Below are 56682 nucleotides of genomic sequence, written 5' to 3' on the forward strand. Positions count from 1 at the left end.
TCGCGGTCCTCTGCGGCGGAAGGGGGAGGGAGCGTGAAGGTCTTGTCGGTCGCGACGGCGTCCGAGTTCGCGGAGAGTGCCAGCACGACGACACCACCCACGACGGCGAGCGCGGCGACCGCGCCGACGATGGTCCACGTCCGCTGCTTGCGGGCGCGAGCCTGCGCCTGACGCTGGGTCCACTTCTCCTCGCGGCGGCGGGCACGCTCGCGTTCGCGCTTGCTCGTCGTCACCCCAACTCCTTCGTCTCACGTCACGGGCCGCTCCGCGTGCGGGCGCGAGGGCGCGTTCTGTGCACGGGTGATCCACGGTTTCAGAGGACAGTCTAGGCATCGGGAGCGTTCTGGCGCCGTGTCGTGCCGCCTTTCAGGTCACGGTCCGGTATCAGGTGCCCCCTTTGTGCGGGTCGTTAGTGTCGTCCCATGGACCTCTTCCTCGTGGTGGCCCCCGTGTTCGGCACCAACTGCACGCTCGTCGTACCCCGCCTCGAGGGACCGCTGCCCGACGGCGCCGCGCGCCCCTGCGTGATCGTCGACGCAGGGGCCGGGGTCGTCCCCGGCGTCGTGGAGCTCGTGCGCGAGCAGGGGCTCGCGCCTCGAGCGGTCCTGGCCACGCACGGGCACGCCGACCACACCTGGGACGCGGCCGAGCTGTGCGAGCTCTACGGCGTCCCGTTCTGGATCCACGCGGCAGACGCCTACCGGCTCGCCGACCCTCTGGGCACGATCGAGAGCGCCCCGCCCGCGGGGCCCGACGGCCGGGTCGTGCCCGGCCCCCTGGCCGCGGCGCTCGCCGCGGGCGGGGCACGGGTCGAGGACTACCGGGCTCCGCGCGACGTGCGCACCTTCGGTACGGCCGGCGAGCCGGGGGCCGGGGCCCGCGAACGGCTCGACCTCGACGGCGTCCTGGTCGACGCCCTGCACGCTCCGGGGCACACCCAGGGCTCGACGCTCTACCTGCCCGTCGCGCTGGGACCCGACCCGCGCGGCGACGGTGGCACGGCGAACGACAGTGACATGGCGAACGACGGCGACACGATGAACGACACAGACCGCGGCGCCCAGGCCGGGGTCGTGCTCGCGGGGGACGTCCTGTTCGCAGGGTCGGTGGGGCGCACCGACCTGCCCGGCGGCGACGGCGAGACGATGCAGCGAACCCTGCGCGACGTCGTCGGGCGCCTCGACGACGCCCTCCAGGTGGTCCCGGGCCACGGGCCGCTGACCACGATCGGCCGCGAGCGCCGGACCAACCCGTACCTGCGCGGTCTGTGAGCGGATTGCTCGTCCGGTCCGGGAGTCTGGAAAGATCGGGTCCCATGGCCCGACCTACACCTCTCTCCGGTTTCCCCGAATGGCTCCCTGCTGGACGCGTCGTGGAGCAGCACGTGCTCGACACGTTGCGCCGCACGTTCGAGCTCCATGGTTTCGCGGGGATCGAGACGCGAGCCGTCGAGCCCCTGGACCAGCTGCTGCGCAAGGGCGAGACCTCCAAGGAGGTGTACGTGCTGCGCCGGCTCCAGGAGGAGGCGGCGGAGGGGGCCGCGGACGAGCGGTCGGGCAAGGCCGACAAGCAGCTCGGCCTGCACTTCGACCTGACCGTCCCGTTCGCGCGCTACGTGCTGGAGAACGCCGGTCACCTGGCGTTCCCGTTCAAGCGTCACCAGATCCAGAAGGTGTGGCGCGGCGAGCGCCCCCAGGACGGGCGTTTCCGTGAGTTCGTGCAGGCGGACATCGACGTCGTGGGTGCGGGCGAGCTGCCCTACCACTTCGAGGTCGAGCTGCCGCTGGTCATGGCCGAGGCGCTGGGCGAGCTGCGCTCGATCGGTGTGCCCGAGGTCCGCATCCTGGTGAACAACCGCAAGGTCGCCGAGGGCTTCTACCGCGGGCTGGGGCTGGACGACGTCGAGGGCGTGCTGCGCAGCATCGACAAGCTCGACAAGATCGGCCCGGACAAGGTCGGTGCGCTGCTGGTCGCCGAGACGGGCGCGACGCCCGAGCAGGCGGCTGCGTGCCTGGCGCTCGCGGCGATCTGCGGCTCGGACGCGAGCGTCGCGGAGCGGGTGCGGGCGCTCGCGGCCGAGCACGGCGTGACCTCGGAGCTGCTCGAGGAGGGCCTGCGCGAGCTGTCGGCGCTGATCGACGCGGCGGCCGTGCGGGCGCCGGGGGTCGTCGTCGCCGACCTCAAGATCGCGCGCGGCCTGGACTACTACACGGGTTCGGTCTACGAGACGGTGCTGGTGGGGCACGAGCAGCTCGGGTCGATCTGCTCGGGCGGGCGCTACGACACCCTGGCCTCGGACGGTGCGAACACCTACCCGGGGGTGGGGCTGTCGATCGGCGTCTCGCGCCTGGTCTCGCGCCTGCTGAGCGCGGGCCTGGTCCGCTCGACGCGGTCGGTGCCGAGCGCGGTCGTGGTCGCGGTCACGAGCGAGGAGACGCGTCCCGCGTCGGACGCGGTCGCGGTGGCGCTGCGTTCGCGGGGCATCCCGGTCGAGGTCGCGCCGAGCGCGGCCAAGTTCGGCAAGCAGATCAAGTTCGCCGACCGGCGCGGCATCCCGTTCGTTTGGTTCCCCGCGGGGATCGGCGCGGACGGCGAGGTCGTGCCGCACCAGGTCAAGGACATCCGCTCGGGCGAGCAGGTCGCCGCTGACCCGGCGGTGTGGGCCCCGGCCGAGGAAGACCTGTGGCCGCGGGTGGTGCCCGCGGGGGAGTGAGCCCGCTGCCTGGGTGCTGACCCGGGTGGGCGCGCGTGAGGCCCGGCAGGGGTTCCCTGCCGGGCCTTGCGCGTATCGATGCTCAGCGGCATTTCGCGCACTTCCCGCTTCCTCGACGGCGTCTCGCCCGCGGGCACGACGATCCTGCCCGTCACGACGCACGCCATGAGCGGCCTCGGCCGGGCGCCCGACGTCTACGCGGCCCTCGCTCCCGACGCCGTCGTGGGGGAGGGGCTCGACGTACGCGGGGAGCAGGTCGCCGACGCCGGGCCGGAGATCGACCGCTGGGCGCGCGCGGACGGGCTCGGCTGAGTCGTCCGAGGCGGCGTGCGACCGCATCGACAACATCATCGAACATGTGTTCGAATGGTGCGATGAGGTGGGACGGGCAGGCGATCACGGCGGACGACGGCGCGCTGCCCGGGCTCGGCCGCATGGCGGGACTCGTGCGGACCGTGCGAACCCCGGAGTTCGCCGGGGTCACGTTCCACGAGGTGCTCGCCAAGAGCGCGCTGTCCAAGGTGCCGGGGGAGTCCCGCATGCCGTTCACCTGGACGATCAACCCGTACCGCGGATGCTCCCATGCGTGCTCGTACTGCTTCGCGCGGCCCTCGCACCGCTACCTCGACATGAACCCCGGCGAGGACTTCGACAGCCAGATCGTCGTGAAGATGAACGTCGCCGAGGTGCTGCGGGCCGAGCTCGCCAAGCCGTCCTGGGCGGGCGACGCGGTCGCGCTCGGCACCAACACCGACCCCTACCAGCGCGCCGAGGGACGCTACCGGCTCATGCCCGGGATCATCGACGCCCTCGAGGCCTCGCGCACGCCGTTCTCGATCCTCACCAAGGGCACGCTCCTGCGCCGAGACCTCCCGCGCCTGACGCAGGCGGCGCAGAGCGTGGACGTCGGCATCGGGGTCTCCTTGGCCTTCGTCGACGAGGACCTCCAGCAGGCCGTCGAGCCCGGGACGCCCACGCCGCGCGCCCGCCTCGACCTGATCCGCGCCGCCCGGGGTGCCGGGCTGCCGTGCGGGGTCATGATCGCCCCGGTCCTGCCGTGGCTCACCGACTCGACCGACCACCTCACGCGCCTGCTCGACGCGGTCCACGAGGCCGGCGCGACCGGCGCCACGGTTCTCCCGCTGTTCCTCAAGCCCGGCACCCGCGAGTGGTTCATGGCCTGGCTGCGCCGCGACCACCCCGAGCGGGTCGCGGGGTACGAACGCATCTACGCGGGCGGGTCGTACGCGAGCCGCGCGTACCGGGACTGGTTGTGGGACCGGGTGCGCCCCCTGCTCGTCGAGCGCGGCTTCGCGAGCGCCGGGCACCGGTCCCAGGCGCGCACGTCCGGCCACGCCCGGACCGCCTGGCACCCCGAGACCCCTGGCGAGCGAGCGCGGCCCGACGAGGGCGACTACCCGGCCGGGAGTCTGGTGACGCAGCACCGGGACAGCGGCAGACCGCCAGGACGCACGGGCACGAGCGCGGCCGCGAGCGCCGAGCAGCTGCTCTTCTAGGACAGGCATGCACCAGGACGGCTACGCTCTCGCACCATGACGCCCGCCTGGCCGACCTCTCGCGGGCTGCCCGCCCTGGAGGACGTGGCGCCGCACGTCCGGACCCCGTTCGGGGACGTCGTCCTGTCCGCCCGGTGCGCCGGACGGGTCCTGGGAACCGCTCCCGGCCCCGCGTTGGCCCTGCCCGCCGGCGGTCGGCTGCTGCACTGGAGCGGCCCCTCGTGGTCGCTCGAGCAGATCCTCACGCCCCTGCCGACCTTCGACGAGGAGGGGAGGTCTCCGGCCACGACCTGGGGTGTGGCATGGCGGGTCCGGGCGCTGGGTGCGCCCATCGAGACGGGCCTGCGCATCGAGATGGCTGATCAGCCCGTCGGCCTCGAGGTCGGGACCGCCGACGGGCAGCACCTCGCGGCGCTCGCTGTCGACGACGGTCGCACAGAGTTGGTCATCGGCGGGCCGGACAGCGAAGGAGTCTGGGGCCTCGCTCTCCGAGGGCTGTGCCCCACGCGGTGGACGTCCGACCATCCCCAGCTTGCGAGCGACCTGTCGTTGGTGGACGAGGTGCCGCGCCGGCTCGGGTTGCCAGGTGCTGCCAGCGACCGGCGAGGAGCCGCCGAGCGCCCTGGGCTCGAGTGGACCCTGCCTGCGCTCGAGGACGGCGAGGTCGCGGTCCTCGCGTGCGCCGTCTCCTGGACGCCGTACGACGCGGAGTCGGTGTGGGGGTGGCTGTCCGTGGACGTCGGGCCGGAGTACGTGGTCCGCCACGCGATGGGCACGGCCCCCGTCCGCTGAACGCGACGGCCCGGCGGACGCCCGCGCTCAGTCCTGCGCGAGCCGTGCCGGGAACCCGCCCGTGGCCACGGGGCCCCAGCCGGTGATCGTCACGCGCAGCAACGACTTGCCCTGCGCCACCATGGCCCGGCGGTACTCGTCCCAGTCGGGATGCTCCCCGGCGATCGAGCGGTAGTACTCGACGAGGGGCTCGACCGAGTCGGGCAGGTCGATCACCTCGGCCGTGCCGTCGACCTGGACCCAGGCGTCGTCGAAGTCCTCGCCCAGGACGCACAGCGAGGCGGCGGGGTCGCGCCGCAGGTTCACGGCCTTGGCGCGGTCGGGGTAGGTCGAGACCACGACGCGCCCCTCGCCGTCGACCCCGTACGCGACGGGGCTCATCTGCGGGGCGCCGCCCGCGCGCCGGGTCAGCAGCACGGCCCGCCGGTTGGCGCGCAGGAACGCGACGAGCTCCGCGCGTCCGATCCGGTCCGTGGTCGCGATCCGCCTGGCCATGCGTGCCTCCTGGGGAGAGTTCTCCTGAACGTGGTCCGCCCACAGACTAGACTCGTCCGCGTGCGTCGTCTGCGCACTCCCCACTCCCATCCCGGGACGCCACTGTGCGCCCCGGCATGTTCCGGAAGGACTCTCCGTGCTTCGCACCCACACAGCCGGCTCCCTGCGGGCCGAGCAGATCGGTCAGACCGTCACCCTCACCGGTTGGGTCGATCGTCGCCGCGATCACGGTGGGGTGGCCTTCATCGACCTGCGTGACGCCTCGGGCATCGCCCAGGTCGTCATCCGTGACGAGGCGATCGCGCACCCGCTGCGCGCCGAGTTCGTGCTCCAGGTCACCGGTGAGGTCTCCCGGCGCCCCGAGGGCAACGAGAACAAGAACCTCCCCACGGGTGAGGTCGAGGTCGTGGCGAGCGACGTCGTCGTGCTCAACGAGTCCGCCCCGCTGCCGTTCCAGGTCTCCACGGCCCTCGAGGGCACCGAGGTCATCGGCGAGGAGGCGCGCCTCAAGCACCGCTACCTGGATCTGCGCCGCCCCACCCCGGCCCACGCCCTGCGCCTGCGAGCCAAGGCCAACCAGGCCGCACGCCGCGTGCTCGACGCGCAGGACTTCGTGGAGATCGAGACCCCGACCCTGACCCGCTCGACCCCGGAGGGCGCCCGCGACTTCCTGGTGCCAGCGCGCCTGGCCCCGGGCTCCTGGTACGCGCTGCCGCAGTCGCCGCAGCTGTTCAAGCAGCTGCTCATGGTCTCGGGCATGGAGCGCTACTACCAGATCGCCCGCTGCTACCGCGACGAGGACTTCCGCGCGGACCGTCAGCCCGAGTTCACGCAGCTCGACGTCGAGATGAGCTTCGTCGAGCAGGACGACGTGATCGCGCTCGGCGAGAAGATCCTCGTCGCGCTGTGGGACCTCATCGGGTACAAGATCCCCACGCCCATCCCGCGCATGACGTTCCACGACGCGATGCGCCTGTACGGCTCGGACAAGCCGGACCTGCGCTTCGGCAACCCGCTCGTCGAGCTCACGGACTACTTCAAGGACACCCCGTTCCGCGTCTTCCAGGCCGAGTACGTGGGCGCCGTCGTCATGGCGGGCGGGGCCTCGCAGCCGCGCCGCCAGTTCGACGCCTGGCAGGAGTGGGCCAAGCAGCGCGGGGCCAAGGGCCTGGCGTACGTGACGTTCCAGGAGGACGGTACCCTCGCGGGCCCGGTCGCCAAGAACCTCTCGGAGGCCGAGCGCGAGGGCCTGCGCGACGCGACCGGCGCGCAGCCGGGCGACGCGGTGTTCTTCGCCGCGGGCCGGACCAACGAGTCGCGCGCCCTGCTGGGCGCGGCCCGTCAGGAGATCGCCAAGCGCACGGGCCAGATCGACGAGGACGCGTGGGCGTTCGTCTGGATCGTCGACGCCCCGCTGTTCAAGCCCACGGGCGAGGCCGCCGACGAGGGCGACGTCGCACTGGGCAACTCGGCCTGGACCGCGGTGCACCACGCGTTCACCTCGCCCACGCCCGAGTGGATCGACACGTTCGAGCAGAACCCGGGCGAGGCGCTCGCCTACGCGTACGACATCGTGTGCAACGGCAACGAGATCGGTGGCGGCTCGATCCGTATCCACCGCCGCGACGTCCAGGAGCGCGTGTTCGCGGTCATGGGCATCGGCGAGGAGGAGGCGCAGGAGAAGTTCGGCTTCCTGCTCGACGCCTTCGCGTTCGGCGCTCCGCCGCACGGCGGCATCGCGTTCGGCTGGGACCGCATCGTGGCGCTGCTGACGAAGTCGGAGTCGATCCGCGACGTCATCGCGTTCCCCAAGTCGGGCGGCGGGTTCGACCCGCTGACGCAGGCGCCCGCGCCCATCACGGCGCAGCAGCGCAAGGAGGCGGGCGTCGACGCCAAGCCCAAGGCCGCGCCCGCACCGGACGCCGCCACGGACGCGACCGACGCTCCTGCCGTCACCGGGAAGGCGTGACCGCCCCGGACACCCGCACGCAGGCAAGGACGCTGGGAGGCTCGACCGGTCTGACGGACCGGTGGGCCTCCCACCCCTTTGTCCTGACGGACCTCGCGGAGTGGGACGTGCGCGGGGTGTGGCAGGACGAGCAGGCGTGCGTGCTGAGCGTGGCGCTCGCGGTCCCGGCGGCCGGGATCGAGGGGCCCGACGGCGCCGCCCGCCCCGCGCAGGCCGTCGGCCTGTGGGGCGTGGGGTCGGCCGGGGCGACGGCGGACCTGCTGGCCCGCGTCGCGGGCTCGGGGGCGATCGGCGACCGTGTGGTCAGCGCGGGGCTGCCGCGCGGGACGCTCGGCCTCCTGGCCGACCGCGTCGCTGCCGAGGACCTGCCGGCCGTCCTGCGTGACGGCGACGGACGGTCGGTGTCGAGCTGGGACTTCCTCGCCACGCGCGAGGCCCCCGCCGCCCAGCCGGGCGAGGATCGGGTCGAGGCGCTGACCGGGCCGTCGGCCGCGGCCGAGGTGCGCGCGTGCCTGGACGTCGCGAACCCGCTCGCGGAGATGAGCCCCGAGGACCCGTGGGCCCGCTGGTGGGGCTGGCGCGACCCGGACGGTGCGCTGCGCGGGGTCGTCGGAGCCCGGCAGGTCGAACCGGGCACGCCCTGGGCGCTGGGCAGCATCGCGACCGACCCCGCCTGGCGGGGGCACGGCATCGCCGCGGCCACCACGGCCGTCGTGACCCGGGCCGGGCTGGCCGAGGCCGACTGGGTGACCCTGGGCATGTACGCCGACAACGCCGCGGCCCGCCGCGTCTACACCCGGCTGGGCTACGCCGTGGTGCAGGAGTTCGAGAGCCGCCACTGACCCGGCCTGCCATTGGGTGCGGAGCTCTCGTGCCACACGCCCGGCGTGTCGCACGAGAGCTCCGCGCGCGACGGAGCAGGAAGGGGCAGCGCCGGTCAGTGCGTGATCGAGAACCTCGAGTACAACCACCTGAGGTGCTTGGGGGCCCACCAGTTGGCCCGGCCCAGGAGCGTCATGGTGGCCGGCACCAGCAGGATCCGCACGATCGTCGCGTCGATGAAGACCGCAACCGCCAGCGCGAACCCGACCTCCTTGATGACGAGGAGCTCGCCGAACACGAAGCCCGCGAACACCACGATGATGATGGCCGCGGCCGAGGTGATGATGCGCCCGGACCGCTGCAGGCCCAGCCGCACGGCCTCGTCGTTGGACAGCCCCGCATCGTGCAGCTCCTTGATGCGCGAGAGCAGGAAGACCTCGTAGTCCATGGCCAGGCCGAACGCGAAGGCGATCACGAGCGCCACGACGTAGGTCTCGATCCCGCCCGCCGACGAGAAGTCCAGCACCCCCTCCAGGTGCCCCTCCTGGAACACCCACACGAGCACGCCGAGCGAGGCGGCCAGCGACAGCGCGTTGGTCAGCAGCGCCTTGACCGGGATGAGCACCGAGCCCGTCATGAGGAACAGCAGCACGAACGTCGCCACCACGACGATCCCCACGGCCCACCACACCCGGTCCGCGAGCGCCGCCCGGAAGTCGACCTGCCCGGCCGCCTGGCCCGTGACGTAGAAGTCGAAGCCGGGGTCCTGGGCCCGCACCTCCTCCACGACGGCCACGGCCTCGGGGCCGCCCGCGTCGTCGGTGTCGACGTGGACCCCGACGACCGCGTGGTCGGTGCCGACGGCGACCGCCGGGTCGACCCGCTCGACGTGCTCGAGGCCCGCGATCTCCTCGGCCCAGGCCTGGGCCTGCTCGGGCGTGGAGTCGGTCACGACGCGCAGGTCGGGGGCCTCGGACGCGGGGAACTGGGCGGTGACCTCGTCGACGAACTCGCGCTGGGGCGCGCTCTGGGGCAGGAGCTCGATGCCCGAGTTGCGCATCTGCAGCCCCAGGACGGGCAGCGCCAGGACGACCAGGACCGCCACGGTGCCGAGCATGACCCACACCGGGTGGCGCTGGACGCGGCCGGTCAGGCGGGAGAACACGCCCTCGTCGGACTGGACGTCGGCCGTGCGCGCCAGGACGGCCCGCAGGCCGGGGACGCGGCTGAGGACGCTGGGGGCCACCAGCCGGTGCCCGGCGAGGGCGAGCAGCGCGGGCACGAGCGTCATGGCGGTGGCCACGGCGATCAGGATGATCGCGAGCCCGGCCGCGCCGATCGCCCGCAGGATGTCGGGCTCGAAGACCATGAGTCCCGCGATGGAGATGGCGACGGTCAGCGCCGAGAAGGCGACGGTCCGTCCCGCGGTGGCCATGGTGCGCACGACCGCGGTCGTGACCTCGGTCCGGGCCGCGGGGTCCGGGGTGCCGGCCGGGGAGGAGGCCCGCTCGTCGACGAGCCGGTGCAGCTCCTCGCGGAAGCGCGAGACGATCAGCAGCCCGTAGTCGATCGACAGGCCCAGGCCCAGCAGCGTCACGACGTTGACGACCGACGCGTCGATCGTGAGCGGGTACGACAGGGCGAGCAGGACGCCCAGGCCCGCGCCGATCGAGGCGATGGCCCCGGCCATGGGCATCGCGGCCGCGAGGAACCCGCCGAAGACGAGCACCATGACGAGCAGCGCGATGGGCAGGGCGATCATCTCGCCCGTGGTGAGGTCCTTCTCGACCTGGGACGTGATGGCCTCGACGATCAGGTCGTTGCTCGAGACGAGCCCCGTCGCGCCCGGTGCGGCCTCGGCCAGGTCCTCGGGAACGGCATCGAGGCGTTCGACGACGTCGCTCGCCGCGGCGACCGTGGTCTGCTCGTCGAGGCCCGCCTCGAGCGTCACCGACACCAGGAACCCGTCGCCGTCGGCCGCGACGAGGGACTGGGCGGCCTCGGTCTCGACGCCCCCGGGGATCACGAACGGGTCGACGACCGTCGCGACCCCGGTGATCGCGCCGAGCTGCTGGTGGACAGGGTCCATGGCCTCGGCAACCGCGGGGTCGGTCGGGTCGGCGCCGCTCACGAGCAGCGAGATCTCCTCGCCCGTCGTGTCCTGGTCCGTCAGGATCTGCGTACCGCGCTCGCTCTGCGAGCCCGGGACCGCGGGCTCACCCGTGGTCAGGCGGTCGAACAGGCTCTCGCCGTGGACCCCCACGACGGCGAGCGCGAAGCCGAGCACGGTCAGCACGACCCAGACGGCGACGGTCAGGCGGGGACGGTGGGCGACGGCGCGCCCCAGGCTCTCGAACACCCGGTCAGCATGGCACCTCGGCCGGGACCTCGCCGGGTCGTGCAGGATGTGAGCGGACCGCTCCCATGGTGCGCGACGGCACGGTGCGACAGGGCCCTCTGGGCACGGTACGGCGCAGGCTCGTCGACGGGTGCGGCAGGTGCCGCGCCGACCTGCCCGGGCCCACCCGCGCGAGCGACGGTGCGGGCCGGTGCAGGGTCGCCCGAGCGGGTGCGTGTCGGTGCGTGTGGGTGGCGGTGCGTAGGCTCGGGGCATGCTTCCCGGGATGGACCTGTTCGACGCCGCGACCTCCGGCACCCAGGGGACACCCCGCCCGGGGCCGGGCTCGCCCCTCGCTGTGCGCATGCGCCCCGCGGCCCTCGAGGAGGTGGCCGGGCAGGAGCACCTGCTGGTCGCCGGCTCGCCGCTGCGACGCCTGATCGACGTGGACGGACCCGGCGCCTCGCGCGCGGCCCCCGGCTCGGTCATCCTGTGGGGCCCGCCCGGCACGGGCAAGACGACCCTCGCCTATCTCATCGCCTCGACCTCCGGTCGGCGCTTCGTCGAGCTCTCGGCCGTGACCGCGGGCGTCAAGGACGTGCGCCAGGTCATCGACGACGCCCGGCGCCGCCTGGCCACGGGCGGCGAGGAGACCGTCCTGTTCATCGACGAGGTCCACCGCTTCTCCAAGTCCCAGCAGGACGCGCTGCTGCCCAGCGTGGAGAACCGCTGGGTCACCCTCGTGGCGGCCACCACCGAGAACCCGAGCTTCTCGGTCAACTCGCCGCTGCTCTCGCGCTCCCTCCTGCTGACCCTCAAGCCCCTCACGTCCGGAGACGTGCGCGCCCTGGTGCGCCGCGCGCTGATGGACGAGCGCGGTCTGGGCGGGGCCGTCACGCTCGCGGAGGAGGCCGAGGAGCACCTGGTCCGCCTCGCGGGCGGCGACGCCCGCAAGGCACTGACGATCCTCGAGGCCGCCGCGGGCGCCGCGCTCTCGGAGGTGCCGGACGCCCCGGTGCGCACCACGGGTCCGGACGACGACGCGCCGGACCCGGGCGACGCCGTCGGGCCGGCGGGCACGGACGGTCCGGGGGAGGGGACGGATGCGCCCGACAATGCGGGCGACGACGGGCCCGAGCCCGCCGAGACCGCAGAGGCGCCGGCGAGCACGCGACCCAGCGGCACCGTGGTCGTCGACCTCGAGACCATGGAGCGCGCGATCGACGTCGCCGCGGTCCGCTACGACCGCGACGGCGACCAGCACTACGACGTCACGAGCGCCTTCATCAAGTCCGTGCGCGGATCCGACGTCGACGCGTCCCTGCACTACCTGGCACGCATGATCGCCGCGGGCGAGGACCCCCGATTCATCGCCCGGCGCATCGTCATCTCGGCCGCGGAGGACGTCGGCATGGCCGACCCCAGCGCCCTGCAGACTGCGGTCGCCGCGGCCCAGGCCGTCGCGCTCATCGGCATGCCCGAGGCCCGGATCATCCTCGCCGAGGCCGTCGTGCACCTCGCGACGGCCCCCAAGTCCAACGCGGCCTACCTCGGGATCGACGCGGCGCTCGCGGACGTGCGGGCCGGCAAGGTCGGCACGGTGCCCGCTCACCTGCGCGACGCCCACTACGCGGGGGCCAAGGAGCTCGGGCACGGCAAGGGGTACAAGTACGCGCACGACGCCCCGCACGCGGTTGCGCGCCAGCAGTACCTGCCGGACGTCCTGCAGGGCACCCGCTACTACACCCCCACCGACCGCGGGTTCGAGCGCTCGGTGACCGAGCGGCTCGAGCGGATCCGGCAGATCCTGGGCGAGTGACCAGCGAGCGACCGGCCCCGCGGGGCCGCCCGTCGCGACCCGGCCAGAGCCGTGCGTGGCCCCGCAGCGGGGCCGGGGACCGGCCCTCGTGCCCCGTGCGGTAGACTTCTCAGGTTGTCTCCGCCCGTCAGGGCAGGGACGGCCACCTGGGACCTCGGCCCCGCAGCCCCGCAGGACACCCTCGACGCACGTCGAGGGGAGTCGCATCCTCACGGATCACGGCGGCGGCTCATCGGCTGGTCCCGCACCCGGCAATCCGCACGGGTGTGACGTCAAGAACACGACAGGACAGGAACACACTGTGTCTTCAGTGACTCGTTCGCGCCGCCAGGTTCGCCTGAGCCGCGCGCTGGGCCTCGCGCTCACGCCCAAGGCAGTCAAGCACTTCGAGAAGCGTCCCTACCCGCCCGGTGAGCACGGCCGTGCCCGTCGTCGCACCGAGTCGGACTACGCGGTCCGTCTGCGCGAGAAGCAGCGTCTGCGCGCCCAGTACGCGCTCCGCGAGAAGCAGATGGCCCGTGCCTACGAGGACGCTCGCAAGGACGCCGGTCTGACCGGTGAGGCCCTGGTCGAGAACCTCGAGATGCGTCTCGACGCCCTCGTGCTGCGCTCCGGCTTCGCCCGCACCATCCTGCAGGCACGCCAGGCCGTCGGCCACCGCCACATCCTCGTCGACGGCAAGATCGTCGACCGCCCCTCGTTCAAGGTCAAGCCGGGTCAGACGATCCAGGTCAAGCCGAAGAGCCAGGCCACCACGCCGTTCCAGGTCGCCGCTGCCGGTGCGCACCGCGACGTCCTGCCGGCCGTCCCGGCCTACCTCGACGTCCAGCTCGAGAAGCTGAGCGCCGTCCTGGTGCGTCGCCCCAAGCGCGTCGAGGTCCCCGTGACCTGCGAGGTCCAGCTCGTCGTCGAGTACTACGCTCGCTGATCCTCCAGCGCGGCAGCTGCCGCGTGCCGTGCACGAACGCCTCGCTCACCGCTTCGACGGGGAGCGGGGCGTTCGTGCATCCGGGTAAGGTTTCGCGAGGCGTGCCGCTCGTCGCGTCGCGCCATCGAAGGAGGAGCAGGAGATGTCCGTAGGAGATGTGGCCGGGCTGATCGCCGCCATCGCATTCGTGCTGCTGGTCGGGGTCCTCGCGGTTCCTCTGGTCAAGCTCGGCCGGGTCCTCGACGAGGCCCGCGTGAGCATCAAGGAGGTCACGGACCACTCGGTGCCGATCCTCGACGAGGCCGCGACCACGGTCGCGACCACGAACAGCCAGCTCGTCAAGGTCGACACGATCACGACGTCCGCGGCCCAGGTCAGCGAGAACGTCTCGGCGCTGACCGGGCTGTACGCGGCGACCTTCGGGGCCCCGCTCGTCAAGGTCGCGGCGTTCACCTACGGCGTGCGCCAGGCCTTCGCTCGCGCCTCGGGGCGCTCGGGCCCACGGGCCGGTCGCTGATGCGACGGGTCTTCTGGGTCGGTGTCGGCGTCGCCATCACGGTCGTCGTGGTGGTCAAGGGGCGTCAGGTGATCGCGCGCTACGCGCCCGCCTCCCTCGTCGACCAGGCGACCGACCAGGTCAACGCGCTCGGGGAGAAGGCCACGGGCTTCGTCGCGGTCTTCCGCGAGGAGTTCCGCACCGCGCGCGACGCCCGCGAGGCCGAGCTGCTCGCGGCCCTGCTCGCTGAGGGCCAGCCGCACCCCGACGACGTGCGCGCGGCCCGCGCCGCCCGGCGCGAGCGCACAGGCAGCCCCGACATCGACGACGACGAGGACCTCCTGGGGTACTCGTTCTACTGATCCACCTGCCGGACCACCCCCGCCGGCCGACCTCCGCCCGTCGCGCAGCGCGCACGGTCCGGGAGGGAAGCCGCGCGGGAACATACTTGTTCTAGCCGGTGCCGGCCGCCCAGCGGCGTGCCCCGGCCCGTTCCATCACCGACCTCCGAAGGACATCATGCGTACCGCCGAGATCCGCAAGCGTTGGCTCGACTACTTCGCCGCCCAGGACCACACCGTCGTGCCCTCGGCGTCGCTCATCTCGCCGGACCCGTCGACCCTGTTCACCATCGCGGGCATGGTGCCGTTCATCCCGTACATGACGGGCGAGCAGACCGCGCCCTGGCAGCGTGCGACGAGCGTGCAGAAGTGCGTGCGCACGCTCGACATCGAGGACGTGGGCAAGACCACGCGCCACGGCACGTTCTTCCAGATGAACGGGAACTTCTCGTTCGGGGACTACTTCAAGGAAGGTGCCATCACCTACGCCTGGGACCTCATCACGCGGTCGCAGGACGAGGGCGGCTACGGCATCCCCGAGGACAAGATCTGGGTGACCGTCTTCCACGAGGACGACGAGGCGCGCCGGCTCTGGAAGAAGATCGCCGGTCTGCCGGACGAGCGCATCCAGGGCCTCGGCATGGGGCCCAACTACTGGTCCACGGGTGCCCGAGGGCCCGCAGGCCCGTGCTCCGAGATCTTCTACGACCGTGGCCCGGCCTACGGCCCCGACGGCGGCCCCGCGATCGACCTCGCGGGCGACCGGTTCCTGGAGATCTGGAACCTCGTCTTCATGCAGTACGAGCGCGGGGACGGTGGGACCAAGGAGTCCTTCCCCATCCTGGGCGAGCTCACGAAGAAGAACATCGACACCGGCATGGGTCTTGAGCGCGTCGCGTTCGTCCTGCAGGGCGTCGACAACATGTACGAGATCGACGAGGTCTTCCCCGTCATCGCCGCGGCCCAGGAGCTGTCCGGCAAGCGCTACGGCGCGGACACCGACGACGACGTGCGCATGCGCGTGGTCGCCGACCACGTCCGCTCGGCCCTCATGATCATCAGCGACGGCGTGCGCCCCTCGAACGAGGGCCGCGGCTACGTCCTGCGCCGGCTGCTGCGCCGCTCGGTGCGCGCCATGCGCCTGCTGGGCGTCGAGGACCCCTCGCTGCCCCAGCTGTTCCCCGTCTCGCGCGACGCCATGCAGGCCTCCTACCCGGAGGTCGGCGCCGACTTCGAGCGCATCTCCCAGATCGCCTACGCCGAGGAGGAGGCGTTCCGTCGCACCCTGACCTCGGGCACCACGATCCTGGACACCGCGGTCGCGGCCGCCAAGACCACGGCCGGGGCGGGTGGCACGCCCGTCCTGCCCGGCGACCAGGCGTTCGCCCTGCACGACACGTACGGCTTCCCGATCGACCTGACCCTCGAGATGGCCGCCGAGCAGGGCGTCCAGGTGGACGAGAAGGCGTTCCGCGCCCTCATGCAGGAGCAGCGCACGCGCGCTCGTGCCGACGCGCTCGCCAAGCGCACGGGCGGGGTGGACACCGCGGCCTACGAGGCGCTGCAGAGCGAGCTCGCGCGCCCCGTGGAGTTCCTCGGCTACACCGACGCCACGGCGTCGGTCAACGTCGTGGGCCTCCTGGTCGACGGCGTGCCCTCCCCGGCCGCGACGGCCCCGGCCGAGGTCGAGGTCGTGCTCGACCGCACGCCGTTCTACGCCGAGGCCGGTGGCCAGCTCGCCGACCACGGGACGATCGTGCTCGACGGCGGCGCGACCATCGAGGTCGACGACGTGCAGCGCCCCATCAAGGGCTTCTCGGTCCACCGCGGACGCCTCGTCGAGGGCGTCGTGGCGCTGGGCGACCCCGGCACCGCGCAGATCGACACGGCGCGCCGCAAGGCGATCAGCCGCGCCCACACCGCGACGCACATGATCCACAAGTCCATCCAGGAGGCCCTGGGCAAGGACGCGACGCAGGCCGGCTCGGAGAACGCCCCGAGCCGCATCCGCTTCGACTTCCGTGCCTCGAGCGCCGTGCCCGCTGGGGTCCTGTCCGAGGTCGAGGAGCGCGTCAACACCCAGCTCGCCGAGAACCTCGAGGTCACGGACAAGGTCATGCCCATCGCCGAGGCCAAGGCCCTGGGCGCCATGGCGCTGTTCGGCGAGAAGTACGGCGACCAGGTGCGCGTCGTCTCGATCGGCGGCGACTGGTCGCGCGAGCTGTGCGCGGGCACGCACGTCAAGCAGTCCGGCCAGCTCGGCCTGGTCACGCTGCTCGGCGAGTCCTCGATCGGTTCGGGCGTGCGCCGCGTCGACGCCCTCGTCGGCGACGGCGCCTACGGCTTCCAGGCCAAGGAGCACGCCCTGGTGGGGCAGCTCACGGGCCTGCTCAACGTGCGCACCGAGGAGCTGCCGGACCGGGTGAGCTCGCTCGTCTCGCGCCTGCGTGACGCGGAGAAGGAGCTCGGCGCGCTGCGTCAGGCCCAGCTCCTGGCCGCGGCCTCGAACCTCGCGGCCGGTGCGGAGACCGTGGGCACCACGCGCGTCGTGGTGCACGACGCGGGCGAGGTCGCCTCGGCCGACGACCTGCGCGCGCTCGCGCTCGACGTGCGCGGACGCCTCGCGGACTCCGCGCCGAGCGTCGTCGCGGTCGGCGGCGTGAGCAAGGAGCGCCCCCAGGTCGTCATCGTCACCAACGCGCCGGCGCGCGAGGCGGGCCTGCGGGCCGGCGCCCTCGCGAAGAAGGCGTCGGGCGTGCTCGGCGGCGGCGGCGGCGGCAAGGACGACATGGCCCAGGGGGGCGGCACCGACGTGTCCGCGCTCCCGGCCGCCCTCGCGGGCATCCGCGACGACGTCGCCTCGGCGCTCTGAGCGGCGACCGGGTGACGTTCGACGAGCTCCAGGCGGGCGTCCCTCTCCCGAGGGGCGCCCGCCTGGGCGTCGACGTGGGCAGCGTCCGGGTCGGGCTCGCCACGAGCGACCCCGACGGCCTGATCGCGACCCCCGTCGAGACGCTGGCGCGCGACCTCAAGACCCCAGTCCCGGCGCCCGACGACGCCGCGTCCCCCCTGCCGAGCGACGTCGCCCGGATCGCGGCGGAAGTGGAGGAACGAGGTGCACGTGTGGTGTACATCGGGCTCCCTCGCCATCTTTCCGGGGCAGAAGGTGCCGCCACCCAGGGGGCACGTGCGTACGCTGGACTGGTGGCCCGTGCCATCGCACCCGTCCCGGTGCACCTCGTCGACGAACGGATGACGACCGTCAGCGCCCACCAGGCGTTGAGGGCCTCGGGCCGTGCCGGGCGCAAGCAGCGCTCTGTCGTGGACCAGGCGGCGGCGGTTATCATCCTCCAGACCGCTCTGGACCGTGAGCGGAGCGCGGGGGCGCGCGCTGGAGAGTACGTAGAACGTTGATCGTCGTGACGTGGCAAGGACCGCCGCGCACGCACTCGTCAGGAGGCAACCTCCCGTGACCGACCTATTCGAACGCCCGCCGGTGCAGCACGAGCAACCGACCCGGGCGTCCCGCTCGGGTGGCAGGGACCGCAGGGCCGCGAAGAAGCGCGCCCAGCGTCGACGTCGTCGCACCCTCATCGTGGTGGTGGCGCTGCTGCTCGTCGGCGGGGCCGGGTACTACCTGGTCTCGAACGCGTCGAACCTGCTGGGCTTCGAGAACCCGTTCGCCGCCTCGGACTACGAGGGCCAGGGGGTCGACCCGGTCGACGTGACGATCGAGCCGGGCTCGACGGGTGCGGCCATGGGGCAGACGCTCGTGGACGCCGGGGTGGTGAAATCGGTCAAGGCGTTCACTGACGCCTACAAGGCCAACCCCGAGGCGAGCAAGATCCAGCCGGGCAACTTCACCATGCTCACCGAGATGAAGGGCTCGGCCGCTGTGGCGCTGCTGCTCTCCAAGGAGAGCAAGAACGAGACGAAGCTGACCATCCCCGAGGGGTTCACCAAGGCGCAGGTCATCGACCGCGCCGTGTCGGTGACGGGGAAGCCGGTCGAGGAGTTCGAGGCGGCCATGGCAGATCCTGCCGCCGTGGGCCTCCCGGCCGAGGCCGGAGGCAACTTCGAGGGCTGGTTCTTCCCGTCGACGTACCTGCTGGAGCCGGACGACACGCCCGCGACCATCGTGGCCAACATGGTCGCGGCGACCGTGAGCAACCTCGACGCGCTGGGTGTCGCGCCCGCAGACCGGCAGACGGTCATCATCAAGGCGTCGCTGGTCGAGCGTGAGGGGATCTCGTTCGAGCAGTTCGGCAAGGTCGCGCGCGTGATCGAGAACCGCCTGGCGATCGGCGAGCCACTGGGTCTCGATGCGATCGACTCCTACGGTCGAGGGAAGAAGTCCTCGGAGATCACCGTCGAAGAGTTTCAGGACAAGTCATTCCCGTACGCGTCGAGGGTCAACAAGGGGCTCCCGCCGACTCCCATCGGCAGCCCTGGCCTCGAGGCGCTCACTGCGGCGGTCAACCCGACCGAGGGTGACTGGCTCTGGTACGTCACGGTCAACCTCGACACGGGCGAGACGAAGTTCACGAACAACTACAACGAGTTCCAGCGGTTCAAGAAGGAGTTCCAGGCCTGGGCAGCGGAGCAGGACGGGTGACGCCTCGGCGCGCCGCCGTCCTGGGCCACCCCGTGGCCCACTCGCTCTCGCCCGTCCTGCACTCGGCCGCGTACCGCGCGCTGGGCCTGGACGGGTGGGAGTACACCGCGATCGACGTGACCGAGGAGCGGCTGCGCGGCTTCGTGGACGGCCTCGACGACGCGTGGGCCGGGCTGAGCCTGACCATGCCGCTCAAGCAGGTCGTGTTCGAGCTGCTCGACCACGTCGAGCCGCTCGCCGAGGTCGTGGGGGCCGTCAACACGGTCCTGTTCCAGCCCACGGGCTCCGGACGGACCCTGGTCGGGGCCAACACGGACGTCCACGGCCTGGTCGCGGCGCTGTGCGAGGGGCTGGGCAGCGGCCCGGGGGAGCGGCCGGTCGTGTCCGCCGTCGTGCTGGGGGCCGGGGCGACGGCCGCGTCGACCCTGGCGGCGCTCGCCGAGCTGGGCTGCACGTCCCCGACCGTGCTGGTGCGTTCGCTCGGCCGCACGGGCGGCCTCCAGCGGGCCGCGCACCGGATGGGCGTCACCCCGCGCTTCGAGCTGCTGGACCCGGCGACCGCGCGCGTGCGCGACGTCGACGTGGTCGTGTCGACCCTGCCCTCGCGGGCGGCAGACCCGGTCGCGGAGGCGCTCACCGCGCACGCCGCGGCGGGGGGCCCCGCCCCGCGAGGCGTCCTGCTCGACGTGGTCTACGACCCCCGCCCGACGGCGCTGTCCCGGGCCTGGGCGGCCGGGTCGCCGGACCGGGAGGGCTTGGTCGTGGGCGGCGAGCGCATGCTCCTGCACCAGGCGGCCGAGCAGGTACGCCTGATGACGGGGCGGGTCGCGCCGCTGGCCGCGATGGCCGCAGCCCTCGAGGAGGCGCTTGCCCCGAGCGTCGCCGGGGCCTGACTCAGCCGGTCAGGAGCACCGGGCCCACGACCCCTGCTCCCCAGAGCGCTCCGAGGGCGGCGCCCGTCAGCATGAACGGGCCGAACGGGATCAGGGTCCGTCGTCCTGCACGCCGCGTGGCGAGCAGGACGACGGCCGCCAGGCCACCCAGGAGGAAGGCCGCGCTCGCGCCGACCACGAGCTCGGACCAGCCGAACCACGCGAGGTAGGCGCCGAGCAGCCCCGCGAGCTTGACGTCCCCGAACCCGAGCCCCGACGGGGCGAGGGCCAGGAGGAAGTACGCACCGTAGAGGACCAGGCCGCCGGCCAGTGCGCGGGCCGGTGAGCCGTCGTCGGGCCCGAGGAGGCTCGCCGCTCCCAGCAGGACGGCCAGGACCGGGTAGGCCGGCAGGACGAGCGCGTTCGGCAGGCGGTGCGTGCGCACGTCGATCACCGCGAGGGCCGAGCCCACGGCCGCGAGGAAGGTTGTCGCGGGCAGCGAGGCCGGCGGGTGGCCGACGTGCACGGCCCCCGCGACCGTCAGGATCGTCACGGGGACGCCCACGGCCCAGATCGTGGCACGGTGCGCACCGACCTCGTCGCGTGCGCGGTGCCACAACGGGACCTGAGGGCCCGCTGGCCCCCGGCCGACGCCCGGAGCCGTGCTCGCCCCGTCCTGTCCCGGCGCGACGGCCGGACTCCCGCCCCCTGCGTTCGTCATCCGGCGAACCTAGCGCAGCGCGAAGGGCCCTCACCGGCGTCGTCCACAGGCCGCGCCCGCGGTGCTGACCGGTCGGCCGACCGGTCCGCACTGCGGGCGGGTTCGGGGCGGGCGCGCGCGGCGTGGGAGGATTCTGCTCATGCTTCGTTGGTTGACATCGGGTGAGTCGCACGGTCCGGCGCTGGTCGGCATCCTGGAAGGGCTGCCCGCAGGGGTCGAGCTCGTGACGAAGGACGTGCAGGACGCGCTCGCGCGCCGCCGTCTGGGCTACGGGCGCGGTGCGCGCATGAAGTTCGAGCAGGACGAGGTCCGCATCCTCGCGGGGCTGCGCCTCGGTCTCACGCAGGGTGGCCCGCTCGCGATCGAGATCGGCAACACCGAGTGGCCCAAGTGGGTCGACGTCATGAGCGCGGACCCCGTGCCCGCGGAGGCGCTGCAGGTCGACGCCGGGACGGGGGACGTCCGCGAGATCGCGCGCAACCGCCCGCTCACGCGCCCGCGCCCCGGGCACGCGGACCTGATCGGCATGCGCAAGTACGCGTTCGACGACGCGCGGCCGGTCCTGGAGCGCGCCTCGGCGCGCGAGACCGCGACCCGCGTCGCGCTCGGCGTGGCCGCGGCCAGGTTCCTCGAGCAGGCCGTGGGGATCCGCCTGGTCTCGCACGTCGTGGGCATCGGCACGGTCGACGTCCCCGAGGACGCGGCCCTCCCGCAGCCACAGGACGTCGAGCGCCTCGACGCGGACCCGGTGCGCTGCTTCGACCCCGCGAGCTCGGCGGCGATGGTCGCGGAGATCGACGAGTGCCACAAGGACGGCGACACCCTGGGCGGTGTGGTCGAGGTCCTGGCCTACGGCGTCCCGTCGGGGCTCGGCACCTACGTCCAGTCGGACCGTCGGCTCGACGCGCGCCTCGCGGCCGTGCTCATGGGCATCCAGGCCATCAAGGGCGTCGAGGTCGGCGACGGCTTCCGCACCGCGCGCCGGCGCGGGTCGCAGGCTCACGACGAGATCGTGCGCGGCGAGGACGGCCACCTGCACCGCCTGAGCAACCGTGCGGGCGGCGTCGAGGGGGGCATGTCCAACGGCGAGGTCCTGCGCGTGCGCGCGGCCATGAAGCCCATCTCGACCGTCCCCCGCGCCCTGGCGACGGTCGACGTCGCGACGGGCGAGCCCGCCAAGGCTCAGCACCAGCGCTCGGACGTCTGCGCGGTGCCGCCCGCGGCGGTCGTGGCCGAGGCCATGGTCGCGCTGGTCCTCGCGGAGGCCGTCCTGGAGAAGTTCGGCGGCGACTCGGTCGTCGAGGTCCGCCGCAACGTCGAGGGCTACCTGTCCTCCGTACCCGAGCTGCTGCGCTGAGATGACGTCGAGCACCGGCCCCCGCGTCGTCCTGATCGGCCCTCCCGGCTGCGGCAAGTCGACCGTCGCGGGGGTGCTGTCCGAGCGCCTCGGGCTGGCCGCGCGCGACACCGACACCGACGTGGAGGTCGTCGCGGGCAAGTCCGTCGCGGACGTCTTCCTCGAGGACGGCGAACCGCGCTTCCGCGCGCTCGAGCGCGAGGCCGTGACGCAGGCCCTCGCGGTCCACGAGGGGGTGCTCGCCCTCGGCGGCGGCGCGGTCCTCGACGAGTACACCCAGGCGGCGCTCGAGGCCTACGCGGCCGCCGGAGGGGTCGTGGTGTTCCTCGACGTCTCCCTGGCGCACGCCGGGCCGCGCGTCGGGTTCAACCAGGCGCGTCCGCTGCTGCTCGGCAACCCGCGCGCCAAGTGGCAGGCGCTCATGGACGGGCGGCGCCCCGTCTACGAGCGGCTCGCTACGCTGCGGGTCCTGACGGACGCCCGCACCCCGGGCCAGGTGGCCCACGAGATCGAGACAGCACTCGGCGAGGCGCCCTCCGCGGCGCGCGCCGACACCACGAGGAGCGAGCAGTGACCGACCAGCAGGAGACCGTGAGCACAGCACCGGAGGACGAGCAGGGCCGGCCGGCCACGCCCGCCCGCGTCCGGGTGGAGGGCGACCAGCCCTACGACGTCCTCATCGGCCGGCACCTCCTGGGCGAGCTGCCCTCGATGCTCGGGCCGGACGTCCGCCGGGTGCTCGTGATCCACCCGGCCGCGCTCGCGACCTCGGCAGACACGGTCCGAGAGGACCTGCTCGCGGTGGGCTACGAGGCGTACATCGCCGAGGTCCCCGACGCCGAGGAGGCCAAGACCGCGCAGGTCGCCGCGTTCCTGTGGCAGGTCCTGGGACAGGCGGACTTCACGCGCAGCGACGCGATCGTCTCGGTCGGCGGGGGAGCCACGACGGACCTCGCGGGCTTCGTCGCGGCGACCTGGCTGCGCGGCATCAAGGTCGTGCACGTCCCCACGACGCTGCTGGCCATGGTGGATGCGGCCGTGGGCGGCAAGACGGGCATCAACACGGCCGAGGGCAAGAACCTCGTCGGCGCGTTCCACCCGCCCGCGGGCGTGCTGTGCGACGTCGCCTCGCTCGAGTCGCTGCCCAAGTTCGACTTCGTCGCCGGGCTCGCCGAGATCGTCAAGACCGGCTTCATCGCCGACCCGCGGATCCTCGAGCTCGTCGAGGAGAACATCGACGAGCTCAAGAGCTGGGGCGGCGCCACGGTGCCTGCGTCGACGTGGGCCGTCGTCGTCGAGCTCATCGAACGCTCGGTCGCGGTCAAGGCGCGTGTCGTGGGGGAGGACCTCAAGGAGGCCGGCCTGCGCGAGATCCTCAACTACGGCCACACCCTGGGCCACGCGGTCGAGCTCACCGAGCGCTACGCGTGGCGCCACGGTGCGGCCGTGTCGGTCGGCATGGTCTTCGCGGCCGAGCTCTCGCGCCTCGCGGGACGCCTCGACGACGCCACCGTGGACCGGCACCGCGAGATCCTCGGCAACCTCGGGCTGCCCCTGACGTACCGAGGGGACCGCTGGGAGCAGCTCCTGTCGGCCATGCGCCGCGACAAGAAGTCCCGCGGCGACCTGCTGCGCTTCGTGGTGCTGGACGGGATCGGTAAGCCCTCGCGCCTCGAGGGGCCGGACCCGGCGCTCCTCGCGGCCGCGTACGCCGAGATCGCGATCGACGCGCCCCGCGGTGGGCCGATCGCCCTCTGACGCGACGTCGTCGGGCCTCCTGCGGAGCCGCCACGACGCACCACGGCCCGTCCCCCCACCGGTGGGGGGACGGGCCGTTCGCCGTCTCGGTCGCGGTCCGCGCGGAGCGGGCCTCAGGCCCAGCGCCCCCGCGCGAGGAGGACCTCGCGCAGCAGGTCGGCGCGGTCCGTCACGATCCCGTCGACCCCCAGGTCGACCAGCCGCCCCATCTCGAGGGGGTCGTTGATCGTCCACACGTGCACCTGGCGGCCCGCGGCGTGCGCGGCCGCGACCGTCCGGGCGTCCACGACCGTCAACGGGCCCTGCCTCTCGGGGACCTGCAGGCAGTCGGCGCCGCGCAGCGCCCAGGACGCGAGCGCGCCGAACGGGGCCCGCGGTGCCCCGGCCCGGGCCGCGAGCAGGAACGCCGCCACCTCGCTCGTGCCCGTCGAGGTCGCCACAGGCCGGGTCAGGCGCTCGACCGTCCGTCGCCTGCGCGCCGGGGAGAACGAGGCGACGCACACCCGCTCGTGCGCGCGCGTGCGCTCGATCGCCGCAGCGACCGGCCGGACGGCCGAGTCCGCCTTCACGTCGACGTTGACCCGCAGGTCCGGCCAGGTCCCCAGGACGTCCTCCAGCAGAGGGACCGGCTCGACGCCCCCGATCCGCGCGTCGCGCACCCGAGCCCAGGGCAGGTCCGCGACCATCCCCGTGCCGTCCGTCGTGCGGTCCAGGCTCGCGTCGTGCAGGGCCACCGCGACGTCGTCGGACGTCGCGTGCGCGTCCGTCTCGACGTACCCGAACCCGAGCGCGCGGGCCGCGGCGAACGCCGCGAGCGAGTTCTCGAGCCCGTCGAGCGAGAACCCGCGGTGAGCGAGCGCCACGAACCCCGTAGGGGATTCCAGGTAGGGGTGACGCCAGGCCCCGGGGCGACCGCCGCGCAGGTCCGTGCGGCTCATCGGGGCGGGCCCACGGCACGCCCGCCGTGCCCCAGACGCCCCGGATGCGCCAGCCGGGCGTCGAGCCAGGTCAGCATCGAGGTCAGGTAGGCCTCGCGCGGTCCGTCCGCGGACAGCGTCAGGTCGTGCACCCCGCCCTCGACCGGACGGATCGTCACGTCCGGTCCCACGCGCGGGGCCAGACGCGCGATCTGCTCGACGTCCAGGACCGTGTCCTGCTCGTCGAGCAGGGGGTTGGTCAGGTCGTCGGGCCCCGAGCTCGCCGAGTGGGCCACGAGCACGGGGCACGCGACGTCGAGCCCGCGCGCGAGCCGCGCCTGCCCCTGGCGCACGGCCCGCAGCCAACCGGCCCGGACGGGCACGCCATCGGGACGCTTGAGCTCCGGGTCGAAGTCCCACCGGCCCCCGTTCGCCGCGAGCAGGTGCGTCGCGTACGCCGAGGGCGCGGCGCTGAGCACCGCCAGGGGAGACCACGGCCCGACGGCGTCGAGCACCCTGGTCGCGATCGTCCGGTTCAGCCAGCTCGAGTTGAGGTCGAGGAACGGCGAGTCCAGCACGAGCGCGTCGACCAGATGCTGCCGACGGTGCGCGTGCGCCCACAACGGTGCCACCAGGCCCCCCGTCGAGTGCGCGTGCACCACCAGGGGCAGACCGGGGTGCAGCCCGCGGACGGCCGCGACTGCGACCGACAGGTCCGTGGCAGGCTCCCGCAGGTCCTCGACGAAGTGCGGGACCTGCCCAGGCCGCAGGGAGCGCCCCGCGGCCCGAAGGTCCACGGCGAAGAACGCGTAGCCCGCGTCCTCGACCGCCCGGGCCAGGTGGTCCTGGAAGAAGTAGTCGTTGTAGCCGTGGACGTGCAGGAACACGCCCCTGCGCCGTCCGGCGTCCTCCGGCGCCCCGGGCGTGCGGCGCACGAGCGTCGCGACGGGAGGCGGACCGGGCTCGGGAGCGATCTCCGGACCCGCGTCGGCGTCGTGCCCCGTGGACCGCCCCACGGCCGCGCGGGCGCTCGCGGCCAGGCCAGGAAGGGGAGGGACGAGCGACAGGAGTCCCGCGCGCACCCCGGGAGGAGGGCCGCCCGTGGCGAGCGTCGCGGCCTCGAAGCCGGCGAGCAGGTGGTCGGGTCGCCAGGCGAGCCCTGCGCGCGGCCCCGAGGCATCCCCACCTGGGGCCCGCTCGTCGGTCGTCCTGAGGGGCTCCGTCACGCCTGGTCCTTCATCGCTGGTCCTCTGTCATCGCCGGTCCTCCGTGCTTGCCGTCCCCGCAGCGCCCGCAGCGCCCGCAGCGCCCGCAGTGCCCGCAGTGCCCGCGGGCACGGTCACGAGGTCCTTGCCGCCGTCGACGCCGTCCCCGGCCGGGAAGCGCACGAACAGCATGAGCACGAGCCCGACGAGGATCACGGCGACGATCCCCAGGATGCCCCAGAACTGCTCGCCCGACACGGCGACCATGGTCGCGAACGCCATCGGCGCGAGGAAGCTCGCGGCGCGGCCTGTGGTCGCGTACAGGCCGAACGCCTCGGCCTCACGCCCCTCGTCGCTGATACGGCCCAGCAGGGCACGGCTCGCGGACTGGGCCGGGCCGACGAACGCGCACAGCAGCAGGCCCCAGACCCAGAAGACGTTCGCGCCGCCGTCGTGCTGGACGAAGACGGCCGTGCCGGAGATCACCAGGCCCACGAGCGAGCCCAGGATCACGCGTCGCGGGCCGATCTTGTCGTCGAGCCAGCCGGCCGCGATCGTCGAGAGCCCCGCGACGACGTTCGCGGCGATCGCGAACACGATGACCTCGCTCGCGCTGAACCCGAACGTGCCCGAGGCGATCACCGCCCCGAACGTGAAGACGCCCGCCAGGCCGTCGCGGTACACCGCGCTCGCGACGAGGTAGCCGAGCGTCGAACGACGCGTGCGCCACAGGTGGACGAGGTCACGGCCGAGCTTGCGGTACGCGCCCACGACACCGATCGGCGCGGACCCGCCCGGGCGCGGCGTCTCCGGGACGGCCAGGAGCACCGGGATCGCGAACACCGCGAACCACAGGGCCGAGAGCAGGACGCTCACCCGGATGTCCATGCCGTCCGTGCCCGTGACGCCGAACCAGCCGACCTCGGGGTTGATGAAACCGACGAACAGCACCAGCAGCAGCACGATCCCGCCGACGTAGCCCGCACCCCAGCCGATGCCGCTGATGCGCCCGATCGTGCGAGGCGTCGAGATGTCGAGCAGCAGGGCGTTGTACGCCACGGAGGCCAGCTCGAAGAAGACGTTGCCCGCCGAGAGCAGCACGACGCCCAGGATCACGGCGTCGGACAGCGAACCGGGGACGGGCTGCACGAAGAACATGGCGACCATGGCCGCGACGGTCGCCGCGGTGTTGACGCCGAGCCACACCTTGCGCCGGCCCGAGGCGTCCGCGAGCGCCCCGAGCGCGGGGGCGAGCAGGGCGATGAGCGCGCCTGCGATGGTCAGGCCCCACCCGAGCCAGGCCGTGTGGTCGGCCATGACCGCGTCGGGGTCGGCAGCTCCCGCCTCGACGAACGCGTCGCTCGTGATCCAGCGCGTGAAGACGAACGTCGTGACGACGGCGTTGAACGCGGCCGAGCCCCAGTCCCACAGGGACCAGGCGAGGACCTGGCGTCTGCCGACGACGGGGGAGGGCGAGGCGGCGTCCGCGGCGGGGGCTGCGCCGATGTCGGCCCCGTGGCCGGGTGTGGCGGGCGTCACGTTCTGGTGATCTGGCACGCGCGCATCGTAGACCGTCCGGCGGGCGTGAGGGTGAACGGCGGGGGCTGGGTCGTTGGACGGTCACGCCGGGGGAGACCTCGGCCCCGCTAGGCTCTGCGCATGACTCGCGTCCTCATCCTCAACGGTCCCAACCTCGGTCGCCTGGGCGTCCGCGAGCCCGACGTCTACGGGGCGGCGTCCTACGGCGACCTGGTCGCGGCGGGCGAGCGCTGGGGAGCGGAGAACGACCTCGAGGTCCAGGTCCGCCAGACGGACGACGAGTCGGAGCTGGTCGGCTGGTTGCACGGCGCGGTCGACGACGGCGCGCACGTGGTGCTCAACCCCGCGGCGTTCACGCACTACTCGTATGCTCTGCGGGACGCGGCGGCGCAGGTGACCAAGGCGGGCCTGCTGCTCGTCGAGGTGCACCTGAGCAACCCTGCGGCACGCGAGGAGTTCCGCCACAACTCGGTCATCGGCGGGGTGGCGACGGGCACCGTGGCCGGGTTCGGGTTCGACTCGTACCGCCTGGCGGTCCTGGCGATCGTGTCGCGGCTAGCGGCCTAGATCCTGCCCTATCAAGCTCTGAGGCTTGATAAGAGACAATCAAGTTCTGCCCCTTGAGGATGGTGGATCAAGGGTCTACCGTGGAGGGATGTTCGTCCTGACAGTGGACCAGAGAGCCAGCACCCGCCGGGGGGACCTCGTGCCGGACCTGCTCGGCCGCCTCGCGCCCTACGAGGACCGCGCGGGGGTCGTCATCCCCTTCGACCGGACCGTCGGCGACGAGGTGCAGGCCGTGCTCGACGACGCCGCGCTCGTCGTGGAGCTCGTCCTCGCCCTGGGCAGGTGGGGAGGCTGGAGCACGGGTCTCGGCATCGGTCAGGTGCTTCCCGGGCCCGACGGGCGTCTGCCCCAGGCCTCGCGCGAGGCGTCCGGGTCGGCGTTCGTCCACGCCCGCGCCGCGGTCGAGCGGGCCAAGACCCGCGGCAGCCCCGTCCCGACGGCAGTCGAAGGACCCGACCCGGCGGCAGCCGGCGAGGTCGAGGCGCTCCTGCGGCTCCTGCTCGCGGTGGGCGCCCGGCGCACCCCGGCGGGCTGGGAGGTCGTCGACGCGCTCGCGCGTGTGGGTGGCACCCAGAAGGATGTGGCCCGGGACCTCGGGATCAGCGAGCAGGCCGTGAGCCAACGCCTGCGCGCGAGCCTGTGGTCCGAGGAAGCGGCCGTCCGGCCGGTCGTGACGAGACTCCTGCAGGAGGCAGACGCGTGAGCTTCGCATCAGGGATGGCCGTGGCGGGGGTCGTGGTCGCGACCCTCCTGCTCAGCGTGCTGGGCGGCATGCTCGTCACGCCATGGGTCCTGCGGGCCGCGGCGCGCCGCTCCGAGATCGAGGGGGAGGTCCCTCCGGCCAGGGACCCGGGCCCCGTCCCGCCGCCGCCCGGACACGTCGTCCCGGCCGCAGGGGCGACCACGGCGCCGAGCGCTCCCGTCCCTCCTCCGCCGGCCGTCGGCGTGCCTGCCGGGCCACCCGTGTCGTCCCTGTCGGCCCCGGCCGTCCCGCCCGCCGCACCCGACCCGGCGGCCGGAGCGGCGTCGTCGGACCCTGGCGGGCCCCTCGGCGACGAGGCCGTCCAGACCCTGCGCGGCGGCACGTGGATCGGGATCCTCGAGCGCCTCGCGATCACGGGCTGCCTGCTCGCCGGGTACCCCGCGGGGGTCGCGTTCGTGGTCGCGATCAAGGGCCTGGGGCGCTACCCCGAGCTGCGCGACCACCCCGTCGCGGCCGAGCGCTTCATGATCGGCACCCTGGCCTCGATGATCTGGGCCGGAGCGACCGGAATCCTCGGCGCAGCGATCCTTGGTCTCCTCCGGTAGACTGGACCGGGCCTTTCGCGGCCCCCGGGAACGCCGCAGCGCTCGAACGCTGCTGTCGGCGCGGGGAGCCCGCCAGGAAGGGCCCGCTACCGCCAGGGCGCGCACCCGAACGTGTGCGCATCAGTGGATCGCACGTGGCTCCCACCGCGAGACACCCCGACGGCAGCCCCATGACAACGCGACAGGAAGACCGAACGTGGCGACGACCAACGACATCAAGAACGGCACCGTGCTCAAGCTCGACGGCCAGCTGTGGACGATCATCGAGTTCCAGCACGTCAAGCCCGGCAAGGGTGGCGCCTTCGTTCGCACCAAGATGAAGAACGTCCTGTCCGGCAAGACCGTCGACAAGACCTTCAACGCCGGCCTCAAGATCGAGACCGCGAACGTCGACAAGCGCGACATGCAGTACCTGTACAAGGACGGCGAGGACTTCGTCTTCATGGACACGTCCACGTACGACCAGATCACGGTCCCGGCCGCGACCGTCGGCGACGCCGCGGACTACATGCTCGAGAGCCAGAGCGCGCTCGTCGCGACGAACGAGGGCGTGCCGCTCTACGTCGAGCTGCCCCCGTCGGTCGTCCTCGAGATCACCTACACCGAGCCGGGCCTGCAGGGCGACCGCTCCACGGGCGGCACCAAGCCCGCGACGCTCGAGACCGGCGCACAGATCCAGGTCCCGCTGTTCCTCGAGCAGGGCACCAAGGTCAAGGTCGACACCCGCGACGGTTCCTACCTGGGGCGCGTGAACGACTGACGTGGGTGCTCGAACCAAGGCACGCAAGCGCGCGCTCGACGTCCTCTTCGAGGCCGAGCAGCGCCAGCTGGACCCGCAGACCCTTCTCGCCGACCGGATCGTCGACTCGGGCAGCCAGACGCCGCTGCCGCAGTACACCGTGGACCTCGTCGAGGGAGTCCTGGCGCACCGCGAGCGGATCGACGAGCTGCTCGAGACGTACTCGCACGGGTGGACCCTCGAGCGCATGCCCGCGGTCGACCGCGCGCTCCTGCGCATCGGCAGCTGGGAGATCCTCTACAACGACGACGTCCCCGACGCCGTCGCGATCGACGAGGCCGTCGACCTCGCCCGTGAGCTCTCGACGGACGACTCGCCGAGCTTCGTCAACGGCCTGCTGGCCCGCATCGAGGAGATGAAGCCGACGATCCTGGCCTGAGCCAGGTCGGCCGGCAGTACCTCACGCCACCTCGGTGGCACGACGTGCCTCCGGACGCCGGTCCCGCCCTCGTGGCGGGGCCGGCGTCCGTGCGTCCGGGGCTGCGGTCGGGTCTGCACGGAGCGACCGGCAGCCCGGCGGCGCGCCTGCCTGCCCCGCTGGTCGCACTGTGACCAACGACGCCTGCCCACCCCGTGAGAAGCGCCGGGGCCCGCCCCGGCCGGGCGGTAGGGTGAAGGAGTCAGATTTCCTTTAAGGCCCGTCCAGTGAGGCGGGGAAGGGGGTCGCCAGAATGAGTTCTGGGCCTGCCGTACCATCTTCCGTTCCACCCGTCACCCCCGAGGACACCTCGGCCGGCGTGACCACCGTTCTCGGCGAGACCGAGATCGCGCGGGCGCTGACCCGCATCGCCCACGAGATCGTCGAGCGCAACAAGGGCGCGCACGACGTGGTCCTCCTGGGCATCCCCACCCGAGGCGTCCCCCTGGCCGTGCGGCTCGCCGAGCGCCTCGCGACGATCGAGCCGGGTCTCGACACCGCGAGCATCGTGGGCGAACTCGACGTCACCATGTACCGCGACGACCTGCACAAGCACCCGGTCCGCACCATCGGCGCGACCCGCCTGCCGGCCTCCGGGATCGACGGCAAGGTCGTCGTCCTGGTCGACGACGTGCTGTTCTCCGGTCGCACCATCCGCGCGGCGCTCGACGCGATCAGCGACATCGGCCGCCCCCGCGCGGTCCAGCTCGCCGCGCTGGTCGACCGCGGGCACCGCGAGCTGCCGATCCGTCCCGACTACGTGGGCAAGAACCTGCCCACCTCCCTCTCCGAGCGCGTGAGCGTGCGCCTCGTCGAGACCGACGGACCTGTCGACGGCGCCGCCACGGGTGAGCCCGTGGCCGATGCGGTCCTCATCAGCCAGCGGCCCACCACGTCCAGCGAGGGCACCCGATGAAGCACCTGCTGTCCACCGCGGACCTCTCGCGCGCCGACGCGATCCGTATCCTCGACACGGCCGCCCAGATGGCCGCGACGCAGTCGCGCGAGATCAAGAAGCTCCCGACGCTGCGCGGTCGCACGGTCGTCAACCTGTTCTTCGAGGACTCGACGCGCACCCGGATCTCGTTCGAGACCGCGGCCAAGCGGCTGTCGGCCGACGTCATCAACTTCTCGGCCAAGGGGTCGAGCGTGTCCAAGGGCGAGTCGCTCAAGGACACGGCCCTGACCCTGCAGGCCATGGGCGCCGACGCGGTCGTGATCCGCCACCAGGCCTCGGGTGCCCCGCACACGCTCGCGCACGCCGGCTGGGTCGACTCGGCGGTCGTCAACGCGGGCGACGGGATGCACCAGCACCCCACGCAGGCGCTGCTCGACGCGTTCACCATGCGCCGCCACCTGGTCGGGCGCGGCGCCGCGGGCGCCTCGATCACCGGTGACCCCACCGGCCAGGACCTCGCGGGCCTGCGGGTCGCGATCGTCGGCGACGTGCTGCACTCGCGCGTGGCCCGTTCCAACGTCCACCTGCTGCACACGCTCGGCGCGAAGGTCACCCTGGTGGCCCCGCCCACGCTCGTGCCCGTGGGCGTCGAGACCTGGCCGTGCGACGTCTCGTACCACCTCGACGAGGTCCTCGCGGAGACCGCACCGGACGCCGTGATGATGCTCCGCGTCCAGCGCGAGCGCATGAGCGGCTCGGGAGCAGGTGGGGGAGCGTTCTTCCCCAACCCGCTCGAGTACACGCGCAACTTCGGGCTCGACGGCCGCCGCCTGGCGCTCCTGCCCGACCACACCATCGTCATGCACCCCGGCCCCATGAACCGTGGCCTGGAGATCTCGGCGGAGGCCGCCGACTCACCGCGCGCGGTGATCGTCGAGCAGGTCGCCAACGGGGTCGCGGTGCGCATGGCCGTCCTCTACCTGCTCCTCGCGGGCGACGCTTCCACGGAAAGGGCTGGACTCGAATGAGCGAGCAGACCACGAACCCCACCTACGTCCTGCAGGGCGCGGCACCGCTGGGCGCCGACCCGGTCGACCTGGTCCTCGCGGGCGGCGTCATCACCGAGGTCCGCGCGGCGAACAGCCCGGTCACGGACGGCGAGACCGTCGTCGACGCGGCCGGCCTGGTCGCCCTGCCCGGCCTCGTCGACCTGCACACGCACCTGCGCGAGCCGGGGCGTGAGGACGCCGAGACCATCGTCTCGGGCACGCGCGCCGCGGCCGTGGGCGGCTTCACCGCGGTGCACGCCATGGCCAACACGACCCCGGTCGCGGACACCGCGGGCGTCGTCGAGCAGGTCTGGCGGATCGGGCGCGACGCGGGCTGGGTCGACGTCCACCCGGTCGGCGCGGTCAGCGTGGGCCTCGAGGGCCACCACCTCGCCGAGATCGGCGCCATGGCCGACTCAGCCGCACGCGTGCGCGTGTTCTCGGACGACGGCAAGTGCGTCTGGGACCCCATCCTGATGCGCCGCGCCCTGGAGTACGTCAAGGCGTTCGACGGCGTCGTGGCCCAGCACGCGCAGGAGCCCCGCCTCACGGAGGGCGCCCAGATGAACGAGGGCGTCGTCTCGGCCGAGCTCGGTCTTGCGGGCTGGCCCGCGGTCGCCGAGGAGGCGATCATCGCGCGCGACGTGCTGCTCGCCGAGCACGTGGGCTCGCGCCTGCACGTGTGCCACCTGTCCACGGCCGGCTCGGTCGAGATCATCCGCTGGGCCAAGGGCCGCGGGATCGACGTGACGGCCGAGGTCACCCCGCACCACCTCATCCTCACCGACGAGCTCGCGCGCGACTACGACCCGACGTTCAAGGTCAACCCTCCGCTGCGTACCGCGGCGGACGTCGAGGCCGTGCGCCAGGGCCTGGCCGACGGCACGATCGACATCGTCGCGACCGACCACGCCCCGCACACGCGCGAGGACAAGGACTGCGAGTGGGCCGCGGCCGCGTTCGGCATGACGGGCCTGGAGACGGCCCTGAGCGTCGTGCAGGAGACCATGGTCGACTCGGGCCGCATGACCTGGGCGGACGTGGCGCGCGTCCTGTCGGCCGCGCCCGCGCGCATCGGCCGCATCGACGAGGGCCCGACGGCGCAGGGTCGCCCCCTCGAGGTCGGCGAGCCCGCCAACGTGGTCCTCGTGGACCCGGCGGCCCGGCGCGTGGTCGACGGCTCGGCGCAGGCCACGGCGAGCACCAACACGCCCTTCCAGGGCTACGAGCTCCCGGGACGGGTCGTCGCGACCTTCCTGCGCGGGCGCGCGACCGTCCTGGACGGCACCCCGGTCGAGCAGGTCGTGGGGGTCCGCTCGTGAACCTCCCCCTGCCCGTCGCGGTCGGCATCTGGGTCGTCATCGGCCTGGTCCTGCTCGCGGTCGTCTTCGTGGGCCTCAAGCGCCTGACGATCCGCACGGCCCAGACCGTCCCCGCCCCGCCGGCCGTCCCCGAGGGCGACCTGGGCGAGGTGCTGGCCGGCCCCGTGACCGCGGTCTACGTCTCCAGCACGCTCGCGGGGGACTGGCTCGCCCGCGTCGGGGCGCACCGTCTCGGCTTCCGGTCGAACGCGACCGTGACCGTGCACCGCACCGGAGTCCTGGTCTCCCGACAGGGCGCACCCGACCTCTTCCTGGCCGCGAGCGCCCTCGAGGCCGTCTCGCTGGCCCCCGGGATGGCGGGCAAGTACGTGGGCAAGGACGGCCTGGTCGTGCTGACCTGGACCGTCCCCGCGGCCGGGGACGCGCCCGCCACACGCCTGGATACTGGACTGCGGACCCAGCAGACCGCCGACCGTGCCACCCTCCTGAACGCCGTGCGCGAGCTTCTTCCCGCCGCCGACGGCGCACCGAACGACGACTCGAAGGAGCCGCAGCAGTGAGCATCTCGACCCCCAGCACGGACGCCCAGGCCGACGACCGGACCGCGGTCCTGGTCCTCGAGGACGGCACGACCCTGACGGGCCTGGCCTACGGGGCCCGTGGCACGACGTTCGGCGAGATCGTCTTCAACACCGGCATGACCGGCTACCAGGAGACGCTGACCGACCCGTCCTACCACCGGCAGATCGTCGTCATGACGGCCCCCCACATCGGGAACACGGGAGTCAACGACGAGGACGCCGAGTCGACCCGCATCTGGGTCAGCGGCTACGTGGTGCGCGACCCTGCGCGCCGCGCCTCGAACTGGCGCGCGACGCGCTCGCTCGACGAGGACCTCGCGGCGCAGGGCGTCGTGGGCATCAGCTCGATCGACACGCGTGCCCTCACGCGCCACCTGCGCGAGCTCGGCACCATGCGTGCGGGCATCTTCTCGGGCGAGGACCTGCGTCGTGGCGGCTACCCGCGCCCCACGGAGGAGCTCGTCGAGCTCGTCCGCTCGGCCCCGGCCATGACGGGCGCGGACCTGGCCCGCGAGGTCAGCACGCCCGAGGCGTACGTCGTGGAGCCCTCGGGCGAGCACGCCGGCCAGGAGCCGGTCGCGACGGTCGTCGCGGTCGACCTGGGCATCAAGGCCATGACGCCCCAGCGCCTCGCCGAGCGCGGCGTGCGGGTGCACGTCGTGCCGAGCACGACCACGATCGACCAGATCGTCGCGCTCGCGCCCGACGGCGTGTTCTTCTCCAACGGCCCGGGCGACCCGGGCGCGGCGACGACCGAGGTCGAGCTGCTGCGCGCGGTCCTCGACCGCGGCATCCCGTACTTCGGCATCTGCTTCGGCAACCAGATCCTGGGCCGCGCGCTCGGGTACGGCACCTACAAGCTCGGCTACGGCCACCGCGGCATCAACCAGCCGGTGCTCGACCGCACCACGGGCAAGGTCGAGGTCACCGCGCACAACCACGGCTTCGCCGTCGACGCCCCGCGCGACGGGGAGTCGGTCGCACCGCACGACGGCGGGCGCTACGGCCGCGTCGTCGTCTCGCACATCGGTCTCAACGACCAGGTCGTCGAGGGGCTCGCGTGCCTCGACCGCCCGGCCTTCTCGGTGCAGTACCACCCCGAGGCCGCAGCGGGCCCGCACGACGCCGCCTACCTCTTCGACCGCTTCCTCGACCTGATGCGCGACTCCGCAGGGGCCTCCGGCTCCGCGACGAACGCCGCCCCGGTCACCCCGTCCTCCGAAAGTGAGATCTGAGCCGTGCCTCGCAGAACTGACATCTCCAGCGTCCTGGTGATCGGCTCCGGGCCGATCGTCATCGGCCAGGCGTGCGAGTTCGACTACTCGGGCACGCAGGCCTGCCGCGTCCTGAAGGAGGAGGGCCTGCGGGTCATCCTCGTCAACTCGAACCCCGCCACGATCATGACGGACCCCGAGTTCGCCGACGCGACCTACGTCGAGCCCATCACGACCGAGGTCCTGACGACCATCATCGCCAAGGAGCGCCCCGACGCGCTGCTCGCGACCCTCGGCGGCCAGACGGCCCTCAACGCCGCGATCGCGCTCGACGAGGCCGGGGTCCTCGCGCAGTACGACGTCGAGCTCATCGGGGCGAACATCGCCGCGATCGAGAAGGGCGAGGACCGCCAGCAGTTCAAGGAGGTCGTCGAGAAGTGCGGCGGCGAGAGCGCCCGCTCGGAGATCATCCACACGATCGACGAGGCCATCGCGGCCGCCGACTCGCTCGGCTACCCCATGGTCGTGCGCCCCTCCTTCACCATGGGCGGTCTCGGCTCGGGCATCGCCTACGACGAGCAGGACCTGCGCCGCATCGTGGGCCAGGGCCTGCACTACTCGCCCACGACCGAGGTGCTCCTCGAGGAGTCGATCCTCGGCTGGAAGGAGTACGAGCTCGAGCTCATGCGCGACACCGCGGACAACGTGGTCGTCGTGTGCTCGATCGAGAACGTGGACCCGGTCGGCGTGCACACGGGCGACTCGGTCACGGTCGCCCCGGCGCTCACGCTCACGGACCGCGAGTTCCAGAAGCTGCGCGACATCGGCATCGCGGTCATCCGCGAGGTCGGCGTCGACACGGGCGGCTGCAACATCCAGTACGCGGTGCACCCCGACACGGGCCGCATCATCGTCATCGAGATGAACCCGCGCGTCTCGCGCTCGTCGGCGCTGGCGTCCAAGGCCACGGGGTTCCCGATCGCGAAGATCGCCGCGAAGCTCGCGGTGGGCTACACGCTCGACGAGATCCCCAACGACATCACGCAGGTCACGCCCGCGTCGTTCGAGCCCACGCTCGACTACGTCGTGGTCAAGGTCCCGCGCTTCGCGTTCGAGAAGTTCCCGGCCGCGGACCCGACGCTCTCGACGACCATGAAGTCGGTCGGCGAGGCCATGGCCATGGGCCGCAACTTCACCGAGGCGCTCGGCAAGGCCATGCGGTCGATCGACAAGGCCGGCTCGGTCTTCCACTGGGACGGCGAGCCCGTCTCGGGCGAGGCGCTCGACGAGCTCCTGGCGGAGATCGCCCGCCCGACCGAGGGCCGCCTGGTCGCGACCCAGCAGGCGCTGCGCGCCGGCGCGAGCCTCGAGCAGGTCTTCGAGGCCACCAAGATCGACCCGTGGTTCCTGGACCAGATCCAGCTCATCAACGAGGTCGCCGAGTCCGTCGCCTCGGCCGACGCGCTCACGCGCGACGTGCTGCTCGAGGCCAAGCGCCACGGTCTGTCGGACCCGCAGATCGCGAAGCTGCGCGGCATGGGTGCGGCGGGGGAGTCCACGGTCCGAGAGGTCCGCTACGCGCTCGACGTGCGCCCGGTCTACAAGACGGTCGACACGTGCGCGGCCGAGTTCGCCGCCAAGACGCCGTACCACTACTCGTCGTACGACCTCGAGTCCGAGGTCGCACCGCGCGAGCGTCCCGCGGTCCTGATCCTGGGCTCGGGCCCCAACCGCATCGGTCAGGGCATCGAGTTCGACTACTCGTGCGTGCACGCGACCCTCGCGCTCAAGGACGAGTACGAGACTGTCATGGTCAACTGCAACCCGGAGACCGTCTCGACGGACTACGACACCTCGGACCGCCTCTACTTCGAGCCGCTCACGTTCGAGGACGTCCTCGAGGTCTACCAGGCCGAGCTCGCCGCGGGACCCGTCGCGGGCATCATCGTGCAGCTCGGCGGGCAGACCCCGCTGAGCCTCGCGCAGCGCCTGGCCGACGCGGGCCTGCCCATCCTCGGCACCTCGCCCGAGGCCATCGACGCGGCCGAGGACCGTGGCGTGTTCGGTCGCGTCCTGGCCGAGGCGGGCCTGCCCGCCCCGGCGTTCGGCACGGCGACGTCCCTGGCCGAGGCCCAGGAGATCGCCGAGGGCATCGGCTACCCGGTGCTCGTGCGTCCCTCTTACGTGCTCGGTGGGCGCGGCATGGAGATCGTCTACTCGGCCGAGCAGCTCACAGGCTACGTCGAGCGTGCGCTGCACGCCGCCGCGACCGACGACCGCACCACGACGGGCTCACTGCCTGCGCCGCTGCTCATCGACCGCTTCCTCGACGACGCGATGGAGATCGACGTCGACGCGCTCTACGACGGCACCGAGATGTACCTCGGCGGCGTCATGGAGCACATCGAGGAGGCCGGCATCCACTCGGGCGACTCGGCCTGCGTGCTGCCCCCCGTCTCGCTGAGCGAGGCCGAGATCGAGCGCATCCGCCGCTCGACCGAGGCCATCGCCAAGGGCGTGGGCGTGCGTGGTCTGCTCAACGTGCAGTACGCGCTGGTCTCGGACGTCCTGTACGTCCTGGAGGCCAACCCGCGCGCCTCGCGCACGGTCCCGTTCGTCTCCAAGGCCACGGGAGTCTCCCTGGCCAAGGCCGCTGCCCGTGTCATGGTGGGCGAGTCGATCGCCGACCTGCGCGCGAGCGGCATCCTGCCCGCCGAGGGCGACGGCGGGACGCTCGACCTCGACGCCCCCATCGCGGTCAAGGAGGCCGTGCTGCCGTTCAAGCGGTTCCGCACGACCGACGGCATCGTGGTCGACACGGTCCTGGGCCCGGAGATGCGCTCGACGGGTGAGGTCATGGGCTTCGACCGCGACTTCCCGCGCGCGTTCGCCAAGTCCCAGGCGGCGGCGTTCGGCGGCCTGCCGACCAAGGGCTCGGTCTTCGTGTCGGTCGCGGACCGCGACAAGCGTTCGATCGTCTTCCCGATCAAGCGCCTCACGGAGCTGGGCTTCGAGATCCTCGCGACCCAGGGCACCGCGGGCGTCCTGCGCCGCAACGGCATCCCGGCCACGATCGTGCGCAAGTTCTCCTCGGGCCGCGGCGCGGACGGTGAGCCGACGATCGTCGACCTCATCACCGAGGGCAAGGTCGACATGGTCATCAACACGCCCTCGGGCCAGGGCGCCCGCGCCGACGGCTACGAGATCCGCGCGGCCACGACCGCCGCGGACAAGCCGATCGTCACGACGACCCAGCAGCTCGCTGCCGCCGTCCAGGGCATCGAGGCGGTGCTCGCGGGTCCGTTCGACGTGTGGAGCCTGCAGGAGCACATGACGGCAACGGCCGCGCGTCACGCCGCGGCGGACGCGTGAGCGCCGCCGTGACCCCGGCCCGTCGCCCCTTCGGGGAGCGGCTCGCCGCGGCCATGGACTCCCTCGGGCCGCTGTGCGTGGGCATCGACCCGCACCCGGGCCTGCTCGCGGCGTGGGGCCTGCCCGACGACGCCACGGGGGTCCGTGAGTTCGGCCTGCGGGTCGTGGAGGCCGTGGGTGGGCACGTCGCTGCGCTCAAGCCGCAGTCGGCGCTGTTCGAGCGCCACGGCTCGCGCGGGGTCGCGGCGCTCGAGGAGGTCCTGGCCGCTGCGGCGGCCGCGGGGCCGTCCGGGACGCTGACGATCGTCGACGCCAAGCGCGGCGACATCGGGTCGACCATGGCGGGGTACGCGGACGCCTACCTGCGCGACGGCTCGCCGCTCGCGGGTGACGCGCTGACGGTCTCGCCGTACCTGGGCTTCGGGTCGCTGACCCCGGCCGTGGAGGCCGCGCTCGAGACGGGGCGCGGGCTGTTCGTGCTGTGCCTGACGTCCAACCCGGAGGGCGCTTCGGTCCAGCACGCCCGCACGGGCGCCGGGGCCGACGTCCGCTCGGTCGCCGCGCGCATCGCGGCGGAGGCCGCGGCCCTCAACGAGGGTGTGGACCCGCTCGGGTCGATCGGGCTGGTCGTGGGCGCGACCATCGGCGACGCGGCGCGCAACACCGGGGTGGACCTGCCGGCCGTCAACGGGCCGCTGCTGGCTCCCGGGGTCGGTGCGCAGGGCGCGGGTACCGCCGAGCTCGCCGCGGTGTTCGGCGACGCTCGTCGCCAGGTGCTCGCGTCGACCTCGCGCGGTGTGCTCGCGGCCGGGCCCGACGCGGCCTCGCTCCTCGAGGCGGCACGGACGGCCTCGCGCGAGGCGGCCGACGCGCTGCGCGGCTGAGAACCGGCAGCACGCTCGTAGACGTCCGAGGGGGCGCCCACCGATTCCGGTGGGCGCCCCCTCGGACGTGCGGCGGCTCTTGACGCGACCTGACAGACTCGCCCCATGACCTCCTCCCTCGCTGCTCACGCCCGGACGAACGACCCCGGCGCCCTCGACATCCCCGGGACCTGGAACGCTCGCGACGTGGGCGGCCGAGCCGTGCCGGTCGGCGCCACCGAGCCGTTGCGTACCGGGGTCCTGTTGCGCACCGCCGGCCTGTCCAGGCTGACGCCCGAGGGCGTGGCCGCGCTCGAGGCGCTCGGCGTGACCGTCGACCTCGACCTGCGTGGCGAGGACGAGGTCGATCGCGACGGGCAGGACGTCGTCCCGGCGACCACGCGGGTGGTGCCCCGGCGGATGGACCCGGGCGCCGGCGTCGGGCACGCGCTGCGCGCCTCGAGCGACGGGGCAGACAGCGTCGACGCCGAGGACTCCGAGGAACGGTCGGCCGACACCGCCGCGATGATCGGTCAGCTGATCGGTTCGAAGGACCCGCAGGCGCTGGCCCGTGCCATGATGCACGGCGTCTATGCGACGTTCGTCACGGACCCGGGGATCCGCAGGACGGTCGGAGCGGCGCTGCAGGACGTCGCAGACGCCGACGGCGCGGTCGTCGTGCACTGCTCGGCGGGCAAGGACCGCACGGGGTGGATCGTCGCCCTGGTCCAGCACGTCTGTGGCGTGAGCGACGAGGACCGGCTCGCCGAGTACCTCGCGAGCGCCGCCGCGGTCGAGGGCATGGCCGCCGTGATCCCCCCGATCCCCGGGCTCGACAAGGAGGCGCTGACGCCGCTGCTGGGCGTCGAGCCCGAGTACCTGCAGGGAGCGTGGACGCTCGCCGAGCAGGAGTTCGGGAGCATCGACGGATACCTCGACGCGTGCGGCGTCGAGCCTGCGACCAGGGAGAAGATCGTCAGGAAGTTCGCTGCTCAGGGCGTGTGAACGTTGCCTGACCTGCCAGGTGTGACTAGTTTCGAAGGTGTCGAGGTCGCCACCGGGGCTCGTGATCCGGTCGGCGGCCCCGGTGCACGTGTGGGCCCATCCGTCTGAGGACAAGTAGGTGACTTGCGTGGCACTACCATCCCTGACCCCCGAGCAGCGCGCGGCCAATCTCGAGAAGGCGGCCGAGGCGCGTCGAGCTCGCGCCGAGGTCAAGAACCGGCTGAAGTACTCCCAGGGCTCTCTCGCCGAGGTGATCGAGCAGGGCCGCACCGACGACGTGATCGGCAAGCTGCGCGTCGTCGCGCTGCTGGAGTCGCTCCCCGGCGTAGGTAAGGTGAAGGCCCGGGCGATCATGGAAGAGATCGGGATCGCCGAGACGCGTCGCGTCCGCGGGCTGGGACCCCACCAGTCCGCGGCGCTCATCGAGAGGTTTGGCTGACATTTCCGCTTCACCTGCTGCGCCGGTTGCCTCGTCACCCGCCGCACCACAGCATCCTGCCCGCCTGACCGTCCTGGCGGGCCCGACCGCCGTCGGGAAGGGGACCGTGTCCGCGGACATCCGCGCCCGCTACCCGCAGGTGTGGCTGTCCGTGTCCGCGACGACCCGTGAGGCACGCCCCGGCGAGGTGGACGGTGTCCACTACCACTTCATCTCGACCGAGGAGTTCGACCGCATGGTCGCCCAGGGCGAGATGCTCGAGTGGGCCGTGGTGCACGGACGCAACCGGTACGGCACCCCGCGTCGACCGGTCGAGGAGAAGCTCGCGGCGGGCGTGCCCGCGCTGCTGGAGATCGACCTCCAGGGGGCGCGTCAGGTCCGCGCCTCGATGCCGGAGGCGCGGTTCGTGTTCCTCGCCCCGCCCAGCTGGGAGGAGCTCGAGCGGCGCCTCGTGGGGCGCGGCACGGAGGGACCTGAGGAGCGTGAGCGCCGCCTGGCGACCGCACGCGTCGAGCTGGCCGCCGAGCCGGAGTTCGACGTCGTGATCGTCAACGACGAGGTGCACCGCGCGACCGACGCGCTCGTCGAGGCCATGGGGCTGACGCCCGTCGCCTGAGAGGGTGCCGCAGAACCGTGCACGGGGAGGGCCGTCGAGCAGGACGGACCGGTCCTCCCGAGGATTTGTGCCTGCCCAGTAGACTGGTCGTCAGGCGCGTGCGTGCTGAGCGCGCGCAACCTCGTGATCCACCAGGCTGTACCCGATCCGCACGTCGTACCTGAACCATCCATCCTGCACCGGCTCTGACAGGCCGTCGCAGGTCCCCCTGACTCACGGAGTGAGACTGTGTCCGGAACCATCGCCGCCCCCGAGGGCATCACCGACCCGCCCATCGACAAGCTGCTGGAGCGCGCCGACTCCAAGTACGCGCTCGTGATCTACGCCGCCAAGCGCGCGCGCCAGATCAACGCGTACTACTCGCAGCTCAACGAGGGCCTGCTGGAGAACGTGGGCCCGCTCGTCGAGACCCGCAACCAGGAGAAGCCGCTGTCGATCGCGATGCGCGAGATCAACCAGGGCCTGCTCACCATCGAGACCGTGGACGTCCCGGCTCCCTGATCGTCGACCGCCTCCGGGCGGGCGGACGTTCCGTGCGAGGCGTGGGCGCGAGGGAGGGCTCGTACCGATGAGGATCCTGCTGGGTGTCAGCGGGGGAGTGGCGGCCTACAAGGCCGTCCTCCTGCTGCGTCTCCTGCGTGAGCAGGGGCACCGGGTGCGAGTCGTCCCCACCGCCTCCGCGCTGCGCTTCGTGGGCGCGCCCACGTTCGAGGCGCTCTCGGGCGAGAAGGTCAGCACCGAGGTGTTCGACGACGTCCCGCAGGTCGCGCACGTCGCGCTCGGCCAGGGCGCGGACCTGGTGATCGTCGCCCCCGCCACGGCGGACCTCCTCGCGCGCGCTGCCGCCGGCCGCGCGGACGACCTGCTGACCTCGACCCTCCTGACGGTGCACTGCCCCGTGGTCATGGCCCCGGCCATGCACACCGAGATGTGGCAGCACCCGGCGACCGTGGCCAACGTCGCGACGCTGCGCTCGCGCGGCGTCCACGTGATCGAGCCGGCCAGCGGCCGGCTCACGGGCAAGGACACGGGCCCCGGGCGCCTGCCCGAGCCCGAGGACATCGCTCGCCTCGCGCTCGAGGTCGCCGGCCGGGCAGGAGCCCGCGGGGCTCCCCAGGACCTGGCCGGCCTGCACGTGGTCGTCTCGGCCGGAGGCACGCGCGAGCCCATCGACCCGGTGCGCTTCATCGGGAACCTGTCGAGCGGACGCCAGGGCGTCGCGCTCGCCCGCGCGGCCCAGGACCGGGGCGCACGCGTGACCCTCGTCGGGGCGAACCTCACCGAGCCCCTCGACGGGATCGAGGACGTCGTGCGCGTCGGGTCGACCGCCGAGCTGCGGGACGCGGTCCGCGCGGCCGCGCCGAGCGCCGACGTGGTGGTCATGACGGCCGCGGTCGCGGACTTCCGCCCCGCACGCACCCCGGGCGCCAAGATCAAGAAGGTGCCGGGCCAGGGGCCCGCGCCCATCGAGCTCGTCGAGAACCCGGACATCCTGGCCGAGCTGGCGCGCGAGCGCCTGCGACCCGGGCAGGTCGTGGTCGGGTTCGCGGCCGAGACGGGCGACGAGACCGGGGACGTCCTGCACCACGGCCGCGCCAAGGCGCGCCGCAAGGGCGCCGACCTGCTGGTGATCAACCCGGTCGGCGGCGGCCGAGGGTTCGGCACGGACAGCAACGAGGTCACGATCGTCGACGCGCAGGGCGAGACCGTCGCCGAGGCCGCCGGGTCCAAGCGCGAGGTCGCGGACGCGGTGTGGGACGCGGTCCTCAAGCTCTCGCCGCCGCTCGCAGCGACCACGGACTGAGATCTCCTTCACGTCTCAGTGGTCGGATGCCGCGTATCACCTAGCGGGACAGTACGCTGGATCCCATGAGTTCTGACGACCTGCGCCTGTTCACGTCCGAGTCCGTGACGGAAGGCCACCCGGACAAGGTCTGTGATCAGATCTCCGACGCGATCCTCGATGCGCTCCTCGAGCAGGACCCCACCTCGCGTGTCGCGGTCGAGACCATGGTGACCACGGGTCTGGTCCACGTCGCGGGCGAGGTGACGACCAACGCGTACGTCGAGATCCCGCAGATCATCCGCGACGTCGTCCGGGGGATCGGCTACACGTCGTCAGCGATCGGCTTCGACGGCGACTCGTGCGGCGTCTCGGTCTCGATCGGCCAGCAGTCCCCGGACATCGCCCAGGGCGTCGACAAGAGCCTGGAAGAGCGAGACGACTCCTCGGGCCCGAGCATCTCGCGTGACCCGCTCGACGCCCAGGGCGCCGGCGACCAGGGCCTGATGTTCGGCTACGCGAGCGACGAGACCCCCACGCTCCTGCCGTTGCCGATCTTCCTCGCGCACCGCCTGGCCGAGCGCCTCGCCCGGGTCCGCAAGGACGGGTCGCTGCCGGGCCTGCGCCCCGACGGCAAGACGCAGGTGACCATCGGCTACGACGGTGACCGCGCGGTCCGCCTCGACACCGTGGTGCTCTCGACCCAGCACGACGAGGACGTCCTGCAGGAGACGCTGCGCGCACAGGTCGCCGAGCTCGTTGTGGCCCCGGTCCTCGAAGGGCTCGACCTGGACGTCGCAGACTTCCGCCTGCTCGTGAACCCGACCGGCAAGTTCGTGATCGGCGGCCCCCAGGGTGATGCCGGGCTCACAGGCCGCAAGATCATCGTCGACACCTACGGCGGCATGGCCCGGCACGGCGGCGGCGCGTTCTCGGGCAAGGACCCGTCGAAGGTCGACCGTTCGGCCGCCTACGCCACGCGCTGGGTCGCCAAGAACGTCGTCGCGGCCGGGCTCGCGCGCCGTTGTGAGGTCCAGGTCGCGTACGCGATCGGCAAGGCCCACCCCGTGGGCCTGTACGTCGAGACGTTCGGCACCGAGACGGTCCCGGTCGAGCGCATCCGTGCCGCGATCGACCAGGTCTTCGACCTGCGCCCGGCCGCGATCATCGCGGACCTGGACCTGCTGCGCCCCATCTACTCCCAGACCGCGGCCTACGGGCACTTCGGTCGCGAGCTGCCCGACTTCACGTGGGAGCGCACGGACCGGGTCGCCGCGCTCCAGGCCGCGGTCTGACCCGCGTCGCGCGGTTCGCCCGGTGTGGGTGGCGCGTGCTGAGATAGGGCGATGACCAGCCAGGACACCGCTACCGAGGACGCGGGCGAGCAGCTCACGCTGCTCCCCGCTCCCGAGGCGGCTCCGCGGGCTGCGCGGTCCCCGGGCAAAGGGGCACGCCCGGTGGGGGCGCTCGAGCTCTCGAGCGACCTGCCCGTCGCACGCGTGGTCCTCGACCTGTCGCCTCACCACCTGGACCGCACGTTCGACTACCTGGTCCCGGCCGCGATGGCTGCGGGCGTCCAGCCCGGGGTCCGCGTCAAGGCGCGGTTCGGGCCGCAGGAGGTGGACGGGTTCGTCCTGGCCCGGGCCGAGCACAGCGACCACGACGGCCGTCTCGTGCCGCTCAAGCGCCTCGTCTCTCCCGAGCAGGTCCTCACCCCGCAGGTCGCGCAGCTGTGCCGCACGGTCGCGGACCACTACGCGGGCACGCTCTCGGACGTCCTGCGCCTCGCGATCCCGCCGCGTCACGCGCGGGCGGAAGCGGCGCCGTCGGGCAACGAGCCCGTCGTCCCGGACGCCCCGGCTGACCCGAGCGCCGACGCCCCGGGCCCTGCGAGCGCCCCGGAGCCCGCAGCGCCCGGCGCCCGTGCGGGTGCACGTAACCTCGCGGCGCCCGTGGAGGCAGTGGACGCGCCTGCGGGCCCGGCGCGCCCCTCCGAGTGGGCCCCCTACCGCGGCGGCGCCGCGTTCCTGAACCACCTGGTCGGCGGGTCGGTCCCGCGCGCGGTCTGGACGGCCCTGCCGGGCCGCGTGGCCGACGGCGTGCCCGTCCAGGGCGCCCGGGCCGCGGGCAACGAGGACCCGGCGCAGGCCGTCCAGCACTGGGCACTGGCCCTGGCCGAGGCCGTGCGCGCGACCGTGACGGGCGGGCGCGGGGCGCTCGTCGTGCTGCCGGACGCGCGGGACGTCGACCAGATGGCGCGCGCGCTCGAGCTCGCCGGCTACACGGCCCGCACGGCGCGCCAGGACGGGCAGTTCGTGCGGCTCACCGCGGACGAGGGCCCCTCGCCGCGCTACCGCAGCTTCCTCGCGGCGCTGCGGGGCGAGGTACCGATCGTGATCGGCACGCGGGCCGCGGCGTTCGCGCCCGTCCAGGACCTGGGCCTCGTGGCGTGCTGGAACGACGGCGAGGAGACCCTCGCCGAGCCCCGCTCGCCCTACCCGCACGCGCGTGAGGTCCTCGCGCTGCGCAGCGAGCTGGAGGGGGCCGCGTTCCTGCTCGGCTCGGTCAGCCGCACGGTGCAGGCCCAGGCGCTGCTCGAGTCGGGCTGGGCCCGGGAGGTCGCGGCGCCGCGCGAGGTGCTGCGCGCGCGGGCCCCGCGGGTGCGGGCGCTGACGTCGGTCGAGCTCGCGTCGGAGGGGGCTGGGGCCGCCGCGCGCCTGCCGAGCGCGGCGTGGCGTGCCGTGCGGGACGCGCTGGGCGCCGGGCCGGTGCTGGTCCAGGTCCCGCGCGCCGGGTACATGCCCGTGGTGGCGTGCGCCCGCTGCCGCACGGCCGCGCACTGCGGCACGTGCCACGGGCCGCTCATGCTGCCCGGGCCCGGGGCCCCGCCGCAGTGCGCGTGGTGCGGGGCCCTGGCCGGGGCGTGGTCGTGCGACGAGTGCCACTGGACGGGCCTGCGCTCGGTGCGCGTCGGGTCGGGTCGCACGGCCGAGGAGCTCGGCCGCGCCTTCCCGGGCGTGGCGGTGCGCGTCTCGGGGGCGAGCGCCCCGGGCGGGGTGATCGCCGCCGTCGGGCCGCGCCCCGCCGTGGTCGTGGCGACCCCGGGCGCCGAGCCCGTGGCCGAGGGCGGCTACGCGGCCGCGCTGCTGCTCGACGCGGCGCTGAGCACCGCGCACGTGGGGCTCGCGGTCGCCCAGGACGCCCTGCACCGTTGGCTCGCGGCCGCGGGCCTGGTGCGCTCGGCGCGCGAGGGCGGCCAGGTGCTGCTCGTGGGCGACGCGGCCCCGGGGCCCACCAACGCCCTGGTGCGCTGGGACCCGGCGGGGTTCGCGGACCGCGAGCTGGCCGAGCGCCGCGAGCTCGACCTGCCGCCCGCGGTGCGGGTCGCCGCGGTCACGGGGGACCGGCAGGCCGTGGACGCGGTCGTCGCCCGGGTGGGCCTGGCGGACGCCTCGACGACGCTCGGGCCGGTAGAGGTCGCCGAGGCCGCGGGACGCCCCGCGCGCGGCGGCCCGGCGCGCGACCCGTCGCTGCAGCCGCCCGTGCGCACGATCGTGCGTGTGCCGCTCCGCGAGGGGCGCCGGCTCGCGCGCGAGCTCTCGGCCTCCCTCGCGGTGCGCTCGGCGAAGCGAGAAGGTGGGACCGTCCGCGTCCAGCTCGACCCCAAGGAGATGTTGTGAACCCCGCCACGCCCCCGACCCCGAGCACCGACCCCGGGGGGAGCGCCCCCGCCCCCGTGATCGACACCGTGCTCTTCGACTTCGGCAACGTCCTGGTGACGTGGGACCCGTACGCGGCCTACGAGGGACGCATGGCCCGCGCCGACGTCGAGGCCTTCTTCGAGGCCGTCGACTTCCCCACGTTCAACGCGCGCCAGGACGCGGGCCGGTCCTGGGCCGACGCGCGCCGCGAGCTCGCCGAGCACCACCCCGAGCACGTGAGCACGCTCGACGTGTACACCGAGAACTTCGCGGCGAGCCTCGTGGGGCCCGTGCCCGGCACCGAGGAGGTCGTGCGCGAGCTGCTCGCGCTCGGCGTCCGGCTGTACGGGCTCACTAACTGGTCCGCGGAGATGTTCCACGAGGCCGAGCCCGCCGCGCCGGCGGTCGGGCTCATGGAGGACGTCCTGGTCTCGGGGCGCGTGGGGCTCGTCAAGCCGGACCCGCGCATCTTCGAGGTCGCGGCCGAGCGCTTCGCGCTGGACCCCGCGCGCACGCTCTTCGTCGACGACTCCGTGGCGAACGTCACGGCCGCCCGGGCGCTGGGCTTCCGGACGCTGCGCTTCGAGCACGTCGAGGGGCTGCGCGCGAGGCTGCGAGAGCTCGGCGTCCAGGTCGCCGCGGCCTGATCCGCGCCCTGACCCGGCCCGGGCGCTCACGCCGCACCGGGCCCCGCGCACCGCCCGGTCCGGGCCGCCCGCGGTGCAGCGCCGTCCCTGCCCGCAGGGGTGCACCGCCTAGACTCGCCCCATGCGTGTGCTCTTCGCCGGAACCCCGGAAGCGGCCGTCCCGGCCCTCGATGCCCTGATCGACTCCCGGCACGAGGTGGTCGCCGTCCTCACCCGCGCCGACGCACCCTCGGGCCGCGGCCGCAAGCTGACCCCGAGCCCCGTGCGGGTCCGGGCCGAGGAGGCCGGGATCCCGGTCCTCACCGACCGGCCCCGCGGCGCGGAGTTCGTCGCCCGGCTCGAGGCCCTCGAGATCGACTGCGCACCCGTCGTGGCGTACGGGCAGATCCTGCGCCGCGAGGTGCTCGACGTGCCCCGCTACGGCTGGGTCAACCTGCACTTCTCGGTGCTGCCCGCCTGGCGCGGCGCAGCCCCCGTGCAGCGCGCGATCATCGCGGGCGACGAGGTCACCGGCGCCACGACCTTCCTCCTCGAGGAGGGCCTGGACACCGGCCCCGTGCTGGGCACCGCGACCGAGACCATCCGCCCCCGCGACACCGCGGGCGACCTCCTGGGACGCCTGGCGACCTCGGGGGCCGGCCTGCTCGTGGCCACGCTCGACGCGATCGAGGACGGCGTGGCCTCCCCGGTCGCCCAGCCCGCCGAGGGCGTCAGCACCGCCGCCAAGCTCCTCCCGGAGGACGCGCACGTGCACTGGGCCCACCCGGCGCTCGCGATCGACCGTCAGGTGCGCGGCTGCACGCCCGCACCCGGGGCCTGGACCACGCTGCCCGACGGTGCCCGCCTGGGCCTGGGACCCGTCGCGCCGCGCCCCGACGTGCAGGACCTGGCCCCCGGCGAGCTGCGCGCCGGCAAGCGCGAGGTCCTCGTGGGCACCGGCACGCACGCGGTCGCGCTCGGCGAGGTCGCCCCCGTGGGCAAGAAGCACATGGCCGCGACCGACTGGGCCCGCGGCGCCCGCCTGGGCGACCACGTCGTCCTGGGGACCCCCGACGACACGAAGGACCACGCATGAGCGGCGAGGCACGCACCCCCGGAAGCCCCCAGCGCGGCGGGGGCACCGGACCCGACCGGCCCGGCGGCGACCGCCGCGACGCCCAGGGCCGCGAGCGCGGCGCGGCCCGCGCCCGGGGCGCGGGCCAGCGGTCGGAGTCGGCGCCCTCCCAGCGGGCCAAGGTGACCGACCCCGCGCGCAACGTCGCGTTCGACGTCCTGCAGGAGGTCGCGTCCTCCGACGCCTACGCGAACCTCGTCCTGCCGCCCCTGCTGCGCGTGCGCGGCATCCGCGGGCGCGACGCGGCCTTCGCGACCGAGCTCGCCTACGGCACCCTGCGCCTGCGCGGGCGCTACGACGCGATCGTCTCCCGGTGCGTGGACCGCCCGCTCGACCAGGTCGACCCGAACGTGCTCGACCTGCTGCGCCTGGGCGCCCACCAGCTCCTGGGCATGCGCGTGGCCCAGCACGCGGCCGTCTCGGAGACCGTGGGCCTGGCCCGCGCCCGCGCCGGGGCGGGCAGCGCCCAGTTCGTCAACGCGGTCCTGCGCAAGATCTCCCGCTCGACCCTCGAGGAGTGGCTCGAGGTCATCTCCGCCGACGCGCCCGACGACGTCACGCGCCTCGCGATCACCCAGTCCCACCCCGTGTGGATCGCCCGCGCCATGCGCGAGGCACTGGTCGGCACGGGACGCTCGGCCGACGACCTGGCCGAGCTCCTCGAGGCCGACAACACCGCACCCCGGGTGACCCTCGTCGCGCGCCCCGGACTGGTCAGCCGCGAGCGCCTCGCGGGCGAGGTCACGCACGACGTGCGCGGGGACGCCACCACGGCCCCCGGGCGCTGGGCGCCCACGGCCCTGGTCCTGTCCGGCTCGGACCCGGCCGCGATCCCCGCGGTCCGCCACGGGGCCGCGGGCGTCCAGGACGAGGGCAGCCAGCTCGTGACCCTCGCGTTCGCCGCGGTGCCCACGCTGCCCAGCGTGCCCGAGCACACCACTGCAGGCGCCGGCACCGGTGGGACGGCGGGCGACCTGCCCGACGGCGCAGCCAACCCCGACGAGCGCTGGCTCGACCTGTGCGCGGGCCCCGGCGGCAAGGCCGCGCTCCTGGCGTCCCTCGCGGGCGAGCAGGGCGCACGCATCGTCGCGAACGAGGTCGCCCCGCACCGGGCCCGCCTGGTCGAGCAGGCGCTCGCGGCCGTGCCCGCGGACGCGGTCGAGCGCGTGCAGGTGGGCGACGGTCGCCGGGTGGGGGTCGAGGAGCCCGGCGCGTACGACCGCGTCCTGGTCGACGCGCCCTGCACCGGTCTGGGGGCGCTGCGCCGGCGCCCCGAGTCGCGCTGGCGCCGCACCCCCGGCGACATCGCGACCCTCACGACGCTGCAGCGCGAGCTCCTCGGCTCGGCCCTGGACGCCGTGCGCCCCGGCGGCGTCGTCGGGTACGTCACGTGCTCCCCGCACCTCGCGGAGACCCAGCTCGTGGTCAAGGACGTCCTGGCCGGGCGCGACGACGTCGAGGTCCTCGACGCGGCCGCGGCCGTGCGGCAGGTCGCGGGGGACGACATCCCCCTCGCGGACCGCACCGACGTGCAGCTGTGGCCGCACGTGCACGGGACCGACGCGATGCACCTGACGCTGCTGCGCCGTCGGGCCTGAGCGCTGCCGTCCGCGGCCGGGCCGGGTGGTGAAGACCACCCGGCCCGGCCCTTCCGCGTCTCCGCACGCGGAGCGGGTGCACTCTAGGCTGGTGCCCATGTCCGCACTCATCGCCCCCAGCATCCTGTCCGCCGACTTCGCGAACCTCGAGCGCGACCTGGGCGCGATCGCGACCGCCGACTACGCGCACGTCGACGTGATGGACAACCACTTCGTGCCCAACCTGACCCTGGGGCTGCCGATCTTCGAGCGCCTGGCCCAGGTGTCCCCGGTGCCGATCGACGCGCACCTCATGATCGCCGACCCGGACCGCTGGGCTCCCGGCTACGCCGAGGCCGGCGCCGCGTCCGTCACCTTCCACGCCGAGGCCGCCACGGCCCCCGTGCGCCTGGCGCGCGAGCTGCGCCGCCTGGGCTCGCGCGCGGGCCTCGCGCTGCGCCCCGCGACGTCGGTCGAGCCGTTCCTCGACCTGCTGCCCGAGTTCGACATGCTCCTGGTCATGACTGTCGAGCCGGGCTTCGGCGGCCAGTCCTTCATCGACGGCACGCTGCCCAAGATCCGCCGCATCCGCGACGCCGTGTCCGAGGCCGGCCTCGACGTGTGGATCCAGGTCGACGGCGGCGTCTCGCGCGCCACGATCGAGCGCGCAGCCGAGGCCGGGGCCAACGTGTTCGTCGCGGGCTCGGCGGTCTACGGGGCGGAGAACATCCCCGAGGAGATCGCGGCCCTGCGGGCGCTCGCGGAGGGCCACGCGCACTGACGTCGTTCACATCGGTCCAGCCCGCGGGACGGGCAGGTCCGCGTGCCCGCCGTCGAACGCCGGTGTGGCATGCTGGGTGGAGACGAGAAGCCGGGCCCGGCGCGCACCTTCGGTGGGCGGGGTCCGGGCTCGACAGCATGAGCAGTACGCACACACGTGCTCCGGGGTCGGTGTAATTCCGAGCCGGCGGTGACAGTCCGCGACCCACGCCTCGGCGTGGTTGACCTGGTGGAACTCCAGGACCGACGGTGAAAGTCCGGATGGGAGGAAGTACGTGGCGGCGCGGGGCGGAGCCCTGTGCCGTGGTGTCGTGACGTCCGTGGACCCTCGGGTCCCGTGGCGTCCGCCACCCCTCACCCCGGAGCGTCGTGCTCACCGGGAGGAGGACGTATGGGCGCCAGGCCCACCCTGACGATCGACGCCGCGATGGTGCGCGCGCTTGAGCTGGCCGCGCGCGGTCCGGCGCACGGCCCCAACCCGCGCGTGGGCTGTGTCCTGCTGGGGGCCGTGCCCCGCCCGTTGGACTCCCTGCCCGACGGCGCCGCTCCCGGACCCGTGGACGACGCACCCCGGGCGGTGCTCGCCGAGAGCTTCCACCGGGGCGCGGGCACCGCGCACGCCGAGGCCGCGGCCCTGGCCGACGCCCGCGCGCGCGGCGTGGACGTGCGCGGCGCGACGGCCGTGGTGACGCTCGAGCCCTGCAACCACACCGGACGCACCGGGCCCTGCGCCCAGGCGCTGCTGGACGCGGGCGTGGCCGAGGTCGTCTACGCCGTGGGCGACCCGAACCCCGCCGCCACCGGGGGCGCCGAGCGCCTGCGCGCGGCCGGGGTGCGCGTCGCCGCGGGGTTGCGCGAGGCCGAGGGCGAACGGCTGCTCGGCCCGTGGCTGGTCGCGGTGCGCCGCGGGAGCCCGTACGTGACCCTCAAGCTCGCCTCGACCCTGGACGGGCGCGTGGCGGCCCCCGACGGCACCTCGCAGTGGATCACCGGTCCGGTCGCGCGCGCGCACGCCCACCGGGTGCGAGCGCAGGTCGACGCGATCCTCGTGGGCACCGGCACGGTCCTGGCCGACGACCCGTCGCTCACGGCGCGCACACCGGTCGCCTCGCCCGCGAGCGCCGCTCACGGTGACGAGCGTGCGGCCGGGCCCGAGCACGAGCTCGCGGAGGATCGGCCGGTGACGGCAGGTGGTGGGGTGGTCGGGCCCGAGCCCGGGCTTGCCGACCATCAGCCGGTGAGGGTCGTCGTCGGGCTCCGTGACCTTCCGGCGCACGTGCGGCTCGCTCCGGGCGGGGCCTGGAGGGCCGACGGCGGCGGGCCCGTGCTGCACCTGCGCACGCGCGACGTGCGGGCCGTGCTGGCCGACCTGGGCGCTCGCGAGGTGCGTCACGTCCTGGTCGAGGGCGGGCCCGGCCTGGCGACCGCGTTCCTCGCGGCCGGGGTGGTCGACGAGATCCACGCCTACCTCGCCCCCGTGCTGCTGGGGGCGGGCCTGGGTGCGGTGGGCGACCTGGGCGTGAGCACGCTCGCGGGCGCTCCCCGCTTCACCACGCACGACGTGCGCCGCCTGGGCGAGGACGTCCTGGTCGTGGCCCGCGCCTCACCCGCTGCCCCCGCACACCATCCGAGCACCGTCCCCAGCACCACCCCCGAACAGGAGAGCTGATGTTCACCGGAATCGTCGAAGAGATCGGTACGGTCCGCGAGATCGCGTTCCCGGGCGGTCAGGAGTCCGACGCGGTCCTGACCGTGCACGGCCCCCTGGCCACCTCGGACGCGCACCTGGGCGACTCGATCGCGGTCAACGGCGTGTGCCTGACAGTGACGGGTGTGGGTCAGGACGGCACGTTCACGGCCGACGTGATGCCCGAGTCGCTGCGCCGCACCGCGCTCGGCGACCTGGCCGCCGGGTCGCCGGTGAACCTCGAGCGGGCCGTGCGGGCCGACACGCGCCTGGGCGGGCACATCGTCCAGGGCCACGTCGACGGCGTCGGCGAGCTCGTGAGCCGCACGCCGGGCGAACGGTGGGAGGATCTGGTCCTGTCCGCGCCCGCGGGCCTGACCCGCTACGTCGCGGAGAAGGGCTCGATCACGGTCAGCGGCGTCTCCCTGACCGTGACGCACGTGGGCGAGACGACGTTCGGCGTCTCGCTGATCCCCACCACGCTCGAGGCCACGATCCTGGGCTCGCTCGTGCCGGGCGACCGGGTCAACCTCGAGGTCGACGTGATCGCGAAGTACGTCGAGCGCCTGCTCGGCGCCCGCGAGCCCCACCGGGACGGCGCCTCGGGCGCGAGGACCCCCTCGACCGCCACCGACCTGCTCGGCACGAGCGCAGCACAGGAACGGGCACCGCGATGAGCACCCTCCCGGGCAGTGAAGAACCCGCCGTCCCCGCCTCGGCCCCGCACGTCGACCCCGTGCGCACCGGCACCATCGAGGAGGCCCTGGACGCGATCCGCGCGGGGCGCCCCGTCCTGGTCGCCGACTCCCCGGACCGTGAGAACGAGGCCGACGTGATCTTCGCGGCCCGCACCGTGACCCCCGAGTGGGTCGCGTGGACGATCCGTCACTCCTCGGGCTACCTGTGCGCGCCCATGCCGGCCGCGCGCGCCGACGCCCTGGACCTGCCGCTCATGGTCCCGCACAGCCAGGACCCGCGGCGCACGGCGTACACGGTCACGGTCGACGCGGCCACGGGCGTGACCACGGGCATCTCCGCGGCCGACCGGGCCCGGACCCTGCACGTCCTGGCCGACCCCGCCTCGGGCTCGGGCGACCTCATCCGCCCGGGGCACGTCCTGCCCCTGCGGGCCGTGCCGGGCGGGGTGCTGCACCGTGCCGGGCACACCGAGGCCGCGGTCGACCTGGTGCGCCTGGCCGGGGCGGGCGAGGTCGGGGGGATCGCCGAGCTCGTCAACGACGACGGCACCATGATGCGGCTCGACGACGCCGCGCACGCCGCCGCGGAGGCGGGCCTGGTCCTCATCACCATCGCGGACCTCATCGCCTGGCGCCGCGAGCACGACCCCGTCGTGCCCGAGCACGAGGCCGCACCGAGGGCCACGCCCCGCGTGCAGGCCACGAGCGTCGCCGACCTGCCCACCGCGCACGGGCACTTCCGCGTCCATGGCTACCGCGACCTGCGCACGGGGGCCGAGCACGTGGCCCTGGTGCCCGTGGCGGTGCCCGCCGGGGGAGGGGGCGCCGTCGACCCGGGTCCGGGTGGCGCGGGCGCGTCACCGCTCGTGCGCGTGCACTCCGAGTGCCTGACCGGGGACGCGTTCGGGTCGCTGCGCTGCGACTGCGGCCCCCAGCTGCAGGCCTCCATGGAGCGCGTGGCCGCCCAGGGCGGGGCCGTGGTGTACCTGCGCGGGCACGAGGGCCGCGGGATCGGCCTGCTCGCCAAGATCGGCGCCTACGAGCTCCAGGACGCGGGCTTCGACACCGTGCAGGCCAACCTCGAGCTCGGCTGGCCCGTGGACCGGCGCGAGTACGGGGCCGCGGCCGCGATCCTCACCGACCTGGGCCTGGACCACGTCACGCTGCTGACGAACAACCCGGCCAAGGTCACGGGCCTGGCCGCGCACGGCATCGACGTCGTGGACGCCCACCGGCTCGAGGTCGGGCACGGCGAGCACAACCACGGGTACCTCATGACCAAGAAGGTCGCGATGGGCCACCTCCTGGACACCCTCGAGATCACGCCCGAGCCGACCACCGTCCCCGGGCCCGTACCGACCGACCCCACCAGCACACCCACCACCACCGAGGAGAGCGACCGATGAGCGGCGCAGGAGCACCCCAGATCACCGTCGACGGCACCGGGCTACGGGTCACCGTGGTCGCCGCCAGCTGGCACACCGAGGTCATGGACGGCCTCCTCGCGGGGGCCCGCCGGGCGCTCGCGGCCGCGCACGTCACGCACGTCAAGGAGATCCGGGTCCCGGGCTCGTTCGAGCTGCCCGTGGCCGCGGCGCGGGCGGCCGAGCACGGCGCGGACGCGGTGATCGCGCTCGGCGTCGTGATCCGCGGGGGGACCCCGCACTTCGAGTACGTGTGCTCGGCCGCGACCACGGGCCTGACGGACGTCTCGGTGCGCACGGGGGTCCCGGTGGGCTTCGGGGTCCTCACGTGCGACGACGAGCAGCAGGCGCTGGACCGTGCGGGGCTGCCCGGATCGCGCGAGGACAAGGGGGCCGAGGCCGTCGAGGCGGCGATCGCGACCGTCGTGGCGCTGCGCGACCTCTGAGGTCTCGTCCGGCGGGTCGTCGGCGGGCCCGTCGGCCGGGCGCGGGACCGATGGGTGACCGGTGGGCGGGACGGTTGGGCCCGCCGGTCACGGGGCGACTACCCTGGTCGGGTGAAGACGTTCGAAGGGCTGTTCGCCGAGCTCACCGAGAAGGCCACCACCCGACCCGCCGGTTCCGGCACGGTTGCGGAGCTGGATGCCGGTGTCCATGCGATCGGGAAGAAGATCGTCGAGGAGGCCGCCGAGGTATGGATGGCGGCCGAGTACGAGGGTGACGACAAGACGGCCGAGGAGGTCTCCCAGCTCCTGTACCACGTGCAGGTGCTGCTGCTGGCCAAGGGCCTGACCCTGCAGGACGTGTACAAGCATCTGTGAGCCCGGCCAGGTCCGGGTCCAGGGGGAGGCGCACGGGGGCTCAGGCACCCGGGTCGCTTCCCTCACGCATGTCCGTCGTCCGCAGTCGTCCACCGTCCGTCCCTGCGTGCCGGCCGTCGCCGGCGCACCGACCGGGTGATCGGTCGTCCTGACCGCCCCGTTCCCCGAACTCCCCAAGAAACGCGAGGATCTCGTGCTCCGCATCGCCGTTCCCAACAAGGGCTCCCTGTCCGAGCCCGCCGTCGACATGCTCCGCGAGGCCGGCTACCGCCAGCGCCGCGACACCCGTGAGCTCGTGCTCGCGGACCCGGACAACGACGTCGAGTTCTTCTTCCTGCGCCCGCGCGACATCGCGGTGTACGTGGGCACCGGCACGGTCGACGCCGGCATCACGGGCCGCGACCTGCTGCTCGACTCGGGGGCCGCGGCCGTCGAGCACATGCAGCTGGGCTTCGCGGGCTCCACGTTCCGCTACGCGGCCCCCGTGGGCACCATCAAATCCCTCGACCAGGTCGAGGGCCTGCGCGTGGCCACCTCCTACGAGGTCCTGGTGGAGAACCACCTGCGCGCCAACGGCGTCACGGCCTCGGTCGTGCACCTGGACGGCGCGGTCGAGTCCGCGGTCCAGCTCGGCATCGCCGACGTCGTCGCGGACGTCGTGTCCACGGGCACGACCCTGCGCGGGGCGGGCCTGGAGGTCTTCGGCGACCCGATCCTGAAGTCCGAGGCCGTCCTGATCCGCCCGGCCTCGGTGAGCGACGACGCGGTCTCCGCGGGCCTGGAGA

Annotated in this window: 54 protein-coding genes and 1 riboswitch (2 of these 55 only partly in view); of the genes, 47 read left to right on the forward strand and 7 right to left on the reverse strand. The window is 73.6% G+C overall.

The features are described from left to right. Positions 1-233: the 5' portion of a peptidylprolyl isomerase gene (locus ASE15_RS13010; protein WP_056652081.1), read on the reverse strand. 484 nt of this gene lie to the left of the window's left edge; 233 of the gene's 717 nt are visible here — the first part of the coding sequence; the start codon lies at positions 231-233; its stop codon lies beyond the left edge, outside the window. A 189-nt stretch (positions 234-422) separates the two neighbouring features. On the opposite strand from ASE15_RS13010, the gene ASE15_RS13015 reads away from it, so the two are divergent. The 5 genes from ASE15_RS13015 (at position 423) to ASE15_RS13035 (ending at position 5022) form a co-directional block, all read left to right on the forward strand. Next, positions 423-1271 (forward strand): MBL fold metallo-hydrolase, encoded by an 849-nt coding sequence (locus ASE15_RS13015; RefSeq protein ID WP_056652078.1) that lies wholly within the window; start codon positions 423-425, stop codon positions 1269-1271. Positions 1272-1315: 44 nt separating this feature from the next. Then, positions 1316-2713 (forward strand): histidine--tRNA ligase, encoded by a 1398-nt coding sequence (gene hisS, locus ASE15_RS13020; RefSeq protein WP_056652075.1) that lies wholly within the window; start codon positions 1316-1318, stop codon positions 2711-2713. A 78-nt stretch (positions 2714-2791) separates the two neighbouring features. After that, a complete protein-coding gene (locus ASE15_RS13025; protein ID WP_056652072.1) occupies positions 2792-3025 on the forward strand; it encodes a hypothetical protein in 234 nt (77 codons plus the stop codon). A 62-nt stretch (positions 3026-3087) separates the two neighbouring features. Then, a complete protein-coding gene (locus ASE15_RS13030; protein WP_056652069.1) occupies positions 3088-4230 on the forward strand; it encodes an Rv2578c family radical SAM protein in 1143 nt (380 codons plus the stop codon). A gap of 36 nt (positions 4231-4266) precedes the next feature. Next, positions 4267-5022, forward strand: a complete 756-nt coding sequence (locus tag ASE15_RS13035) for a hypothetical protein (RefSeq protein ID WP_056652067.1) — start codon at positions 4267-4269, stop codon at positions 5020-5022. A 27-nt stretch (positions 5023-5049) separates the two neighbouring features. Here ASE15_RS13035 and ASE15_RS13040 read toward each other — a convergent pair whose 3' ends face one another. Next, entirely contained in the window at positions 5050-5517 is a 468-nt protein-coding gene (locus ASE15_RS13040; protein ID WP_056652064.1) for a PPOX class F420-dependent oxidoreductase, read from the reverse strand. 136 nt (positions 5518-5653) lie between these two features. Here ASE15_RS13040 and aspS point away from each other — a divergent pair, with 136 nt between their 5' ends. Beyond that, positions 5654-7486: an aspartate--tRNA ligase gene (aspS, locus tag ASE15_RS13045; RefSeq protein ID WP_056652062.1), complete on the forward strand. Its 1833-nt coding sequence runs from the start codon at positions 5654-5656 to the stop codon at positions 7484-7486. After that, positions 7483-8328 (forward strand): GNAT family N-acetyltransferase, encoded by an 846-nt coding sequence (locus ASE15_RS13050; protein ID WP_056652059.1) that lies wholly within the window; start codon positions 7483-7485, stop codon positions 8326-8328. Before aspS ends, ASE15_RS13050 begins: the two co-directional genes overlap by 4 nt. Before the next feature lie 95 nt (positions 8329-8423). Here the strand turns inward: ASE15_RS13050 and ASE15_RS13055 are convergent, their stop codons facing one another. Beyond that, positions 8424-10667, reverse strand: a complete 2244-nt coding sequence (locus ASE15_RS13055) for an MMPL family transporter (RefSeq protein WP_056652056.1) — start codon at positions 10665-10667, stop codon at positions 8424-8426. Between the two features lie 265 nt (positions 10668-10932). On the opposite strand from ASE15_RS13055, the gene ASE15_RS13060 reads away from it, so the two are divergent. From ASE15_RS13060 to ASE15_RS13095, 8 genes are all read left to right on the forward strand, one after another. After that, positions 10933-12465, forward strand: coding sequence for a replication-associated recombination protein A (locus tag ASE15_RS13060; protein ID WP_056763599.1), 1533 nt, complete (start codon positions 10933-10935; stop codon positions 12463-12465). A 301-nt stretch (positions 12466-12766) separates the two neighbouring features. Further along, positions 12767-13393, forward strand: coding sequence for a 30S ribosomal protein S4 (rpsD, locus tag ASE15_RS13065; protein WP_056652049.1), 627 nt, complete (start codon positions 12767-12769; stop codon positions 13391-13393). 142 nt (positions 13394-13535) lie between these two features. Further along, the gene (locus ASE15_RS13070; RefSeq protein WP_056652045.1) at positions 13536-13910 is read left to right on the forward strand and encodes a DUF948 domain-containing protein; all 375 of its coding nucleotides are present in this window, start codon (positions 13536-13538) and stop codon (positions 13908-13910) included. Beyond that, positions 13910-14251: a hypothetical protein gene (locus ASE15_RS13075; protein ID WP_056652041.1), complete on the forward strand. Its 342-nt coding sequence runs from the start codon at positions 13910-13912 to the stop codon at positions 14249-14251. The genes ASE15_RS13070 and ASE15_RS13075 overlap by 1 nt, the downstream gene beginning before the upstream one ends. Positions 14252-14408: 157 nt before the next feature. Next, complete coding sequence (gene alaS / locus ASE15_RS13080) at positions 14409-17102, forward strand: alanine--tRNA ligase (RefSeq protein WP_056763602.1); 2694 nt, start codon at positions 14409-14411, stop codon at positions 17100-17102. 11 nt (positions 17103-17113) lie between these two features. Further along, complete coding sequence (gene ruvX, locus ASE15_RS13085) at positions 17114-17644, forward strand: Holliday junction resolvase RuvX (protein ID WP_056652035.1); 531 nt, start codon at positions 17114-17116, stop codon at positions 17642-17644. Between the two features lie 55 nt (positions 17645-17699). Beyond that, positions 17700-18845: an endolytic transglycosylase MltG gene (gene mltG / locus ASE15_RS13090; protein ID WP_056652032.1), complete on the forward strand. Its 1146-nt coding sequence runs from the start codon at positions 17700-17702 to the stop codon at positions 18843-18845. Then, entirely contained in the window at positions 18842-19738 is an 897-nt protein-coding gene (locus tag ASE15_RS13095; RefSeq protein WP_056763604.1) for a shikimate dehydrogenase, read from the forward strand. Before mltG ends, ASE15_RS13095 begins: the two co-directional genes overlap by 4 nt. 1 nt (position 19739) lies before the next feature. Here the strand turns inward: ASE15_RS13095 and ASE15_RS13100 are convergent, their stop codons facing one another. Then, positions 19740-20438 carry an A24 family peptidase gene (locus tag ASE15_RS13100; RefSeq protein ID WP_082608965.1) on the reverse strand — a complete coding sequence of 233 codons (699 nt, stop codon included), beginning with the start codon at positions 20436-20438 and terminating at the stop codon, positions 19740-19742. Between the two features lie 139 nt (positions 20439-20577). Here ASE15_RS13100 and aroC point away from each other — a divergent pair, with 139 nt between their 5' ends. Genes aroC through aroB form a run of 3 tightly spaced genes read left to right on the forward strand, consistent with a single transcriptional unit; the run spans position 20578 to position 23553 of the window. Next, entirely contained in the window at positions 20578-21795 is a 1218-nt protein-coding gene (gene aroC, locus ASE15_RS13105) for a chorismate synthase (protein ID WP_056652026.1), read from the forward strand. Position 21796: 1 nt separating this feature from the next. Continuing rightward, positions 21797-22369, forward strand: coding sequence for a shikimate kinase (locus tag ASE15_RS13110; protein WP_056652024.1), 573 nt, complete (start codon positions 21797-21799; stop codon positions 22367-22369). 17 nt (positions 22370-22386) lie between these two features. Continuing rightward, a complete protein-coding gene (aroB, locus tag ASE15_RS13115; RefSeq protein ID WP_056652329.1) occupies positions 22387-23553 on the forward strand; it encodes a 3-dehydroquinate synthase in 1167 nt (388 codons plus the stop codon). A gap of 113 nt (positions 23554-23666) precedes the next feature. On the opposite strand, the gene ASE15_RS13120 is transcribed toward aroB, so the two are convergent. Genes ASE15_RS13120 through ASE15_RS13130 form a run of 3 tightly spaced genes read right to left on the reverse strand, consistent with a single transcriptional unit; the run spans position 23667 to position 27232 of the window. After that, positions 23667-24491 (reverse strand): glycerophosphodiester phosphodiesterase family protein, encoded by an 825-nt coding sequence (locus tag ASE15_RS13120; protein ID WP_056763606.1) that lies wholly within the window; start codon positions 24489-24491, stop codon positions 23667-23669. Further along, positions 24488-25696 (reverse strand): alpha/beta hydrolase, encoded by a 1209-nt coding sequence (locus ASE15_RS13125; RefSeq protein ID WP_235534405.1) that lies wholly within the window; start codon positions 25694-25696, stop codon positions 24488-24490. Before ASE15_RS13125 ends, ASE15_RS13120 begins: the two co-directional genes overlap by 4 nt. Positions 25697-25723: 27 nt before the next feature. Continuing rightward, a complete protein-coding gene (locus ASE15_RS13130) occupies positions 25724-27232 on the reverse strand; it encodes an MFS transporter (protein WP_235534407.1) in 1509 nt (502 codons plus the stop codon). 102 nt (positions 27233-27334) lie between these two features. On the opposite strand from ASE15_RS13130, the gene ASE15_RS13135 reads away from it, so the two are divergent. The 29 genes from ASE15_RS13135 to hisG form a co-directional block, all read left to right on the forward strand. After that, a complete protein-coding gene (locus tag ASE15_RS13135) occupies positions 27335-27781 on the forward strand; it encodes a type II 3-dehydroquinate dehydratase (protein WP_056763609.1) in 447 nt (148 codons plus the stop codon). A gap of 88 nt (positions 27782-27869) precedes the next feature. Beyond that, positions 27870-28484, forward strand: coding sequence for a hypothetical protein (locus tag ASE15_RS13140; RefSeq protein WP_056652017.1), 615 nt, complete (start codon positions 27870-27872; stop codon positions 28482-28484). After that, positions 28481-29089, forward strand: coding sequence for a hypothetical protein (locus ASE15_RS13145; RefSeq protein ID WP_235534409.1), 609 nt, complete (start codon positions 28481-28483; stop codon positions 29087-29089). The genes ASE15_RS13140 and ASE15_RS13145 overlap by 4 nt, the downstream gene beginning before the upstream one ends. A 196-nt stretch (positions 29090-29285) precedes the next feature. Beyond that, positions 29286-29849, forward strand: a complete 564-nt coding sequence (gene efp, locus ASE15_RS13150) for an elongation factor P (protein WP_056652011.1) — start codon at positions 29286-29288, stop codon at positions 29847-29849. A gap of 1 nt (position 29850) precedes the next feature. Next, positions 29851-30267, forward strand: a complete 417-nt coding sequence (nusB, locus tag ASE15_RS13155; protein ID WP_056652009.1) for a transcription antitermination factor NusB — start codon at positions 29851-29853, stop codon at positions 30265-30267. Between the two features lie 292 nt (positions 30268-30559). After that, positions 30560-31222, forward strand: a complete 663-nt coding sequence (pyrR, locus tag ASE15_RS13160) for a bifunctional pyr operon transcriptional regulator/uracil phosphoribosyltransferase PyrR (RefSeq protein WP_056763611.1) — start codon at positions 30560-30562, stop codon at positions 31220-31222. Beyond that, positions 31219-32232, forward strand: coding sequence for an aspartate carbamoyltransferase catalytic subunit (locus ASE15_RS13165; protein WP_056763613.1), 1014 nt, complete (start codon positions 31219-31221; stop codon positions 32230-32232). Before pyrR ends, ASE15_RS13165 begins: the two co-directional genes overlap by 4 nt. Continuing rightward, entirely contained in the window at positions 32229-33575 is a 1347-nt protein-coding gene (locus ASE15_RS13170) for a dihydroorotase (RefSeq protein ID WP_056652000.1), read from the forward strand. The genes ASE15_RS13165 and ASE15_RS13170 overlap by 4 nt, the downstream gene beginning before the upstream one ends. Further along, complete coding sequence (locus tag ASE15_RS13175) at positions 33572-34135, forward strand: hypothetical protein (RefSeq protein WP_235534411.1); 564 nt, start codon at positions 33572-33574, stop codon at positions 34133-34135. Before ASE15_RS13170 ends, ASE15_RS13175 begins: the two co-directional genes overlap by 4 nt. Further along, positions 34132-35391, forward strand: a complete 1260-nt coding sequence (gene carA, locus ASE15_RS13180) for a glutamine-hydrolyzing carbamoyl-phosphate synthase small subunit (RefSeq protein ID WP_056651997.1) — start codon at positions 34132-34134, stop codon at positions 35389-35391. Before ASE15_RS13175 ends, carA begins: the two co-directional genes overlap by 4 nt. Positions 35392-35394: 3 nt before the next feature. After that, positions 35395-38742 (forward strand): carbamoyl-phosphate synthase large subunit, encoded by a 3348-nt coding sequence (gene carB / locus ASE15_RS13185; protein ID WP_056651994.1) that lies wholly within the window; start codon positions 35395-35397, stop codon positions 38740-38742. Beyond that, a complete protein-coding gene (gene pyrF, locus ASE15_RS13190) occupies positions 38739-39626 on the forward strand; it encodes an orotidine-5'-phosphate decarboxylase (RefSeq protein ID WP_056763615.1) in 888 nt (295 codons plus the stop codon). Before carB ends, pyrF begins: the two co-directional genes overlap by 4 nt. A 105-nt stretch (positions 39627-39731) precedes the next feature. Then, positions 39732-40610 carry a tyrosine-protein phosphatase gene (locus tag ASE15_RS13195; protein WP_056763617.1) on the forward strand — a complete coding sequence of 293 codons (879 nt, stop codon included), beginning with the start codon at positions 39732-39734 and terminating at the stop codon, positions 40608-40610. A 127-nt stretch (positions 40611-40737) separates the two neighbouring features. Further along, positions 40738-41049, forward strand: a complete 312-nt coding sequence (gene mihF, locus ASE15_RS13200; protein WP_056651986.1) for an integration host factor, actinobacterial type — start codon at positions 40738-40740, stop codon at positions 41047-41049. 1 nt (position 41050) lies between these two features. Continuing rightward, entirely contained in the window at positions 41051-41665 is a 615-nt protein-coding gene (gene gmk / locus ASE15_RS13205; protein WP_139107725.1) for a guanylate kinase, read from the forward strand. A 228-nt stretch (positions 41666-41893) separates the two neighbouring features. Beyond that, on the forward strand, positions 41894-42166 hold the full coding sequence (rpoZ, locus tag ASE15_RS13210) for a DNA-directed RNA polymerase subunit omega (protein ID WP_056651983.1): 273 nt from the start codon (positions 41894-41896) through the stop codon (positions 42164-42166). A gap of 67 nt (positions 42167-42233) precedes the next feature. Then, positions 42234-43469, forward strand: a complete 1236-nt coding sequence (coaBC, locus tag ASE15_RS13215; protein ID WP_056763619.1) for a bifunctional phosphopantothenoylcysteine decarboxylase/phosphopantothenate--cysteine ligase CoaBC — start codon at positions 42234-42236, stop codon at positions 43467-43469. A 65-nt stretch (positions 43470-43534) separates the two neighbouring features. Beyond that, positions 43535-44743, forward strand: coding sequence for a methionine adenosyltransferase (gene metK / locus ASE15_RS13220; protein WP_056651977.1), 1209 nt, complete (start codon positions 43535-43537; stop codon positions 44741-44743). A 51-nt stretch (positions 44744-44794) separates the two neighbouring features. Beyond that, positions 44795-47128, forward strand: coding sequence for a primosomal protein N' (locus ASE15_RS13225; protein WP_056763622.1), 2334 nt, complete (start codon positions 44795-44797; stop codon positions 47126-47128). Continuing rightward, positions 47125-47796, forward strand: a complete 672-nt coding sequence (locus ASE15_RS13230; RefSeq protein WP_082618425.1) for an HAD family phosphatase — start codon at positions 47125-47127, stop codon at positions 47794-47796. The genes ASE15_RS13225 and ASE15_RS13230 overlap by 4 nt, the downstream gene beginning before the upstream one ends. Before the next feature lie 121 nt (positions 47797-47917). Continuing rightward, complete coding sequence (gene fmt, locus ASE15_RS13235; protein WP_056763624.1) at positions 47918-48871, forward strand: methionyl-tRNA formyltransferase; 954 nt, start codon at positions 47918-47920, stop codon at positions 48869-48871. Further along, positions 48868-50508 (forward strand): RsmB/NOP family class I SAM-dependent RNA methyltransferase, encoded by a 1641-nt coding sequence (locus ASE15_RS13240; RefSeq protein ID WP_056651967.1) that lies wholly within the window; start codon positions 48868-48870, stop codon positions 50506-50508. Before fmt ends, ASE15_RS13240 begins: the two co-directional genes overlap by 4 nt. A gap of 97 nt (positions 50509-50605) precedes the next feature. After that, a complete protein-coding gene (gene rpe, locus ASE15_RS13245) occupies positions 50606-51268 on the forward strand; it encodes a ribulose-phosphate 3-epimerase (protein WP_056651964.1) in 663 nt (220 codons plus the stop codon). A gap of 152 nt (positions 51269-51420) precedes the next feature. Beyond that, a riboswitch (FMN riboswitch) is annotated at positions 51421-51546 on the forward strand. A 112-nt stretch (positions 51547-51658) separates the two neighbouring features. Continuing rightward, positions 51659-52936, forward strand: coding sequence for a bifunctional diaminohydroxyphosphoribosylaminopyrimidine deaminase/5-amino-6-(5-phosphoribosylamino)uracil reductase RibD (ribD, locus tag ASE15_RS13250; protein WP_056763626.1), 1278 nt, complete (start codon positions 51659-51661; stop codon positions 52934-52936). Beyond that, complete coding sequence (locus ASE15_RS13255; RefSeq protein ID WP_056763628.1) at positions 52936-53631, forward strand: riboflavin synthase; 696 nt, start codon at positions 52936-52938, stop codon at positions 53629-53631. Before ribD ends, ASE15_RS13255 begins: the two co-directional genes overlap by 1 nt. Next, the gene (gene ribB, locus ASE15_RS13260) at positions 53628-55058 is read left to right on the forward strand and encodes a 3,4-dihydroxy-2-butanone-4-phosphate synthase (protein ID WP_082608958.1); all 1431 of its coding nucleotides are present in this window, start codon (positions 53628-53630) and stop codon (positions 55056-55058) included. Before ASE15_RS13255 ends, ribB begins: the two co-directional genes overlap by 4 nt. After that, a complete protein-coding gene (ribH, locus tag ASE15_RS13265) occupies positions 55055-55522 on the forward strand; it encodes a 6,7-dimethyl-8-ribityllumazine synthase (protein WP_056651954.1) in 468 nt (155 codons plus the stop codon). The genes ribB and ribH overlap by 4 nt, the downstream gene beginning before the upstream one ends. A 111-nt stretch (positions 55523-55633) precedes the next feature. Then, a complete protein-coding gene (locus ASE15_RS13270) occupies positions 55634-55897 on the forward strand; it encodes a phosphoribosyl-ATP diphosphatase (protein ID WP_056651951.1) in 264 nt (87 codons plus the stop codon). A gap of 193 nt (positions 55898-56090) precedes the next feature. Further along, on the forward strand, positions 56091-56682 hold the 5' portion of the coding sequence (hisG, locus tag ASE15_RS13275; protein WP_056651948.1) for an ATP phosphoribosyltransferase. It continues 263 nt past the right edge of the window; 592 of the gene's 855 nt are visible here — the first part of the coding sequence; it begins with the start codon at positions 56091-56093; its stop codon lies off the right edge, out of view.

It is taken from the genome of Oerskovia sp. Root22, assembly GCF_001429135.1.
In the GTDB taxonomy this organism is placed as follows: Bacteria; Actinomycetota; Actinomycetes; order Actinomycetales; family Cellulomonadaceae; genus Oerskovia; species Oerskovia enterophila.

Excerpts from the sequence above, each read along its gene's own strand:
- ASE15_RS13015 (WP_056652078.1), top strand. The coding sequence starts at position 423 with ATGGACCTCTTCCTCGTGGTGGCCCCCGTGTTCGGCACCAACTGCACG.
- hisS (WP_056652075.1), top strand. The coding sequence starts at position 1,316 with ATGGCCCGACCTACACCTCTCTCCGGTTTCCCCGAATGGCTCCCTGCT.
- ASE15_RS13025 (WP_056652072.1), top strand. The coding sequence starts at position 2,792 with ATGCTCAGCGGCATTTCGCGCACTTCCCGCTTCCTCGACGGCGTCTCG.
- ASE15_RS13030 (WP_056652069.1), top strand. The coding sequence starts at position 3,088 with ATGAGGTGGGACGGGCAGGCGATCACGGCGGACGACGGCGCGCTGCCC.
- ASE15_RS13035 (WP_056652067.1), top strand. The coding sequence starts at position 4,267 with ATGACGCCCGCCTGGCCGACCTCTCGCGGGCTGCCCGCCCTGGAGGAC.
- ASE15_RS13040 (WP_056652064.1), bottom strand. The coding sequence starts at position 5,517 with ATGGCCAGGCGGATCGCGACCACGGACCGGATCGGACGCGCGGAGCTC.
- ASE15_RS13060 (WP_056763599.1), top strand. The coding sequence starts at position 10,933 with ATGGACCTGTTCGACGCCGCGACCTCCGGCACCCAGGGGACACCCCGC.
- ASE15_RS13070 (WP_056652045.1), top strand. The coding sequence starts at position 13,536 with ATGTCCGTAGGAGATGTGGCCGGGCTGATCGCCGCCATCGCATTCGTG.
- ASE15_RS13075 (WP_056652041.1), top strand. The coding sequence starts at position 13,910 with ATGCGACGGGTCTTCTGGGTCGGTGTCGGCGTCGCCATCACGGTCGTC.
- alaS (WP_056763602.1), top strand. The coding sequence starts at position 14,409 with ATGCGTACCGCCGAGATCCGCAAGCGTTGGCTCGACTACTTCGCCGCC.
- ASE15_RS13100 (WP_082608965.1), bottom strand. The coding sequence starts at position 20,438 with ATGACGAACGCAGGGGGCGGGAGTCCGGCCGTCGCGCCGGGACAGGAC.
- aroC (WP_056652026.1), top strand. The coding sequence starts at position 20,578 with ATGCTTCGTTGGTTGACATCGGGTGAGTCGCACGGTCCGGCGCTGGTC.
- ASE15_RS13110 (WP_056652024.1), top strand. The coding sequence starts at position 21,797 with ATGACGTCGAGCACCGGCCCCCGCGTCGTCCTGATCGGCCCTCCCGGC.
- ASE15_RS13120 (WP_056763606.1), bottom strand. The coding sequence starts at position 24,491 with ATGAGCCGCACGGACCTGCGCGGCGGTCGCCCCGGGGCCTGGCGTCAC.
- ASE15_RS13135 (WP_056763609.1), top strand. The coding sequence starts at position 27,335 with ATGACTCGCGTCCTCATCCTCAACGGTCCCAACCTCGGTCGCCTGGGC.
- ASE15_RS13140 (WP_056652017.1), top strand. The coding sequence starts at position 27,870 with ATGTTCGTCCTGACAGTGGACCAGAGAGCCAGCACCCGCCGGGGGGAC.
- pyrR (WP_056763611.1), top strand. The coding sequence starts at position 30,560 with ATGAGTTCTGGGCCTGCCGTACCATCTTCCGTTCCACCCGTCACCCCC.
- ASE15_RS13165 (WP_056763613.1), top strand. The coding sequence starts at position 31,219 with ATGAAGCACCTGCTGTCCACCGCGGACCTCTCGCGCGCCGACGCGATC.
- ASE15_RS13170 (WP_056652000.1), top strand. The coding sequence starts at position 32,229 with ATGAGCGAGCAGACCACGAACCCCACCTACGTCCTGCAGGGCGCGGCA.
- ASE15_RS13195 (WP_056763617.1), top strand. The coding sequence starts at position 39,732 with ATGACCTCCTCCCTCGCTGCTCACGCCCGGACGAACGACCCCGGCGCC.
- coaBC (WP_056763619.1), top strand. The coding sequence starts at position 42,234 with ATGAGGATCCTGCTGGGTGTCAGCGGGGGAGTGGCGGCCTACAAGGCC.
- metK (WP_056651977.1), top strand. The coding sequence starts at position 43,535 with ATGAGTTCTGACGACCTGCGCCTGTTCACGTCCGAGTCCGTGACGGAA.
- ASE15_RS13225 (WP_056763622.1), top strand. The coding sequence starts at position 44,795 with ATGACCAGCCAGGACACCGCTACCGAGGACGCGGGCGAGCAGCTCACG.
- fmt (WP_056763624.1), top strand. The coding sequence starts at position 47,918 with ATGCGTGTGCTCTTCGCCGGAACCCCGGAAGCGGCCGTCCCGGCCCTC.
- ASE15_RS13240 (WP_056651967.1), top strand. The coding sequence starts at position 48,868 with ATGAGCGGCGAGGCACGCACCCCCGGAAGCCCCCAGCGCGGCGGGGGC.
- rpe (WP_056651964.1), top strand. The coding sequence starts at position 50,606 with ATGTCCGCACTCATCGCCCCCAGCATCCTGTCCGCCGACTTCGCGAAC.
- ribD (WP_056763626.1), top strand. The coding sequence starts at position 51,659 with ATGGGCGCCAGGCCCACCCTGACGATCGACGCCGCGATGGTGCGCGCG.
- ASE15_RS13255 (WP_056763628.1), top strand. The coding sequence starts at position 52,936 with ATGTTCACCGGAATCGTCGAAGAGATCGGTACGGTCCGCGAGATCGCG.
- ribB (WP_082608958.1), top strand. The coding sequence starts at position 53,628 with ATGAGCACCCTCCCGGGCAGTGAAGAACCCGCCGTCCCCGCCTCGGCC.
- ribH (WP_056651954.1), top strand. The coding sequence starts at position 55,055 with ATGAGCGGCGCAGGAGCACCCCAGATCACCGTCGACGGCACCGGGCTA.